33 protein-coding genes and 1 riboswitch are annotated in these 49,559 nt (G+C 42.3%); of the genes, 17 read left to right on the forward strand and 16 right to left on the reverse strand.

Going from position 1 to position 49,559, the window contains the following annotated elements:
- Positions 1 to 103 precede the first annotated feature (103 nt).
- Together BMW53_RS17750 and BMW53_RS17755 are read right to left on the reverse strand one after the other, a co-directional pair.
- Positions 104 to 739 (reverse strand): DUF3267 domain-containing protein, encoded by a 636-nt coding sequence (locus BMW53_RS17750; RefSeq protein ID WP_051567675.1) that lies wholly within the window; start codon positions 737 to 739, stop codon positions 104 to 106.
- A complete protein-coding gene (locus BMW53_RS17755) occupies positions 726 to 2,174 on the reverse strand; it encodes an oligosaccharide flippase family protein (RefSeq protein WP_038556921.1) in 1,449 nt (482 codons plus the stop codon). The genes BMW53_RS17750 and BMW53_RS17755 overlap by 14 nt, the downstream gene beginning before the upstream one ends.
- Positions 2,175 to 2,271: 97 nt before the next feature.
- On the opposite strand from BMW53_RS17755, the gene BMW53_RS17760 reads away from it, so the two are divergent.
- Positions 2,272 to 3,396, forward strand: a complete 1,125-nt coding sequence (locus BMW53_RS17760; RefSeq protein ID WP_038564139.1) for a glycosyltransferase family 4 protein — start codon at positions 2,272 to 2,274, stop codon at positions 3,394 to 3,396.
- Between the two features lie 64 nt (positions 3,397 to 3,460).
- Positions 3,461 to 4,072 (forward strand): ribonuclease HII, encoded by a 612-nt coding sequence (rnhB, locus tag BMW53_RS17765; protein WP_038556920.1) that lies wholly within the window; start codon positions 3,461 to 3,463, stop codon positions 4,070 to 4,072.
- A 110-nt stretch (positions 4,073 to 4,182) separates the two neighbouring features.
- Here the strand turns inward: rnhB and BMW53_RS17770 are convergent, their stop codons facing one another.
- From BMW53_RS17770 to BMW53_RS17780, 3 genes are all read right to left on the reverse strand, one after another.
- Complete coding sequence (locus BMW53_RS17770) at positions 4,183 to 5,148, reverse strand: phosphatidylserine decarboxylase (protein ID WP_217642985.1); 966 nt, start codon at positions 5,146 to 5,148, stop codon at positions 4,183 to 4,185.
- A gap of 6 nt (positions 5,149 to 5,154) precedes the next feature.
- Positions 5,155 to 5,616 (reverse strand): ribonuclease HI, encoded by a 462-nt coding sequence (gene rnhA, locus BMW53_RS17775; RefSeq protein ID WP_038556918.1) that lies wholly within the window; start codon positions 5,614 to 5,616, stop codon positions 5,155 to 5,157.
- Positions 5,617 to 5,782: 166 nt separating this feature from the next.
- Positions 5,783 to 7,939: a S46 family peptidase gene (locus BMW53_RS17780; RefSeq protein WP_245749066.1), complete on the reverse strand. Its 2,157-nt coding sequence runs from the start codon at positions 7,937 to 7,939 to the stop codon at positions 5,783 to 5,785.
- Positions 7,940 to 8,180: 241 nt separating this feature from the next.
- On the opposite strand from BMW53_RS17780, the gene BMW53_RS17790 reads away from it, so the two are divergent.
- From BMW53_RS17790 to BMW53_RS17815, 6 genes are all read left to right on the forward strand, one after another.
- On the forward strand, positions 8,181 to 9,185 hold the full coding sequence (locus tag BMW53_RS17790) for a GyrI-like domain-containing protein (RefSeq protein WP_038556912.1): 1,005 nt from the start codon (positions 8,181 to 8,183) through the stop codon (positions 9,183 to 9,185).
- Positions 9,186 to 9,482: 297 nt separating this feature from the next.
- Positions 9,483 to 10,331, forward strand: coding sequence for a M23 family metallopeptidase (locus BMW53_RS17795; RefSeq protein WP_038556910.1), 849 nt, complete (start codon positions 9,483 to 9,485; stop codon positions 10,329 to 10,331).
- 1 nt (position 10,332) lies between these two features.
- Positions 10,333 to 11,493 (forward strand): 1-deoxy-D-xylulose-5-phosphate reductoisomerase, encoded by a 1,161-nt coding sequence (locus BMW53_RS17800; protein ID WP_217642987.1) that lies wholly within the window; start codon positions 10,333 to 10,335, stop codon positions 11,491 to 11,493.
- 9 nt (positions 11,494 to 11,502) lie between these two features.
- Positions 11,503 to 12,840 carry an RIP metalloprotease RseP gene (rseP, locus tag BMW53_RS17805; RefSeq protein ID WP_038556907.1) on the forward strand — a complete coding sequence of 446 codons (1,338 nt, stop codon included), beginning with the start codon at positions 11,503 to 11,505 and terminating at the stop codon, positions 12,838 to 12,840.
- Positions 12,841 to 12,887: 47 nt separating this feature from the next.
- Positions 12,888 to 13,088 (forward strand): twin-arginine translocase TatA/TatE family subunit, encoded by a 201-nt coding sequence (gene tatA / locus BMW53_RS17810; RefSeq protein WP_038556906.1) that lies wholly within the window; start codon positions 12,888 to 12,890, stop codon positions 13,086 to 13,088.
- A 152-nt stretch (positions 13,089 to 13,240) separates the two neighbouring features.
- Positions 13,241 to 14,284, forward strand: coding sequence for a DUF4837 family protein (locus BMW53_RS17815; RefSeq protein WP_038556904.1), 1,044 nt, complete (start codon positions 13,241 to 13,243; stop codon positions 14,282 to 14,284).
- Positions 14,285 to 14,537: 253 nt separating this feature from the next.
- On the opposite strand, the gene metF is transcribed toward BMW53_RS17815, so the two are convergent.
- The 5 genes from metF to BMW53_RS17840 form a co-directional block, all read right to left on the reverse strand.
- A complete protein-coding gene (metF, locus tag BMW53_RS17820) occupies positions 14,538 to 15,491 on the reverse strand; it encodes a methylenetetrahydrofolate reductase [NAD(P)H] (protein ID WP_038556902.1) in 954 nt (317 codons plus the stop codon).
- A gap of 293 nt (positions 15,492 to 15,784) precedes the next feature.
- Positions 15,785 to 19,453 (reverse strand): methionine synthase, encoded by a 3,669-nt coding sequence (gene metH, locus BMW53_RS17825; protein WP_038556900.1) that lies wholly within the window; start codon positions 19,451 to 19,453, stop codon positions 15,785 to 15,787.
- Between the two features lie 72 nt (positions 19,454 to 19,525).
- A complete protein-coding gene (locus BMW53_RS17830) occupies positions 19,526 to 20,278 on the reverse strand; it encodes a UPF0280 family protein (RefSeq protein ID WP_038556897.1) in 753 nt (250 codons plus the stop codon).
- A gap of 68 nt (positions 20,279 to 20,346) precedes the next feature.
- On the reverse strand, positions 20,347 to 20,757 hold the full coding sequence (locus BMW53_RS17835) for an NIL domain-containing protein (RefSeq protein ID WP_038556894.1): 411 nt from the start codon (positions 20,755 to 20,757) through the stop codon (positions 20,347 to 20,349).
- The gene (locus tag BMW53_RS17840; protein WP_038556891.1) at positions 20,750 to 21,913 is read right to left on the reverse strand and encodes a homocysteine biosynthesis protein; all 1,164 of its coding nucleotides are present in this window, start codon (positions 21,911 to 21,913) and stop codon (positions 20,750 to 20,752) included. The genes BMW53_RS17835 and BMW53_RS17840 overlap by 8 nt, the downstream gene beginning before the upstream one ends.
- A gap of 203 nt (positions 21,914 to 22,116) precedes the next feature.
- Positions 22,117 to 22,227, reverse strand: a riboswitch (SAM riboswitch).
- A gap of 127 nt (positions 22,228 to 22,354) precedes the next feature.
- Between BMW53_RS17840 and BMW53_RS17845 the strand changes: the two genes are divergently transcribed.
- Complete coding sequence (locus tag BMW53_RS17845; RefSeq protein ID WP_051567674.1) at positions 22,355 to 22,915, forward strand: c-type heme family protein; 561 nt, start codon at positions 22,355 to 22,357, stop codon at positions 22,913 to 22,915.
- Positions 22,916 to 23,100: 185 nt separating this feature from the next.
- Here the strand turns inward: BMW53_RS17845 and BMW53_RS17850 are convergent, their stop codons facing one another.
- From BMW53_RS17850 to BMW53_RS17880, 6 genes are all read right to left on the reverse strand, one after another.
- On the reverse strand, positions 23,101 to 25,341 hold the full coding sequence (locus tag BMW53_RS17850) for a glycoside hydrolase family 3 N-terminal domain-containing protein (protein ID WP_038556889.1): 2,241 nt from the start codon (positions 25,339 to 25,341) through the stop codon (positions 23,101 to 23,103).
- 17 nt (positions 25,342 to 25,358) lie between these two features.
- Complete coding sequence (locus tag BMW53_RS17855; protein WP_217642988.1) at positions 25,359 to 26,645, reverse strand: family 16 glycosylhydrolase; 1,287 nt, start codon at positions 26,643 to 26,645, stop codon at positions 25,359 to 25,361.
- Between the two features lie 240 nt (positions 26,646 to 26,885).
- Complete coding sequence (locus BMW53_RS17865; protein ID WP_038564114.1) at positions 26,886 to 27,728, reverse strand: hypothetical protein; 843 nt, start codon at positions 27,726 to 27,728, stop codon at positions 26,886 to 26,888.
- Positions 27,729 to 27,757: 29 nt separating this feature from the next.
- On the reverse strand, positions 27,758 to 29,527 hold the full coding sequence (locus BMW53_RS17870; RefSeq protein ID WP_038564111.1) for a RagB/SusD family nutrient uptake outer membrane protein: 1,770 nt from the start codon (positions 29,525 to 29,527) through the stop codon (positions 27,758 to 27,760).
- A gap of 56 nt (positions 29,528 to 29,583) precedes the next feature.
- Complete coding sequence (locus BMW53_RS17875; protein ID WP_245749067.1) at positions 29,584 to 32,832, reverse strand: SusC/RagA family TonB-linked outer membrane protein; 3,249 nt, start codon at positions 32,830 to 32,832, stop codon at positions 29,584 to 29,586.
- Positions 32,833 to 33,218: 386 nt separating this feature from the next.
- Positions 33,219 to 36,092 carry a ligand-binding sensor domain-containing protein gene (locus BMW53_RS17880; protein WP_139178237.1) on the reverse strand — a complete coding sequence of 958 codons (2,874 nt, stop codon included), beginning with the start codon at positions 36,090 to 36,092 and terminating at the stop codon, positions 33,219 to 33,221.
- 202 nt (positions 36,093 to 36,294) lie between these two features.
- On the opposite strand from BMW53_RS17880, the gene BMW53_RS17885 reads away from it, so the two are divergent.
- From BMW53_RS17885 to BMW53_RS17920, 8 genes are all read left to right on the forward strand, one after another.
- A complete protein-coding gene (locus BMW53_RS17885) occupies positions 36,295 to 36,561 on the forward strand; it encodes a DUF493 family protein (protein WP_038556884.1) in 267 nt (88 codons plus the stop codon).
- 121 nt (positions 36,562 to 36,682) lie between these two features.
- Positions 36,683 to 38,320, forward strand: a complete 1,638-nt coding sequence (gene susR, locus BMW53_RS17890; RefSeq protein WP_038556881.1) for a SusR family glycan utilization regulator — start codon at positions 36,683 to 36,685, stop codon at positions 38,318 to 38,320.
- A gap of 387 nt (positions 38,321 to 38,707) precedes the next feature.
- Positions 38,708 to 41,683, forward strand: a complete 2,976-nt coding sequence (locus BMW53_RS17895) for a SusC/RagA family TonB-linked outer membrane protein (RefSeq protein WP_038556877.1) — start codon at positions 38,708 to 38,710, stop codon at positions 41,681 to 41,683.
- Between the two features lie 11 nt (positions 41,684 to 41,694).
- Complete coding sequence (locus BMW53_RS17900) at positions 41,695 to 43,233, forward strand: RagB/SusD family nutrient uptake outer membrane protein (protein ID WP_038564105.1); 1,539 nt, start codon at positions 41,695 to 41,697, stop codon at positions 43,231 to 43,233.
- A 33-nt stretch (positions 43,234 to 43,266) separates the two neighbouring features.
- Complete coding sequence (locus tag BMW53_RS17905; protein ID WP_038556873.1) at positions 43,267 to 44,658, forward strand: hypothetical protein; 1,392 nt, start codon at positions 43,267 to 43,269, stop codon at positions 44,656 to 44,658.
- Positions 44,659 to 44,662: 4 nt separating this feature from the next.
- Positions 44,663 to 46,162: an endo-1,6-beta-glucanase gene (locus BMW53_RS17910; RefSeq protein WP_038556870.1), complete on the forward strand. Its 1,500-nt coding sequence runs from the start codon at positions 44,663 to 44,665 to the stop codon at positions 46,160 to 46,162.
- An 11-nt stretch (positions 46,163 to 46,173) separates the two neighbouring features.
- Positions 46,174 to 47,508, forward strand: a complete 1,335-nt coding sequence (locus BMW53_RS17915; protein WP_038564102.1) for a DUF5125 domain-containing protein — start codon at positions 46,174 to 46,176, stop codon at positions 47,506 to 47,508.
- A gap of 123 nt (positions 47,509 to 47,631) precedes the next feature.
- Entirely contained in the window at positions 47,632 to 49,110 is a 1,479-nt protein-coding gene (locus BMW53_RS17920; RefSeq protein WP_081804941.1) for a glycoside hydrolase family 30 protein, read from the forward strand.
- Positions 49,111 to 49,559 lie beyond the last annotated feature (449 nt).

Raw genomic sequence — 49,559 nt, forward strand, 5'->3', positions numbered from 1 at the left:
AGGAACCGCCGTATACGAGAACCGTACGTACGGTGGTGTGAGAGGTCGGAAAATAAAGTAGGAGGAAAACTATTTTATTTTCCTCCTACTCGATCCCAAAATTTTACTTCTTTCTGAAATAATAACTCCTTTGTTCCTCTTTACTATCAAAGGTAAATATTTCTGATTCTTCCGAATAGAACACGGACAATAAGCCGATATCGCCTGCACAGAACAAACTATGGATACACATAATAAGTGTAAACACAAAAAACAGCGGATGATTAAAAAAGACTATTATTCCGACAAGAGTGCTTAGTTTTACCACTATCAGCGGAGCAAGCGCAATGAAAGTAAACTGCCTTCGATTAAAAACATGGCGGTCGGCTTCGGCATAAAAGATAAACTTTTTGAAATAGGCTCCGTACCGCACATTTTTAGCACCGGTAAGTTTTATCGCAATTCCATGTAATAGTTCGTGAATGATAACAAGCACTGTTAGGCAAAAAACGATAACACCGATAGTGTGCCAAAGTGGTTCATATGTGCCTTTGAAACTAAAAACCAGGGCGCGGGAAATGATGAATAACCCCAGAAGAACCATTACTGCCTGGTACACCATAAAACTTTTAACCAGCCAACCACCTTTCTCCAGTTGCGAAAGCACAAACGACTTAATCTCGCTGTGGTTCAGTTCTGCCAGAAGTTCGTAATCGTCTCCGTTCTTTAATTCTTCAATTGATGGATTAATCCTTCTCATACCAAATGATGTGATAAAGATTTTTTAAGTTAAAGAGCCTGAACAGCACCGCCAAAATTACCGAGCCCGCCAGCATTGCCAGGTAGCCGTAAAACCACTGGCCGATTTGTTTCGAAACCAGCCCCGCAACAACCACTGCCCCGATAAAAAGAGCTAAGCGGATGATGTAAGAAAGCGGAGGTTTTATTTTAAAAATGAAAAGGACAAGACCGAGTTGGGCAAATCCGGTAAACAACTGGGTCGCTAAACTTGCATAAGCCGATCCGTACGCCATAAATCGCGGAATTAGCAACAAGTTTAGTGCAATATTCAACACCATTCCGCAAAAAGCCATAATATTCAGCTGTTTCATGCTCCCATTGGCGGTTAGTAATGTGCCAAAAATATAGGTGCAGGCAATGCCGATAAATCCGGTCATAAGAATGCCCAAAATACCTGATGAATGTTCAGTGCTTGATGTGTATAACGCGCCTATAATCTCCTTGTCGTAGAAAATACTCGAAACTGCAATAATTATTGCCGGCACGATTAAAAGTGTAAAAGAAAGCTTCACCATCTGCCCGATAGGTTCCTTTTGTTTGATCATTTTAGCAAAAATCGGCAATAGTAAGCCGGCGAACAGCAATCCAAACATCGATACGGCATCCAGCAAACGAAACGAATGTGCATAGATACCCGCTTGCTCTTTGCCAATTGGGTGGGGGAGCAAACGTTCCAGCAAAACAGAATCAATTCGGTTGTAAAACGACATCAGCAAAATTAGCAATGCATAAGGATATGATTTCCGGATAAATACCCGAAAAAATGAAAGCTGGAACCGCACTTTTATACGCCCCGATTTTGCAAGTACTACAACAAAAGTAATTACGGCAGTAAGCACGTAGGCGATGGTTTGCACGTAAACATACCATTCGATTGAAAAGTGGATATTCGTCCACGATGTAAAAAGTAAAATGCTACAAATAATCAGCATAATACTTCGGTCTAAAACCGATATTAAACTGTCGGTGCGGAAGAGATGTAACGCGCTTAGGTTTGACCTTAAATAAAGCGTGAAAGAAATCAGAAACTGGTTAAATATTAAAAAGAAAAGCAGGTGAAACTGAATGTTGTTGTACCCGATAATGGCCGCAATCCCTAAACTGAATAGAGCATAAACAATAGCCAGTATAAATTTCAACCCAATGATATTGGAGAGGTGTTTGGGTAACAAAAAATTATGCTGGGCAATATTGCGGTTGTTGTAGTTGGTAATGCCAACGTCGAGCAAAATATTAAGCAACATCGAGAAGTTGAACAGCGCAAAATACAGGCCAAAAGTCTCGTCGCCAACCGAGTTTTGCACCGTCCTGTCGATGCCAAAAATCCACATTGGTTTTATCAGCAGATTCAGGAAAAGTAATAATATCAGGTTGGTTACAAATTTGCGTTTCAAAACACCGTGTTTCTTGAATTGTATCTAGAATTTGAAGACTTAAAAGTAACAAATATTTGAACAGACTTTGTACATTTACGAAAAATCGACAGCACTTATGGTTATTGCCGTAAATACGCGTTTATTAATAAAAGGGAAGCTTGAGGGAATAGGTTGGTTTACTTATGAAACGCTAAAACGGATGACGATCAATCATCCTGAGCATGAGTTTATTTTTATATTTGACCGACCATACAACAAGGATTATATTTTTGCCGAAAATGTTACTCCGGTAGTTATTGGTCCGCCAACGCGCCACCCGTTTTTGTGGTATCTTTGGTTTGAATTTCGAATCCCGGCAATCCTGAAAAAATACAAAGCCGATCTTTTTCTGTCGCCTGATGGTTATCTTTCGCAACGTACCAGAGTGCCTCAATTGGGTGTAATTCACGACATTAACTTTGTGCATCGCCCCGATGACCTTCCCTGGCTGAAAGCAAAATACTACAATCGCTATTTCCCAAAGTTTGCCCGCCTGGCGAAACGGATTGCCACGGTTTCGTTTTATTCGAAAGAAGATATTACCCGCTCGTTTAAAGTCGATTACGACAAAATTGATGTGGTTTACGATGGAATCAACCAGATTTTTGAACCCATTTCTGAAGAAGAGAAAATGGAGGTGCGTTCGATGTTTACAGATGGTGCTGAATATTTTCTGTTTGTGGGTGCCTTACATCCTCGTAAAAATGTTTGTGGCTTACTGAAGGCTTTTGATGCCTTTAAAAGTGTGGTTAACAATGCAACAAAGCTGGTAATTGTTGGCGGCGAAATGCATAAAACAGGAGATATTTTTGAGACCTATGAAAATATGCGTCACAAAGATGATGTAGTGTTTACGGGGCGTGTTTCAACAGCCGATTTACATGATATCTTTGGCGCAGCAATGGCACTTACTTTTGTGCCGTTTTTCGAAGGTTTTGGTATCCCTATCGTTGAGGCAATGAGTGCCGGTGTTCCGGTAATTTGCTCGAATACGACATCTATCCCGGAGGTTGGTGGCAATGCCGTACTTTATGCCGATCCGTTAAAAATCGATCAGATAACCGATGCGATGATTAAGTTGCACGAAGACTCCGATTTACGCACCGAACTGGTGGAAAAAGGATTTCTGCAGAAAAATAAATTTAGCTGGGACGAAACAGCGCGTTTACTGTGGATGAGCGTTGAAAAGAGTCTTCAGTAACAGTTTTCAGTCGCAGTAAAAAACAATTTATCAGTTTAACAATTTGTCAATTTGATCGTTTTCTATGGATAAACAAAAACTACTTCCTTTTTACAACAAAAATACAATTGAAGCCGGTTGCGACGAAGCCGGACGAGGCTGCCTGGCCGGACCAGTATTTGCTGCTGCAGTAATTCTTCCGGCCGATTTTGAGAATGAGTTGTTGAACGATTCCAAAAAACTGACAGAAAAACAGCGTTATCAGTTACGTCCGCTGGTTGAAGAGCAAGCTTTGGCGTGGGCCGTAGTTGCGGTTGATAATAATGAAATTGATGAGGTGAATATTCTGAATGCTTCCTTTCTGGCTATGAACAGGGCCATTGAAAAACTGGAAACTGTTCCCGAACATTTGCTGATCGATGGTAACCGCTTCCGAACCAAAAGCAAAATTCCGTACACCTGCATGATTAAGGGCGACGGACGATTTTATTCCATTGCCGCAGCATCGATTCTGGCCAAAACTTACCGCGACGATTATATGGCCGCGATTCATCAGGAATTTTCAAATTACGATTGGGACAAAAACAAAGGTTATCCAACCAAAAAACACCGGGCCGCTATTAAGGAATTCGGGCCAACAAAATACCATCGCATGACGTTTCGTTTGTTGGATGAACAACTTGCGCTTGATTTATAGTTGATTGCAGAACTTTTGCTTCGTTCACGCTAGTGATAGTATGACTCAGAGTCATACTATCACTCCAATTTTTGCTTTCACACAACTTAAAGTCATGCTTTCACTCTTTTTTACAAAACAGGCGAAGCAATCTTCTCACCAACTTTAACGGTGGTTTCCAAGCCTTTTTTTGTGTTTTCAATCAGGTCGGCATCAAACGTAATCGTTTCTTTTTCGAACAGTAAAACCAGTGTTGATCCACCAAAAGCAAAGTAGCCTTTTTCGTCTCCTTTTTTCACTTTGGAGTTTGCCTCGTAAGTTTGAATAATGCTTCCAACCATGGTAGCGCCCACATCAACAATCAGAATATCTCCAAATTCTTCCGTTGAAAGGGTGCAGTATTCGCGTTTGTTTTCGCAGAAAATTTTCAGGTTGCCACGCAGTGCCAGTGGCGAAACCGAATAATAGTGGCCATTAATTTTAAGCGATTCAGAAGCAATTCCCGAAGCCGGGAAATGATATCGGTGATAATCAGCCGGAGCCAAACGAACAATGGCCATTGCTCCATCTTCGTATTTTTTTGCCAGACTTTCATCGTCAAGGAAAGTTTGCAGGTTAAATTCAGACCCTTTTATAAAAAACGATGGAATATCCTTCATCGATTGAAAGGCCAGAATTTTTCCATCTGCCGGAGAAACAACACCTTCTTCCATTGGGCGCGCACCCGGTTTTAGTTTGCGACAGAAAAAGTTGTTAAAGGTTTTGTAATGCTGCGTATCGCTGATTTCGCATTCGTTTAAATTAATGCGGTGCTCGTTTACAAATTCAGGGATACGTTTTGCCGAAAGCCTCGAATCCATATACCAGCCACCAGCTGCCGAAACGATTTTGCGTTTAACCAACAGGTTCAGGGCAGCTTTCCCGCTTGCCGACGCGTACAACCACTTCAGCATTCCTTTGCCGGGAACATTTTCGGTTTTAACTTCCCCGCTTGCTCTTTCTATATATTTTAAGGTTTCCATTTTTTTATCCGGTTCAACTTCTTTTTGGCAAGAAATAAAAGTCAAAAGAAGCAGTACCAAACTTAGTTGTTTCATTTCAAATTATTCCGGTTTATACCCCTCGTCAACTAAAAGATTTGGCTTCATCGATGCTTCAACTGCCAACTCATCGCAACGCTCGTTAAGCGGATTGTTGGCATGGCCTTTCACCCAAACAAACTTAACTACGTGCTTTTTATAAATCTCAAGGAACCGCATCCAAAGGTCGGGATTTTTTTTGCCTTTAAAGCGCTTTTTCACCCAATTAAAAACCCAGCCCTTTTCAACGGCATCGGCAACATATTTCGAGTCGGTGTAAACGGTAACATCGCAGCCTTCAATTTTCAGCGATTCCAACGCCACAATTACCGCCAGCAACTCCATACGGTTATTGGTGGTATGTTTATAGCCTTCCGAAAGTTCTTTGCGGTGAGGGCCGGAAAGCAACACAATTCCGTAGCCTCCGTTTCCCGGATTTCCGCGTGCAGCGCCGTCGGTGTATATCGTAATTTTTGGTCGAGCCATTTTATTTATAGTAGAGAGATTAAAAGTACAAAGTAGTGAGTATTCTTTTTAATAAACAAACTTTGTTTTTATCGGTCACGTTACTCAATACTTTTAATCTCAAGTGTGATAAACAAAAAACCCCGCCAAAATTTGACGAGGTTTTAGTAAAATATCCTGAATTCGTTTAGCGAATAATTGTCATTTCATCGATCAGGTTTTGAGCACCGGCATAAATGTCAACCACCCAAAGTACAAAACGGATGTCAACATTAATACAGCGTTGCAGGTTTTCTTCAAAATCAAGGTCGCCGCTCATGGCTTCCCAGTTTCCGTCGAAAGCAATACCAATCAGTTCGCCTTTTCCGTTAATAACAGGGCTTCCCGAGTTTCCGCCGGTAATGTCGTTATCGGTAATGAAACAGGCGCGAAGTTTACCGTCTTCATCTGCATATTGTCCGAAGTTTTCATCCAACAGCAGTTCTTTCATGCGCGCAGGAACGTCAAACTCGTAATCGCCCGGAATTTCTTTTTCCAGGTAGCCATCGGTGGTTGTGTAGTATTTGTACGTTACACCATCGCGCGGATCGTAAGGCATTACCGTTCCGTAAGTTAAGCGCATGGTTGAGTTGGCATCCGGGTAAAATTTCTTGTCAGGCTGCATTTCCATTAAACCGGCAACAAACAACCTTCTTCCTTTTTGCAACTTTTCGTCGCCGTCTCTTAAACTCATCGATGTAGCGCGGTACATATCAAAAATGTCAACAGCTGCCTGAAAAACCATGTCTTTCTGCAGTGTTTTTAACGAAGGATTTTCGAGGAAAGCAGTCAACTCTTCCTGGTTGTCGAAAATCGATTTTTTAAACATTTTTTCGGTGTACTTAGCGTAGTCGCCTTTGTATTTGTTTTGAATTTCAGCAAAGAAAGACGGGTAGTAGCCTGATGAGATGTTTTCGGCGTAAATCTTCATCAGTGCAGCAACAATTTTTTCATCGGTAGCCGCGTCGTAATCTTTGTAGAAAGCATCCAGCGATTCTTCCAGTCGGCCCGAAAAAGCTTCAATTTTGTCTTTGTTCTCTTCCGGTTTTTCCAACAGGTCGGCCAATTGGTTGGCGCGGTAGGCAAACATAAAAATCTCTGGTCCGCGCAACAAGGCTTCTGCAGCAAATTCCATTGCTTTTTCAGCCTCAACTTCCTTATACGATTCTTCAATTAATGAAAGTGCTTCTCCGTATTTTGCTTTTCTGTCGGCATTTGCATTTACCCAGTTGGTAAATTCTTTTTCAAGCTCTTGTTTTTGTGCAATAATGCCCAGTTTTGTCAATGCCTGGTTTTGGCCAATTGCATTTTTGTAGTAGTTGGCGCTGCGTGCATGTTTCGATGCATACTGGATTTTTGCTTTTTGGCTGGTAGCCATGTAGTCGGCAATAATGTCCAGTTTTTTCTCACGAACCAAAATGCGTGCAGTGTTTGTTACTTTCATGGTGTAGTCAATTCCCCACGATGTTTTGTAACGGTTGGTGCTTCCCGGGTAACCAAATACCATGGCAAAATCGCCTTCGTCAACACCTTTAAGCGAAATTGGCAAGTGGTGTTTTGGCTGGTAAGGCACATTGTCTTCCGAGTATTCGGCTGGTAATCCGTCGGGACCACAATAAACGCGGAACATCGAAAAGTCGTTGGTATGGCGTGGCCACATCCAGTTGTCGGTGTCGCCACCAAATTTACCTAATGCTTGCGGTGGTGCTCCTACCAAACGTACATCTTTAAATGTTTCGGTAACAAAAAGGAAGTATTGGTTGGCTTTTAAAAAGTCTCTTATGTAAACTTCGTAGTGCGTATCGCCTTTTGCTTCTTTTTCCAGCTGGCGAACTGTCTGGTCGATTTTGTCGTTTCTTTCGCTTTCGCTCATTTCGTCGGTAACATCGGCCAAAACTTTAGCGGTTACATCTTCAACCGAAATAAGGAAAGTAACCGTTTTTCCCGGGTTCGGAAGTTCTTCTTCTTTTGAACGGGCCCAAAAACCATCTTGCAGATAATCGTGCTCAACGCTAGAGTGCTGCTGAATTTCGCCAAAACCACAGTGGTGGTTGGTTAAAAGCAGACCGTCTTTTGAAATTACTTCGGCAGTACACGATCCGCGGTCGAGTGCCACGATCGCATCTTTCAGGCTCGATTGATTGATGCTGTAAATATCTTCAGCACTCAATTCGCAGCCCATATCTTGCATGGTTTTAATGTTCAGTTTGTGAATAAGTGAAGGAAGCCACATTCCTTCTTTGGCAACTGCCGAACCAATCATGAAGATTGATATCAACAGCATCAGATTTAATTTTCTCATCATTTTATTAATTGTTCTATTCAAAAAATTTGTACAAATATAGTTTTTCAAAATACTTAATACGTGATTTATATCTCTTTATCCTTTATGTTAACAGAAAGAATGACCACCCAGATTACGATAATTCGGAAATCCGCAGCAGCATTTTTAACTTTCCTGTAAATTTTGGTTCGGTTTTAACATTTGTATTTGATATGCGGTTTGAATTACACGAATTGCATTATATTGAAACTAAAAACTTGTTATGAGTCGATTTGTTCGGATTATTATGTGGGTTTTGTTGTGGGGCGCTTTGTTTGTTGCCATCGCTTATTTTTTGCCCAAAACGCTTGTGGTTGAGCGGAGTGCCGATATTCAGGCCCCTGTGAAAACCGTTTATGCACAACTCATTGATTTGCACCGGTGGGATAATTGGTCGCCCTGGAAACGAAGGGGCGAAAATAGCAGTGTGGAATACATTAACCACGGAGTTGGTGCAGGTGGAGGTTATATTTTGAGAAATGAATCCAACGAAAATAGTGTTGCATCCATCGAAATTATTGAGGCAAATGCGTACAACGAAGTTACTGTTTCGCTCGATTTTATGGAACGTGGAGAAGCTTTAAGTAGTTTTTTGTTGGCAGAGAAGAACGAGGGAACTACCGTGAACTGGGCACTGACATATGATGTTGGTAACAATCCTTTTGCACGTTGGATGGGGCTGCTGATGAAAAAAAGTATGGCAACCGATTTCGACAATGGCTTGGTAAAATTAAAGGCACTTTGCCAGGTAATCGAGAAGGAGAACGAACCGGTAATTCTGCTTGACGAAGTACCAGAAATGTACTATGCCGGCATTCGCGAAACCGTGCCTTTTATTGAAGTGAGTCGCGAAATGAGTGAGATGTATAGCGAGATCAGCAAATTTTTGGCGCAAAAGGAAATTGAAATGGCCGGAATGCCTTTTTCGATGTACCACCTGATGGACGAAGAAAATATTGATTTTGAATGCGGCATTCCAATCAAAGAAAATATTGAAGGAAATGCAACAGTAAAAGTGGCAACTTTTCCTACTAGCACTTGTGCCTGCCTCGATTTTTATGGCGATTACAGCAACTTGCAGGAAGGGCACATAGCTGTGCAGAAATGGGTAGAAGCACACGGTTTTAACCTGGCCAGTGCGCCAATGGAAATATACCTAACCGATCCGCAGCAGGAACCTGATCCGGCAAAATGGATTACCCGAATTTGCTATCCTGTTGAACGGTAGGAAAACTGAAAAATATCCAGTACCGAATGATCAATTTCCAAATCAACTTAAAATTGGTGTGTGTTTTAAGCAGTATTGGTTATTCATCATTGAACATTGATTATTTTTTTCTTGCTTATTCAAAATTTATATTTTGTGAATAACAGCTAACACTGTGAGGTGCAGTGTGTGGCAACAAACTCGCGCTTTTTACAAGCCTGTTTTCTGTTGACTCTAAATCAATTGGTTAAAAATCTCTAAACAACAGGGTCATGTCTCAATTCTTACTAAATTTGTAGCCTTAAAATTTTGTGGGGAGTGGAAGAGAAGAAGTTTTTTGACAAACTAAAAAATCAATACCGGTTAATCATTTACAACGATACCACGTTTCAGTCGGTGTGGAGCATGAAGCTTTCGCGGCTGAAAGTGTTCACCGTAACCAGTTTAACATCGGCAATTTTGGTCATCCTGGTCATTTTGCTGATTGCAACTACCGGATTGCGCGAATATATTCCGGGTTACCCAAAAGCCGAGTACCGGCAAATGTTGGTGCGTAATGCTTTGGTAGTCGATTCGCTGGAACAGGAACTGGCAAAACGCGATCAGTTTTTCAAAGGTATTCAGGCCATAATGTCGGGCGAAGTGCCTGAGGATGATCAAATGGCTACAGCCGATATTGAGACGGATGAGGTAGAATTTAAGCAGTACAATCACGATTCTGTTTTTCAGGATAAATTACTGGCTGAACAGCTGAGTCTTTCCATAATGAACAATAATGCCGATGTTACAGAGCTCAGCCAGGTACACTTTTTTGTGCCGGTAAAAGGGGTGGTTTCGGAACATTTCAAAAATACACCCGATCATTTTGGTGTTGATTTGGTGAGTGAACCCAATGCCCGTATCTCGTCGGTGTTAGACGGAACGGTGATTTTTGCCGGATGGACCCTCGAAACAGGTTATGTAGCCTACATTCAGCACGAAGCAAATTTGGTTTCGGTGTATAAACACAACGCCGAGTTATTGAAGAAAACCGGACAGACAGTAAAAGCCGGCGAGGCGATTGCCATTATCGGAAACACAGGAGAATTATCAAGTGGACCACACCTGCATTTTGAGTTGTGGCACGATGGAACTGCACTTGATCCGGAACAGTACATTGACTTTTAAGATGAAGAAAAAAATAGCAATTCTTGGATCTACCGGATCCATAGGAACCCAGGCGCTGGAGGTCATTGAGCAAAATCCCGAATTATTTGAAGTTGAGGTTTTAACAGCAAATAACAGTGTGGAGCTGCTCATTCAGCAGGCAAAAAAATTTCAGCCCAATGTGGTGGTTATCGCCAACAAAGAGAAATACCAACTCGTTAGCAGCGCCCTTGAAGATGAAGATATAAAAGTTTACGCCGGAGAAGAGGCCCTGAACCAGGTGGTGGAAATGGATACCATCGATTTGGTACTGACGGCCATGGTGGGGTATTCGGGCTTAATTCCAACTTACAATGCTGTAAATGCCGGGAAACCAATTGCACTGGCCAATAAAGAAACGCTGGTTGTTGCCGGCGAAATCATAACAAAAGCTGCCCGCGAAAAACAGGTTGACCTGCTACCGGTTGATTCGGAGCACTCGGCCATTTTCCAGTGTTTGGTTGGCGAGTTTATGAATCCGGTTGAAAAGATTTACCTCACTTGTTCAGGCGGCCCGTTTCGTGGTAAAACACTCGAAGACTTACAACATGTTACGGTTGACGACGCCCTGGCGCACCCCAACTGGGATATGGGCGCAAAAATCACCATCGATTCGGCAACGCTCATGAATAAAGGTTTTGAAGTGATTGAGGCACACTGGCTTTTTGGGTTGCCGGCTTCAAAAATTGATGTAGTTGTTCATCCCGAGTCCATCATTCATTCCATCGTTCAGTTTGAAGATGGTTCGATGAAAGCACAAATGGGACTGCCCGACATGAAGTTGCCCATACAATATGCCATGGGATTTCCGAACCGGATTAAAAATAACTTCCCGCGGTTCAACTTTTTAGATTACACCACTTTACATTTTGAGCAGCCAAATACAGAAATTTTTCGTAACCTTGCACTCGCTTTTGCAGCAATGGAAAAAGGCGGAAATATGCCCTGTATTTTAAATGCAGCAAATGAAATAGTTGTTGAGGCATTTTTAAAACGAAAAATCAGCTTTTTGCAAATGCCCGAAATAATAGAACAGGCCATGAATAAGGTTGATTTTGTAAATCAGCCAACGCTCAATGATTTAATTGAGACCAACAACGAAACAAGAACAGTGGCACAGTTGTTAACAGAAAACAAAATTTAGAAGAATTTAATGGAGTCGATATTAATTAAAACAGCACAATTACTTTTAAGTCTGTCAATATTAGTGGTTTTGCACGAGGCCGGCCACTTTATGTTTGCCCGTTTGTTTAAAACCCGGGTAGAAAAATTTTACCTCTTTTTTAATCCCTGGTTCTCGCTTTTTAAAATAAAGAAAGGCGAAACCGAATACGGAATCGGATGGTTGCCGCTTGGTGGTTACGTGAAAATTTCGGGAATGATCGATGAGTCGATGGACAAGGAAGCCATGAAACTTCCGCCTCAACCCTGGGAATTTCGTGCAAAACCGGCCTGGCAGCGTTTGCTGATTATGGTTGGTGGCGTTTTAATGAATTTCATTTTTGCCATGGTAATTTACATTGGTGTGCTTTATGCATGGGGCGAACAGTACCTGCCAACCGAGAATGTAAAATATGGCATTGTGGTTAACGAAACCGGCGAGGAGCTTGGTTTTAAAACCGGCGATAAAATTCTTACCGTTGACAATGAATACATCGAACAGTTCAGCAAAATTGTACCAACCATTGTTTTAGATGGTGCACAAACCGTTCAGGTGGAGCGCAACGGACAGAAAGTAGATGTGGAGATAACAGGAGAGGACCTGGCGCTACTGCTAAAAAGCAAAGGTATTTGGGACGAGCGTATTCCTTACGATATTCAGATCGGCCGTTTGGCAAAAGATTTTCCGGCACAAAAAGCAGGACTTGAAGTTGGCGATGTTCTTGGAAAAGTTGATGGAAAATCGTTTGAGTATTACGATCAGTTTACCAATTACCTGGAATCAAAGAAAGGTGAGGAAATTGCTATCGATATTATCCGCGATGGTCAGGAAATGACCAAAACGCTAACGATTAACGAAGATGGTAAAATGGGCTTTAATGCGGCACTTAATAATCCTGATATTTTTGAGTTTAAAACCATTAAATATGGTTTTCTTGAATCTATCCCTGCAGGAATTGATCGCGGTGTTCAAACTACCGGAAATTACCTGAAACAGTTTAAACTGTTCTTTAAAAAAGAAACAAAAGCATACGAGTCGCTGGGAGGATTTGCAACCATCGGAAATATTTTTTCTTCTTCATGGGATTGGGCGCATTTCTGGAATATGACAGCGTTTATTTCTATTATTTTGGCCATTATGAACCTCTTGCCAATTCCTGCATTGGATGGCGGACACGTAATGTTTTTATTTGGCGAAATGATTACCGGAAGAAAACCCGGAGAAAAATTTTTGGAGTATGCACAAATTGCCGGAATGGTATTACTTTTGGCTTTGGTACTTTATGCCAATGCCAACGATATAATTAAAATGATTAACGGCACATTTTAATGAAAAAAAACTATTTTTGTTGTGGAACCAATTAACTTATTAGTAATATGAATTTATTTGTAGTTGCAGGATTTATCGGACCTCAGGAAATAATAATCATCTTAATAATTGTTTTACTTCTGTTTGGCGGTCGTAAAATTCCGGAGTTGATGAAAGGGCTTGGAAAAGGAATGAAGGAATTTAAAGAAGCCACAAAAGAGGACGATCCTGAGGATAAAAAACCGGAAAGCGAAAAAATCGACAAGTAATTAATATCGAAATAGATATTCAAATCCCGTTCTGTAATTCAGATACGGGATTTTTTGTATTTCATCCAATAGCCTTTTATTACAGCATGTTGTAGCTTAGCAGTATGGTAAGGTTTTTGTTATTTATTTTGAAAATCCAAAAAACTGATTAAATGAAACGTATTAGCCACCTTGTTTATCTGGTAATCGTTGCCGCAATTTTTGCCGGCTGCGATTCGGATTCAACTGTTATGTACAAAAATATTACCGGAAAAGCCGGTGAAATGGTTGTTGTAATATCAAAAGATTCGTGGAATGGTAAACCCGGAGAAGTTCTTCGCGAAACACTGGCGCAGCCGCATGCCGGATTACCACAGGAAGAGCCACTTTTCGATTTGATTAACGTTCCGCACGACGCTTTTAAAGACATTTTCAGATCGACCCGAAACATTGTACAAACTACCATTTCTTCGAATGTTGACGAGAGTGGAATAAAATTCACCGACGATGTGTGGGCTTATCCGCAGGCGACCATACAAATTAGCGCTAAAAATGCCGACGAGTTTGAAAAGATCTTCAGGGAAAACAAGGACAGAATACTGTCGTATTTTGTGCAGGCCGAAAAAGAGCGTATAACGATGAATTATAACGACACCTACGAAAGAGCAGTTTTTAATACGCTGAATAGCGAGTTTGATGTTACCATGAAAGTTCCACCGGGTTTCCGCATCATGGAACAGAAAAAGGATTTTTTGTGGGTACAGTTCGATTCGCCTGAAATCACCCAGGGAATTGTGGTTTATTCGTATCCGTATGTTTCCGACAGTGCTTTTACGGTTGATTACCAGTTGCCAATACGCGACAGCTTGCTTAAAAAATACGTTCCGGGCCCAACCGACGGAAGTTATATGTCAACCGAAAAACGCCTCGATCAGATTAATAATGTAATTAAGCACAATGGAAATTATGCTTCCGAAATGCGTGGTTTGTGGCGTGTTGAGAATGATTTTATGGGTGGACCATACGTTGCACTATCGGAATTAGATGCATCGAACCAGCGTGTAATTAACGCTTTTGGCTTTGTGTATGCACCAAGTAAAGATAAACGTAACTTGTTACGTCAGGTGGAAGCAATGATCTACTCGTTAAAATTAAATAACCAGGCTGATAACGATAAACTCAATCAGCAGGATATTGAAATTCAGGTAGAAGGATAAGTCGATATTCAGTATAAATACATTGATTATTAGTGGGAGTTGCTATCATCCCCTTGTTTTCCCCTTCAAAGGGGAATTCTTATTCAACCAAAGAAGTGGCATATTGCTAATCCTCCTTATAAAGGAGGTGGCTGACGAAGGAAGCCGGAGGATGTTTTAGAAAGACAATAATTGAGCAGTACTTTTATACAAAAAGGAGGCTGGAAATTCATTTTCCAGCCTCCTTTTTGTATCGTATTAACATGAGTTCTGCTTAGAAAGCCGCCTTTACAATTTCACTAACATTATCCGAAATGCCATAGGTGTAAATGTGTAACGATGGTACGTTGCGCGCAACCAAATCTTTCGATTGGTAAATAGCCCACTCCGTTCCTACACGTCGTGCATCGTCGTTGTTTTTGCATTTTGTCAGCTCTTTTGACAACTCCTGAGGCAAGTCGATGCTAAATATTTTTGGAAGCACCGTCAACTGATTTTTCAGGTTGATAGGCTTAATTCCCGGAATAATCGGAACTGTAATTCCCATTGCGCGGCATTTGTCCACAAAATCGTAATAAACCTGGTTGTCGAAAAACATTTGGGTTACAATGTAATCGGCACCTTCGTCAACTTTTTGTTTTAGGTAAAGCATGTCTTGCTCCATGTTTGGCGCTTCAAAATGCTTCTCGGGATATCCGGCAACACCAATACAAAAATCAAGTGGCTTATTGTTTTTCAGATCGGCATCCAGGTATTTCCCTTTACCAAGATCTTTAATTTGTTTTACCAACTCGTTGGCATTTGAGTGGCCATTCTCGGTAGGTTGAAAAACATGTTGGTTTTTCAATCCGTCGCCACGCAACGCCAGAACGTTGTTAATTCCTAAAAAGTTCAGGTCAATCAATACGTGTTCTGTTTCGCTTTTGGTAAAACCGCCACATAAAATATGCGGAACCACCGGAATGCCGTATTTGTGCTGAATATCGGCAGCAATAGCCACTGTTCCCGGGCGTTTGCGAACGGTTTGTTTTACAATGCTTCCATCTGCGAGTTCTTTAAATTCAATCTCGTCGCGGTGGGTAGTAATATTAATGTATTTCGGATCGAACTCGGTTAAGCTTTCAATCGTTTTATGCAGGCGCGAAACGTCGTTACCTTTTAACGGCGGCAACAATTCAAAAGAAAATACGGTTTTCTTTGCCTGATTTATGGTGTCTATAACTTTCATATGATTTTAGTCTGTTTTACTGATGCAAATTTAACAATTTCGTACCTTATCGTCTGAATAAACTTCAAATTGAAAAATAAATGACAGTTTTTTAAAACGAATTGGGCTGTTGTAATTCTTTTTCAGCTGATCATTCAAGTTTTCTATTTATCGTTCAGATTTAAATATCCAATATTAGAAATACAAGCTAAATGTTTGAAGCTAACCTTGAAATACTAATGTTAGATATTAGAATTTCAAGGCTAATTAATTATTCTGAGAGTTTCACCCAAGGTGAGTTTTCAACTAATTTGTTACTTGTAATTCAGGTTTGTTGGCAAAAATTTCTCAACAAATTCTACCGATTCATTTTTACGTTTCGCATAATCTTCAACCTGGTCTTTGCCAATTTTTTCAAGACTAAAATAACGCGACTCGGGATGCACAAAGTATTGCCCTGAAACCGATGCATTCGGATACATGGCAAAATGCTCCGTCAGCGAAATTCCAATTTTTTCAGCGTCGATCAGTTTGAATAGGTTCTCCTTTTCAGCGTGTTCCGGACAAGCCGGGTAGCCCAGTGCCGGACGAATTCCCTGGTATTTAATTTTCAGGATCTGGTCGAGCGACAGGTTTTCGTCGGGTGCATAACCCCAGTAATTCTTGCGAATTTCGAGGTGAAGCAGTTCGGCAAAAGCTTCGCTTAAACGATCGGCCAGTGCTTCCACCATTATGGCTTTATAATCGTTGTGTTCCTCGCGGAATTGTTTGGTCCATTTTTCAATACCAATACCGGCAGTGGTGGCAAAACCTCCGCAATAATCCACTTTCCCCGACTCTTTCGAAGCGACAAAATCAGACAAACAGAAATTCGCTACGCCCTCTTTTTTCTTTTCTTGCTGACGAAGATGATAAAAACGTCCGATTTCTTTTTGGCACGATTCATCCTCGTAAAGCACCACGTCGTCGCCGTCCGATTGTGCCGGCCAAATTCCGAATGCAGCGTTGGCCTGCAGCATCTTTTTCTCTATAATTTCATCCAGAAATTCATTCCCTTCTTTGAACAGCTTTTTGGCCTCTTCTCCCTGTTTTTCATCGGCCAGAATTTGCGGGTAGTGCCCTTTTAAACCCCAGGTGATGAAGAAGAAGGTCCAGTCGATATATTTCCGCAGTTCTTCCAGCGGGTAGTCGATCAGGTGTTTTACGCCGGTAAAATTTGGTTTGTAAATTGGCGTGTTGTTCCAATCGATGGCGAATTTATTCTCGCGTGCCTTTTCCAGGGTAATGTATTCTTTCGCTTTTCGTTTTCCCTGGAATTCGCGAATCTGAGCGTATTCTGCATCCAAATTATGAAGGAATGTTTCATTCTTTGAAATCAGATGGGAAACCACGTTTACGGCCAGCGAAGCATCTTTTACGTGAACTACCGGTGCTGAATATACAGGGGCAATTTTAACTGCCGTATGAATTTTTGACGTAGTTGCGCCGCCGATCATCACCGGAATATTCATTTTACGGCGTTCCATCTCCTGGGCAATTTCCACCATAATTTCCAGTGAAGGGGTGATCAAACCGCTCAGTCCGATTACATCCACTTCGTTTTTAATGGCTTCATCCAAAATTTTCTCGGTTGGCACCATAACACCCAAATCGATGATTTCGTAGTTGTTACAAGCCAGTACCACACCAACAATGTTTTTGCCAATGTCGTGTACGTCGCCTTTTACGGTGGCCATCAGTACTTTTTTCTGCTTCGTACTGTTTTTGAATTTCGCTTTATCTGCTTCAATAAACGGCAGCAAATAAGCCACGGCCTTTTTCATCACCCGAGCCGATTTGATCACCTGTGGCAGGAACATTTTTCCTGAACCAAACAAGTCGCCAACCACGTTCATTCCGTCCATCAGCGGGCCTTCGATGATGTTCAATGCCGGAGAATATTTTTCAACGGCTTCGGCCATGTCTTCGTCAACAAATTCGGGCAATCCTTTTACCAACGAGTGCTCGATACGTTTTTCAAGCGGTAATTCGCGCCATTCATCTTTTTTTACTTCCTTTTTCGATGTCGATTTCAGGTTTTCGGCAAATTCAAGTAATCTTTCGGTTGCATCAGGCCTGCGATTTAATACGAGGTCTTCAATCCGTTCCAGAAAATCTTTTGGAATTTCATCGTAAATCTGCAACATTCCCGGGTTTACAATTCCCATGTCGAGACCGGCCTTTATAGCGTGAAACAGGAACACCGAGTGCATGGCTTCACGCACCACATTGTTTCCGCGGAAAGCAAACGAAACGTTACTGACACCCGCGCTAACTTTTGCCAGCGGCAGATTCTCTTTTATCCATTTTACCGATTCGATGAACGAAACGGCGTAGTTGTTATGTTCTTCAATTCCGGTGCCGATGGTCAACACGTTCGGATCGAAAATAATATCCTGTGCAGGCAGTCCAACTTTTTCGGTAAGAATTTTATAGGCGCGGCTGCAAATTTCTTTGCGGCGTTCGGTGTTGTCGGCCTGGCCCTTTTCGTCAAAAGCCATAACAATAACAGCAGCGCCGTAACGTTTAATTTTTTGTGCCTGTTCGATAAAAATTTCTTCGCCCTCTTTTAAGCTGATGGAGTTTACAATCGCTTTTCCCTGCAAACATTTTAAACCGGCCTCAATTACATTCCATTTCGAGGAGTCGATCATAATGGGCAGTCTGGCAATATCGGGTTCGGCCATAATCAGGTTCAGGAAGGTTACCATTTCTTTTTCGGCGTCCAACATGGCATCATCCATATTTACGTCGATTACCTGCGCACCATTCTCTACCTGATGGCGGGCAATGGTGAGGGCTTCCTCGTACTTTTCTTCGCTAATCAGCCGAGCAAATTTTCGCGATCCGGCTACGTTACAACGCTCTCCAATATTCAGAAAGTTGGTGTTTTCGGTTATGGTTACCGGCTCCAGTCCGCTAAGTTTTGTGTACGTGCTGGCCTCGGCCCGGTGGTGCGGATTTGCTTTGGCTGCCATATCGGCAAAAGCCTTTATGTGAGCAGGTGTAGTTCCGCAGCAACCACCAATAATATTTACATAGTTATTATCGAGATATTGTTTGATGTGGCCGGCCATAATTTCCGGCGTCTCATCATACTCACCAAACTGGTTAGGTAATCCCGCATTGGGGTGCGCACTGATGTGAAATGGTGCTTTCCCGGCCAGTTCTTTAATGTACGGTTGAAGATCGGTAGCTCCCAACGAGCAGTTCAGCCCAATACTTAGCAAATCGACATGTGAAACCGAGTTCAGGAAAGCTTCCAGTGTTTGACCCGAAAGTGTGCGGCCACTGGCATCGGTTATGGTTCCCGAAACCATCAGCGGGATATTTATGCCTCTTGCATCCAGCACTTCTTCAATGGCAAAAATGGCTGCTTTGCTGTTTAGCGTATCGAAAATTGTTTCGATCAGTAACAGATCAACACCGCCATCGAGCAATGCTTCCACTTGTTCGCGGTAAGCTATTTTTACTTCGTCGAAGGAAATGGCGCGATAACCGGGATCATTCACATCGGGCGAAAGCGATAGAGTTTTATTGGTAGGACCTACTGATCCGGCAACGTAACGTGGTTTATCCGGATTGGCCTCGGTGTATTTGTCGGTAAGTTTTTTGGCAATTTCAGCCGAAGCTTTGTTAATGTCGTAAACATACGCTTCGGTATTGTAATCGGCCTGCGAAATGCTGGTTGCATTAAAGGTATTAGTGCAAATAATATCGGCACCGGCTTCCAAATAAGCCTCATGGATTTCTGAAATAACATCAGGGCGGGTAAGCGACAGCATGTCGTTGTTTCCTTTCAGGTCGCCCGGATGATCTTTCAACAGTTCGCCCCTGTAATCGGCCTCGTCCAGCTTATATTCCTGAATCAGCGAACCCATTGCTCCATCCAATACCAATACTCTCTTCTTAAGTTCTTCGCGTATGTCTTTTTTTGTTGTCATCTGTTTTTACTTTCACCGCAAAGACGCGAAGGCGCAAAGTTCTTTGTGTCTTTGCGTCTCTGCGGTTAAATTCTATTTCAATATCCGTATCTCGTTATCTCCTTTAATGCCAATCTTGTCTTCGCAAATAATGAGCAACGATTGTATCTCTTTATAATTTTCTGCCTGTTTAATCACTTTCTCAACATGGTCTGGGGTTTTCACCTTATTTCCCAGTGCTGTTGCCAGTGCGTCTGCCATAAGAATATCTTCACAAACCACCACCACTGCATCGGCTTTTCCAAAACTTAACGATGGGCCAACAGTTCCGGCCGAAGTGCAGATACCAAAGGTACGACTTGCCGGCGGGATTACCAGTCCGATACGCTCGGAGAGAATCGATTCGCCTGCAAAAACAGATAAAACCAGTTCATCCTGTAAAAGCAAATAAATGTCGCCGCCATTTTCAACTAACAGCTCCTTCACCGAAAAGTTTTTACAAATTTCTTCGCCAATTTCGCGGGCAAACAAACCGGCCACTGCCGACATCGGGCCAATTCCGGCTTTCTCGGCAGCCAGTGCCATTTCTATTGCTTCTTCCGGAGCAAAATCCGACGGCTGAAAGGGTTTCAGGCTTTTCCTGAAAAACGGTTCTTTTTCGATATAATCATCGAAAATTTGGCGCAGCGTTTTCATTTTTGCCAAAGCCACTTCCTGCATTTCCTCTTTATAAGATGCCGGATCGATACCAATCCAAAGGTCGGTTTGCAGGTGTTTTACTTCAAAACCCGTAAAACGTTCGGTGTTAAACTGGCTGCGGTAGGTGCGTTCTTCAAAAATATTCATTCAGTAGAAATTATTTATTACGTCATTCTGTCCGTCAGCTGACGGATTGAGCATGACGACCATTGGTTTTATCTAAAATCAATTTCAAACAAATTCAGCGGGCAGGCCGGAATGCAAAGTTCGCAAACCACACATTTGCTTTTGTCGAATTCCAGTTCCCAGTTGCTTTTGTTCATGGTTAAAGCTCCGGCAAAACATACGGCGGTGCAGTTGCCACAATCGATACATTTTTCTTGTTTCCAGCGAATTCGTTTGTCCAGCGATTCGCAGGTAATTTTATGACTTTTAATGTATTTAACGCCTTTTTCAATATTTTCTGTTTTGCCCTGAAGTTCGAGCAAAAGGCTTCCACGTTTTCCCGGATAAACTTCCGCTTTTAGAATATTAATCCTGATATCGTAATCTTTTACCAGGTGATAGGTAAACGCTTTGTCGCCGCTTTGCGGAGGGAAATTCAGTATGTATCTTTTTTTAATCATTGTCAACCTCCGTTTCTTGTAATGCGTTTAACGATGTATTGGCAGGGAACATTTGCACGGGTTTAGTGACTTCAAATTCACCATTTTGCAACCATTTTTTCAATTCATCGGCAATTTTGCGTGCTTTCTTTAAGCTGGCAACCGGCGCGGTTCTTATCTTTTTGCCTTTTACTTTTATGGTTCCCGACTGTAACTCTTCGTAGGTAACCTGCCCCAGTTTTGGCGTTCCAACCGTTCCGTAATCGAGCACCGAAGTTTCAATCTGGCTGTTATTAATCGATACACGTTTAGCAATATCGGCATTTAAAACCGGGATTGGAATTCCAATTCCCACAAACATACTTACGCCATATTTTTCGTACGATGCAGCCTGAATGTACTCGGCCGACATTTCTTTCAGGTTGCCTATAACGGCAATGGTGGCGGCGTTTGTTACCGGAACACCCAGTTCGTTTTTCGGTTTTGTGGTGTGAAACTGTGTTCCGGGCCAAACAACAAATCCTTGCGTACCTCCTAAAAATATGCGTGTTCCCAGCCCAATGGTTTTAAACTCCGGATCGTTGAGCAGCGGGCTTAATTCGCCCGAAGTGGAGTAGGTGGCGTTACGCAAATTGGGCAACAAAGTACCCATGTAGGTATGTTTTATCGTTGATGTGGTATTTACCGCCACATTGTAATTCTGATACGCATTTCGCGGATTAAAAAGCGTAAACTCATTTATGGTGTTGATGTTGATTTTTGTTTTAATATGCTTGCGCGGATAACAATCGGTGCCTTTTCCCCAGGCTTCCAAAACCACATCTTTTCCTTCCAGTAAATCCTGAATAACATGTGCACCGCCGTATTCCGGATTGTCAGGATCGCAGGCTGTAGCTCCGATGTATGAATCAACAGCGGCCAGTCCTTCGTAACACGGAACGCCGTTTAAGCGTATTTTTTCCATTCGGATGGGCGGATCGGCGTGACCAAAATTTATAATTGCGCCCGACGAGCACATGGCGCCAAAGGTTGCTGTGGTTACTACATCAACTTTCTCAACTATTTCTTCGGGCGACATTTCTTTCGCCATTTCCGCAACTTCTTCGGCGGTTAAAACCACTGCTTTCCCGGCCTTCAGTTTTTGGTTAATTTCTTCGTACGATTTTGTTGTCGACATATTTAATTAAGTCGGAAGACTGAAGTCCGAAGTCGGAAGTTTGTACTTTTCGAAATCGTCTGCAGTCTTTTAGTTTTTGTTAAAGGTATTTTTACTCTGCTCAAATTTATGCGGTTAAAACCGCTGGTGCATACACATATTTGCCCCGTGTAAGTAGCTTGTAAAAAATAATTTGTAGTGCAGTTTCTTCATCGATTGTGTTTTAATTATAATTCCGTTTCCGGCCGGGTATTGGCACCGTTTTATCCGTCGGCTGGCGGACAAGGTTGCCAGAGTTTCACAGAGCCCGATCTCTCCACTCTTCTATATAATCAAACACCCTTTTTTGAAAGAATATTTGATGCAACAAAGATAGTTGATTTTGTGATTTAACAAATAAAGCAGAACTTGCAGTTAACGAATTAACGCTATTTTGAATTGTTTAATTAAGAAATGTGAGCTATGACAGATAAAATCTATCCAATTTTTCTTCTGTTTCTTTGTTTTGCCTGTTCTCCGAAACTGGATAAGGAAACCTACAAAAAATATGAAAACAGCGGACAGGAAATTACAGCCAATGTACAAACAGTGCTTTTAAGTAATGTGGGGAAAGCCATTCAAACCGGCGGGACTGAGTATGCGGTTAAGTTCTGTAACCTTGAGGCAAACTCAATTGTGGATAGTTTGAAGGGTGTATTTGATTGTGACATTTCAAGAGTTTCGGCCAAAAACCGTAATCCGCAAAATGCGCTGAGTACCGGGCAGGAAAAACAACTGTGGGAACTTTTTGCCAACGAACAACTGGCTGACACGGTATTGCAAAATGGCAATGATTTGGTTTATTACAAGCCGATCAGAACTGGGATGCCGGCCTGTTTAAAATGTCATGGAAATACGGAGACCGATATTAACGCGGCAACCAAAGCAAAGCTGAATGAACTGTATCCGAATGATTTGGCAACGGGTTATAAGCTGAATGATTTCCGTGGACTTTGGAAAGTTGAGTTTAAAAGGCAGAAATAATCATCTGTTTCATTCTGAATTCCCTCAATTTCCTTACCCCTAGGCTTTTCAGAGAAATCATAAGACAGGGGCACGGAATCATCCCCCGGGTGCATAAAGCAAAAAAAACAGGCATTTCGCCAATGGAAATGCCTGCTAATGTTAGTTAGTAAAGGATGTTTTTCACCCTTAGTTGTTTTAAGTTACTATTTTAATACAAATGTGCTGTGTAGTCCTTCATCTGAATTCGGCCCGATCCAAACATCAAAATCACCGGGTTCGATTACAAAATCATCGCCGTTAAAAAACTGCAGATCTTCAGCTTTCAGCTCGAAGCTTACCGTTTTTACATCGCCCGGTTTTAGGTTTATTTTTTCAAAACCTTTAAGCTCTTTAATGGGTCGGGTAATACTGCCCACTTTGTCGCGCACATAAAATTGTACAATTTCTTCCGTTTCGTAGTTGCCGATGTTTTTAATATCAGCCGAAACGGTAATTGATCCATTTGTTGCCATTTCGTTTGATGACAGTTTTAGATTTTCGTATTCAAACTCGGTATAACTCAAGCCAAATCCAAAGGGCAGGAGAGGAGTGACTCCATAATCAATGTGCATGGATTTAAACCCGAGTGATAGTTGTTTTGAATTGCGCGGAATATCGTCGATGTAAGTAACATCATCTTCGGTTGCAGGGCGGCCGGTGTTTTTACGATAATAGTAAAACGGAATTTGTCCGGCACCTTTTACAAAGGTTACAGGTAATTTCCCTGACGGCGAATAGTCACCAAAAATCAGGTCGGCCACTGCTGGTCCGGCCATTGTTCCGGGATGCCAGGCATAAAGTACGGCATCAGCCATTTCCATTTCGGCACCAATTGCCAGCGGTCTTCCGGCCATAACCACCAAAATAAGCGGTTTGCCTGTTTTCCTTAATTCGGTAATCAGTTCGGTTTGAACACCCGGAAGATCAATGATTCCACGTGCATTTGCTTCGCCCGAAAGAATCGATTCTTCGCCGGCAAAGAATAAAATAGCATCCGAACGTTTGGCGGCAGCAACAGCTTCGGCAAACCCTTTTGCCGATTTATCGCGGCTGTATTCCAAACCAGGTACATAATTCATTCTAGAACCAATAATTTCGCCAAAAGCTTGTTTTGGTGTTGTTGAGTCTTCGCCTTGCCCGTCGAAAATCCAGGTTCCCAGCTGGTCGCGTGCGGCATCGGCCAACGGACCAATTACGGCCAGCGAATGAATATTTTTTGAAATGGGCAAAGTGTTATTGTTGTTTTTCAGCAAAACCATACTTTTTCGTGCTGCTTCGCGCGATACAGCCAGGTGGCTTGGTGCCAGAATGGTGTCGGTTGAAACATGATTGTCGTAAGCTTTCTCGAATAATCCCAGCTTAAATTTTACACGCAAAATATTGCCCACATACGTGTCGATCATATCTTCAGTAATCACGCCTTCATCAATCAATGTTTTTAAATTGTCGGCGTAACAGGTTGTTGCCATTTCCATGTCAACACCGGCTTTGGCGGCAATTTCGGCGGCTTGTTTTTTATCGGCAGCAAAACCATGGTTAATCATTTCCTCAATCGATCCCCAGTCGCTAACCACCATTCCTTCGTAGTTCCACTCGTTGCGCAAAATTTGCTTTAGCGTGAATTCATTTCCGGATGTTGGTACACCGTTTAAATCGTTAAATGCCGACATAAATGTTAATGCTCCGGCATCGGCTGCTGCTTTAAACGGCTTAAGGTGAACATTTCTTAGCAAGGGTTCGGGAATATAGGTGGTGTTGTAATCGCGTCCGGCTTCAGACATTCCGTAGCCAACAAAGTGCTTGGCACAGGCTGCTACAGCTGTTGGATCGCCCAGGTCGCCCTGAAATCCTTTTACCATGGCAGCAGCAAACTCAGAAGTCAGCAACGGATCTTCGCCACAACTTTCGGCAATTCGTCCCCAGCGCGGATCCCAGGTAACATCCATCATTGGTGCAAATGTCCAGTTAATTCCCATCGATGAGGCTTCAACAGCCGCAATGCGCATCGCCTTTTCAGCCAGTTCGGGTTCCCACGAGGATGCCATTCCCAGCGGAATAGGGAAAATAGTGCGATAGCCGTGAATTACATCGCGCCCAAAAAGCAAGGGAATTCCGTGTTTGCTTTCTTCCAGGGCAACACGTTGAAACTCGGCAGCCCGCTCGGCACCAACGATGTTCAGAAACGATCCCACTTTGCCGTCTCTAATGGCTTGTTTTGTGGCTTCTTCGTCGCCAAAAAAGCCGTCGTTAACCTGCTGCATCTGGCCTATCTTTTCATCCAGCGTCATTTCACTTAACAGGCTGTTGATCTTTTGTTCTACCGGATCGGGATTGTCGGTTAATGTTGTTGAACAACCCGTTACCAGCCAGGTTCCAATAATTAATAGTAAAGCTCTAATCTTCATTATAGTAAGTATTTGTTCTACATTTCCTGATATACGCGAACGTAATCTACTTCCATCGATTGCGGGAAAATGGAATTATCAATTCCCTGGGCTCCTCCCCAGTTACCACCAACTGCCACATTCAGGATAAAAAAATGTGGTTTGTTGAACGGCCAGTTGTCGTTGTTTTTGTTTGTGGGCGCATAGCGGTGTGTCACATTTTCGGGTGAATCGGTATAAAATACCAGTTCTTTTTCGGTCCAGAACAGGCCGTAAACATGAAATTCTTCTTCTGCTGTTTCAAGGGCTTTGTTGTTGCCACTTCCGTTTCCTCCGTATCCGGCCGAAGTGTGAACTGTTGCATGAACCGTGTCGGGTTGGTAGCCCACGTATTCCATAATGTCGATTTCGCCACAGGCAGGCCAGCCAGCTGTACCAATGTTGGCACCCAGCATCCATATTGCCGGCCATATTCCGGTTCCCGAAGGCAGTTTAGCCTGGATTTCCATTCGGCCGTAAGTAAATTCCTTTTTGCCACTGGTGATCATGCGTGACGAATTGTATGATCCTGCAACTTTTGCGTCGTTTATTTTTTCGGCAGTAATGGTGAGTATACCATCCTTAACCACGGCATTATCGCCTGCGGTATAGTTTTGCAGCTCGTTGTTTCCCCAGCCACCCGATCCGGTTTCGAAGGTCCAGTTGTCGGTATTTACGGCATCGCCATCAAAATTGTCTTCCCAAACCAGTTCCAGTTTCGAGAAGTATTCTGAGTCGTTGGCTGCAATTGAAATATTTTTTGTTGAAGAGAAGGTCTCTCCGTTTTTGGTAATAATTAACTCAACGGTGTAAGTTCCGGCATAGGGGAAATACGCTACAGCATTGGTTTCGTTTTCAATGGTTTTATTTCTGAATTTCCATTCAAACGAATCATAATCGCCAATTGTGGTATTTTCAAGGTTTATGTAGTTGGGTTTTGCAGGATCGATGTTGGCCGAGAAATCAACGGCAAAATCGGTGTGTGTAACCGTTATTGTTTTCGAAACCGATTTTTTATCGTCATCCTTACTGGTTACCTGCAGGCTTACATTGTAATCGCCGGCTTCAGGATAATAGATGGTAAATTCTTCTGTTTTTGAAATGGTAGTTTCGGTAACTCCGTTGCCAAAATCCCATTCCATTCGCCAGTATTCTCCCTCCGTTTTGTTGGTGTACTTTACGTTATTATCATCGACAAATGAATACGAAAAATCAGGTGAGAAATCTGTATCTACTCCCTCTTCAGTGCACCCTGTAAGTGGATTAGCGAGAGAAAAAAAAGCCATGAGGATTAGCCATTTTGGTTTGTTATATGATATTCTCATGAGTGTATAGAAATTTAGATGTTTTGAGTGTATGCTTATTTTGTAAAGAATAAGCACATAAACCGGCATTAAACCATAGCAGGTGAAGGGGCTGTATTTATTCCTGATGATATAAATGGGGAGAGAAACTCTCCCCATTTAATCTAACTAAACTATCAAACTCATTGGCTTAAGAACCAATATTTTGAATTTCTTTACTTGTTATTCTGCAGGAACAAACACCCATGTCCAACCAGTTCCGTATCCTTTACTGTTAGGATTGTACAGAACCAATTTGTCTTCAGTAAGGGTCATAATCTGAAGTTTTCCATCGTCGGTACCGTTCTGATTTCCATCTTGTGCAATATGACCAAGAATTTTTGCTCCGCCACCAATGGTTAACGCTGTATAATCCGCATTGAATACGAAGTTACCACGAACAGGCTCTGCATCGGGGCCTGAATAGTAGGTGTAGTTGGCGCCTCCGGCCAAATCGAATACCATTCTTCCTGCAGCATCCGGTGGAGGGCAACAATCACCTGCAGCATTCCACCATGGATTCATGTGGGCTTCCGGCTTGTCATTTTCCGACATAAAATACCACAAACGTCCATCGGGTTCAGGCCCGCCGTCGAAAACCCAGGTTTTACTTTCCAGGTTTTCGCCAATCAGTTTGTAATAAGCATCAGGCAGGGGCTGGTCAAGCTGGGTAATATCCACAGAGATTTCTTTTTCAATAAATTCTGTTGTGCCCGGATCGTTGTTGGGCATGTACGGAGTAGTTACGTGGTAAGTAAAAGTGTGCGTTCCTGTAAATGGGAATATTACTTCAACACGATCGGAACTGGTTTCGTTGATAATGTAATCCCAGTATCCGGTAACTCCTTCGGTATTCATACGAAGCGATAGTCCGTTTCCTCCTGAAGTTGATTGTACAACTTCGAGCTCAATGTTTTCAGGGTCGAAACTATTCGCCAGCATGTCTCTGTCCTCGATCGGATCGCAGGAAGAAAACATCAAAACAATGGCCATTAGAAAAGTGGCAGCTATATTTTTTAATTTCATCTTTTTCAATTTTTTAGTTTTCAAATTTATTACCATCCCGGATTTTGCTCGTAAACACCGTTTGATAAACGAATTTCCGACTCAGGAATTGGCACAAGTCCTTTGGTTTCGCTACGATATGAAATCTGATAAGGAGCATCAACTCCTGAGTTGTTTACCGTAATCTGGTTGCTATAGAAGTTGTTGCTTGTTTGAACATCGCCCCAGCGTACCAGGTCGAACCAACGCAATCCTTCAAAAGCAAGCTCGTGCAAGCGCTCGGTTTTAAGTGCAGCCAGCGAATAGCTAATCGGCTCTAATCCGGCGCGTTCGCGAACCTGGTTCATGCCATCGGCAGTTTCGGTTAATTCAGAATGCATCAATAGCACATCGGCAAATCTCAGGTAATAGAAATCCTGAGCGGCCCACAACTGCATCGGATCACCGTGCGACATATCGTAGAGGTAAAAGAACATACCTTTAACTCCTTCAGGACCATCGTGCTGTAAGGTGGTGTATTTTTTGTTTACCAAACCGGTATTATGGTCGCCTTTTCCAATGTTCCAACCTGAAAGTCCCATGTTTGGATCTTTTGTGTTTAGATTCAAAACTGAACCTTCTTTTCTGGGATCATCGTTTGACCATTGCTCGTAGAAACCTGTGTGAATAGTTCCCCATCCCCATCCTTGTCCGAATGGAACCATTGAGTGGTCGCGAATACCAAAGAATAGAGGAACACGGTTGTTAAACTTTTGTCCGGTTCCACCATCGAAATCCCAGTTACCCAAGCCATAACGCAGGGCAAACATTACTTCGTAGTTGCCGGTTCCTACTGGTGAATCCGGACCATCTTGTCCTACCCATGCCAAAGGAACTGCAGGGTCGGCACCGTCGGGATTTTCGGCCCATGGTAATACCGGGTCGGTTGCTTCAGGATTATAGGTGCGGGCACTTTCGTTTACATACGAGTAAGGCCACAAATTACGGAAATCACTTGCTAAGCGGAATCCGCTGTTGTCAATAACATCTTCTATATGTGTAACAACTTCTGCTTTTGAAATGCTTCCACCTTCAGGCAAAGGCAAAACATCGGTAGCCTGGCCTTCAACGTTGGTCATATAACCGGTGTAGTACAAGTAAGCACGTGCGATATAACTTTTAGCTACCCAAATGTTGGCGTGGCCATAGTCTTTAACTGAAGCTGCTTGGGCGCTAATACGTGGCAGTGTTTCGGCTGCTGTTTTAAAGTCGGAAGCAATAAATGCCCATGTATCAGATAAGGATGCACGTGGTGCTTTTCGATCTGATTCGGAAGTGGCAATTAAAGGCATTCCTCCGAAGAATCGTGCAGCGCGGTACATTAAGAAACCACGCATAAAATAGGCTTCTCCCAATGTATTATTCTTAAAAACTTCTGCTTCATCAGCGGTGTCAAAATAGGCTGAGAAATCGCCGTCGGTTACGGCTTCGATAATTGCATTTGCTCTACTTACGCCGTTGTAGGTTTCCACCCACAAATCGCGGTATGTATCTTCTGACGGATCCTGGAACTGATCGACATTTTTAGCCGAAACGTCATCGGGGCCACCACCACCCAGCATTACATCGCTTAACAGGTTGGCTGCAATGTGTTCGTTACTGTGGGGACCGTTTACAAACAGTGCATTGTAAACACCGTTCATGGATTCATTGATATCGGTTGGAGTACGATAAAAACTGTCGAGGTTTTTATTATACAGGTTGTCGGTGTCGAGTAAATCCTGACACGAACTGGCCACGATTATTACTCCAACTGCCATTATATATAATAACTTCTTCATAATATGTTCTTTATTTTTATTCACTAATTCTGTTTTTATAGAATCGTTCATCTGAATTAAAATGTTACGTTAACACCAAACATAACCGTGCGAGGCAGTGGATATAATCCCAAATCAACACCCGAAGCCCATGAGTCTGGTGCGTAACCTACTTCAGGATCCATTCCGTCGTATTTTGTAAATGTATGCAGGTTGTTTACAGATACATAAACACTAGCTGCTTTCATCCACTCAACATCGGTAAGTAGTTTGTCGAATCGGTATCCAAAAGTAAGGTTGTTAATGCGCAGGTAGTCGGCATCGTGCATGTAAATGTCGGAAATTAGCTGCGTATTAGCTGTAGTGGCATAGGTTAATCGAGGAATACGGTTTGAAGTTCCTTCTCCGTGCCAGCGATCAAAAATCTGAGTGGTATAGTTCTGGTTCAACTGGTCGGCAAACGAACGGTACGATTGCATAACCTGAAGACCAAATTTACCCGACAAAGTGGTGTTTACATAAAAACCTTTGTACTCGGCATTTAACTGGATACCCATCTCAAAATCAGGAGTTGGTTTTCCCAGCATTACTTTATCGTTGTCGTTGATAATTCCGTCTCCGTTTTGATCTACAAAGCGAACATCTCCCGGTTGACGAGGTGTATCGGGTTCTGCTTCAATAACGATTGGTGTTCCGTCGGCAGTGGTATAAGCATCAACCTCGTCCTGGTTTTGCATTAAACCGTCGGTTTCGAAACCATAGAAAAATCCGATTGGCTGGCCTACTTCTACGCGCGAAATATACGATGTTCCTTGCGAAAGTACATGTCCTGATCCGGTAATAATTCCCTCGGCATTAGCCAGTTTTGTTACTTCGTTTTTATTGTAAGCACCGGTTAAAGTAGCTCCGTATTTAAAGTCTGAAATTCTATCGTTCCACGACACTACAAATTCAAAACCGGTATTTTCAATATCTCCACCATTAATAAATGGAGCACCGGCACCAAATGTTCCTAAAATAGGAGCAACAACCAGCCAGTCTTTTGTGGTTTTTTTATACCAGTCGGCAGTAACACCCAATCTTGAATCGAGCCAGCGAGTGTCAACTCCAAAGTTTAATTGTTCTGATGTTTCCCAGGTTACATCGGGGTTTGGTACGTTTGCAGGAATTGCTGCCTGTTGTGGTACGTCTTTGTTGGGGCCGAAATAATAGCCCTGATCTTTGTAAGCGATATTTGAACTGTAGATGAAATTATCGATGTTCTGGTTACCATTTTGTCCCCAGCTGGCACGCAATTTACCGTAGTTCAGCAATGTGAAATCACTCAGGAAATCTTCTTCGCTAAAGTTCCAACCTGCCGAAACTGATGGGAAATAGCCCCAGCGGTTTCCTTTGGCAAAGTTTGACGAACCGTCAGCACGCATGGTAAAGTCGGCCATGTATTTCTCTTTGTAGTTGTACGACATACGGCCCATGTACGACATTAAACCACCACCTTGTGCAGCGTAGTCGGCACCCCAGGTACCAATATCGCTAACCACCTGAGGGTTATTGGTGTTGTCGAGGTAAGCATGTTCTGCATCGCCAAAAAGTGTATTGTTTTTGCTGCCACCAACATTTAGGTTCAATTCGTTTTTCAACATCTCGGTACCTACCAGTGCTGAAAGTTTATGATCGTCGTTGATGCTAAAATCGTACGCAACTGTATTGGTCCAGGTGAAGTTTACACCACGGTACATATCCATTTGCGTGCCATCGGTAGTATTTTGGTATTGTGTGGCAAACTTGTATGTTTCGCTGTACGAGCGGCTGTGCCCAAACCAAGCATCCATACCAAACGATGAGCGGAAAATTAAATTATCAATAGGTTCCAGTTCGCCATATACGTTGCCTACAAAGGTGTTTCCTTTGCTCCAGTTGTTGTTGTGACGGTAGTACATTTGTGCAATCGGGTTATGGTCGCCCATTGCAATACCCTCCAGAGTTGGCGAGTAACCACTTGTCCAGTGGTTAATGTTTTCGTTATCCCAGTAAAGTGGAGATAGTGGCGATTTTACCAGTGCATTGTGCAGGTCGTTCCAGTAAATATTTCCGGTAGCCACCGAACGGTTTTCGGTATTGGTGTAGGTAAAGTTTTCGCCCACACTCAATAGTTTTTTATTGTTGGCTCTTCTTTTTAAAATAAAGTTGGTGTTCAGTCGGGCAGTCATACGCTTGTAGCCTGCATCAGTAATTTCTCCACCAAGCAAACCTGTTTGATCGAAATACGAAAAACCAGCGGAGTACGTAATGTCGTCGGAAGCACCTGTAATATTAAGAGAGTGACTTTGTACAGGAGCATTATCCTGCGTCATCTCGTCAATCCAGTTCGTGCCTTCCCAGCCGCTCTGCAGTTTATCCCAAACGTACTGGCCATACTGGGTTCCTAATCCACCCGGAAAGCTGTTGTTTAAATAGGTATTTCCGTTAACAATTTTATCTTGCCAGTCGAATAATGGCGAACCATCATTTGCGCGGGCTTCATCCATAATGTACATGTATTCCTGTGCATTTAATGCCGGAAGTTTTTTGTAAATGTTTTGTACACCGTAGTAGCCGTCGTAAGTAATTACCGGTTCGGCACCTGCTGTACCCTTTTTGGTAGTAACAAGAATAACGCCGTTTGCAGCCCTCGATCCGTAAATGGCAGCCGATGCTGCATCTTTAAGTACATCAATCGACTCAATGTCGGACGGACTCAGGTAATCGATATTTCCAACCGACACACCGTCAACGATATACAGTGGCGAAGCATTGCCAATTGTACCGGCACCCCTGATGGTTACTTTTGTTCCTGCTCCAGGAGCACCGTTGTTGCGGGTAATATTTACTCCCGATGCCATTCCCTGTAAAGCTTCCATAGCATTCGAGGTATTTAACTCGGCCAGTTGCTCGCCTTTAACATTGGCGTTAGCGCCGGTTACCAAAGCTTTTTTCTGAACACCGTAACCAACAACTACTACTTCGTCAACATTAAACAAATCGGCTTCAAGCTGAACGTTGATTTGCGTTCTTCCTTCAACATTAATGGTTTGAGGTTTCATGCCAATGTAGGAAAATACAAGTACAGCATCGGGTGGTACTGCTAGTTGGTAATTTCCATCAAAATCGGTAACTGTTCCGTTTGTTGTCCCTTCAAGAGTAATTGTAACCCCAGGTAGAGGTTGATTATCATCTGCGGAAGTTACAACACCTTTTAGCGCAATTTCCTGGGCAAAAGCACCCACGGAAAAAAATGCGACCAAAAGTAACATGAGAATTTTTCTCATCATTCGTTTTTCTTTCATAGATCTGAATTTGATTATTATTAATTGTAAAATGTTACGCACTTGTGAAAGGTGCGTGTTTGTTTCAACGTATTTTGAATTAAAATTAGGAGTACTCCTAAGTGAAAGGATGTAGCAGCTCTTAACTTCATATTTGTTTTATAATTTAGTTAAACCTAGAATTTTATACCTGATTGTGGTTTTTCAACTCTAGCAGCAACAAATATGGACTTAATGTGTACTGCTTAGCAAGAAAATTACCCCCACAATAATTCATCAAAGGTATTTTAGTGGTACATCAAAAATACATCAGATAAAATACTGAGTGCAGAAAATGAGGATGATACAATCTGATAACATTGATTTAAACTACCTCATGATAAAATATGATGTACAACATAGTGAGGTTATAAATTCAATAGGAATGTTGATAGGTTTGTCTCGCGGGATAGATTGAGTTTTTTACGAAGGCGATAACGGCTGATTTCTACTCCACGATCAGAAATATTTAACAAGGTTGCAATTTCTTTGGTTGACATGTTCATTCGGATGTAAGCACAAAGACGCAGATCTTTTGGCGACAAGTGGGGGAATTTGTCTTTCAGGCGCTCAAAAAAATCGGCATGTACTTCTTCAAAATAACTCTCGAATATTTGATTCTGATTTTGATTGTCGATTTCCTTATCGATACGTTTTTTAAGTATCGCCATTTTTGATTTAACAGCCCCATCAGAAGTTTCATGGGAAACCCTTTTAAGCTCCTCGTTAATTTTCATCAGGAACTTATTTTTATTTACAATGCTAAGTGTTTGGTTCGCCAGCTCTTTATCAAGCGAAAGTTTCTGGGCCTCTAACTTTTCGTTTTTCAAGCGAATAATCTCTTTTTCGGCGATCAACGATTGATCCTTAAATTCTTTTTCTCTTTTACGCAGCGCCTTTTCGTGTTTGTTGCGTTCTTTTTGTTTCGATTTTTCGAAGCGGCGGTTGATAAACCAGGCCAGAATGAGCACGAATATAAATACGATGAAAATATATATGTAAACAGCTGTTTTTGAGCGGTGCCATGGAGGCGTGATGATAAATGAAAATTGGGCTTCGTTGCTTTCAATACCAAAACTGTTTCGGGCTTTTACCCTAAAAATATAGTCGTTTTCCGGAAGGTTGGTTAAATCCCGGTAGTTATCGTTCGACCACGGTGACCATGAATCGGAGTAATTATCGATAAAGTAACTAAATTCCAACTGTTCGGGATTCTGATAAAAAGGCGCTGAAAATTTAAAACGAAAGGCATTTTTCTGATATGGAAATTTGATGGGTTCAAGACCTTCTTCTTTCGGGTACACAACTGTGTCGATGTTGGGCACATCAACCTGCGTTATAAAACATTTAAACGGCTGGTTATACGACGTAACAATTCGCGACGAATAATCTGCAAAACCATTCTCGGTAGCAAAAAATACATTGTTCAAATCAAACACATATAAAAACTCCCATTCGCGCACCAGCTTGTTGCGTAGTTGCTGGAACGGTGTTGTAATTTTAGTGTAGCTGGTATCGTCGTTTTTATGAAGCACCCCTACTTCGTTTTCGGCAATGTACCAGTAGTTTCCCCGAATATCTTTTTCAACATATTTCAAGCGGTTTTTTGGGGCAAACAGATTGATTAAATATTTATTTTTTTCAAACCTATCGGTTTCGCCATTATAGAGGTATAAGCCATCAACTGTTGAAATGTGCCATGTGTTGTCGAACTTCAACAGTATATTCATCAAATCGAGAGGAAGTCCTTCGTTTCTGCCATACAGTTTAACATCAGTTGCCGAATCGCGTTGGGCATTTAATGTAACACGGAAAACACCTTTGGCTCCGTGGCTCACCCAAATATTTCCATCTTTGTCTTCCGACAGGAAACGGCTCGACTCGCTAAATCCCTTTGTTTTAGTTTGAAACTTCCATTGATTGTTTTCGAAATGAAACAATACCAGGCCATTAAAAGTACCACCGATGGCGTAATCCGGTTGATCTTTTAGTTGGATAAACGTCCATAGCCCGGGCTCATCGCTAATTTGGCGTGCTTCTCGTTCGTTTATGGCAAATGTACCCAAATTGTGTCCGCACAATAATTGTCCGTTTAGTACTTTTAAACTCCAAACCTGTCCCTCTGTCCCGGGAATCATTTTGAAAACTTCAGTGTTGTCCTGGCCTACGGCAGAGAACTTTTTGGTAAAGAGTCCCTGGTTGGTGCCGAGGTAAAGCAGGTTGTTATGTATTACAGCACAGTAGCCGGTACCAATGTTCTCGGAACGTGAGGTGTAACTGATTGGCGAGTTCAATTCGATGTAGTCGATGCCATTATCGAGCCCGAGCCATAAATTCCCCGACCGATCGTTGCAAAGGCTTAAAATTGTATTGTTTTGTAGTCCGTTATTGAGGTTTAAACGTTGAATGATTTCGCCATCGGAATTGGCAATAATCAGTCCGTTTAATATAGTGCCGATAGCCAGGTGGTTGCCGTCGAGTTTGATGCCGCAATACAAAACATCGTTTTCGGTTTGAGTATTGGCCGGAACATCCCATTTTTTCAGTTCACCATTTTTGTATTCAAACCAGCCTGACTGGGCAGTTCCAATGAGCAAATGATTTTCGAAAAAGCTAACTATCGATTGTATTTCATGATCTTTTAACTCATCGGCCCAGGGCACTTTATTTACAAATCCGTTAATGTATTCGTATAAGCCAACTCCGGGTTCGTGAAAAAAGAGTCGGTTATTGATATAAAACGAATAGTAAAATGCCTTTTGTGGTTTAATAATGTCAATTTCATCGTCGTTGTAAATAAACAGATATTGATACGATTGAAATACAATGCCGTACTGTGTATCGTATATTTTCCAGATCACATCTGTTTCCGGAATATCTTCAGGCAGCTTATCGAGTAAACTTTTAAATACCGGGCCTTCGGGTGAATTGGGATCGAAAATTCCAAAGTCCTCATCTAATCCGATATAAATAATGCCGTCCTCATCAATACAAACCGATCGTACATTTGAAGTGAAAGAATCATTGTATAAATTCCAGTTCAGCCCGTCGAAACGAAGTAAACCAAGGTTATTGGCGAAATACATAAATCCATCCGGATCTTGTGCAATACCCCAGTTTTGTGTGCCAGCACGGTATTCTGCTTTTGGATAACTCAGGATATTGGGAACACCGAATCTTTTCACCTGCGAAAAAGCAAGTGTTGGGACAACGAGAAGCAATATGAGTAAAATCTTTTTCAAAGTCAGGTCTGTTGGTGGAATATTACCTTATAATATGTTTCTAAAATACAATATTAATATCAACTGTTGAAATTTGGCTAAAAATCTAATCTTTGTGCCGGCGTTTTAATTTTTGTATACCAAAAGATGCTGAGATTTTTAGGTAAAAGTGAACGAAAAGAAATGCTGGTTGTATTAATAAATAGATTTGAAAGATAAGAAAATGGATAAATATAAAAATCTGCGCTACCGGTTGATGGAATCTGAAACATGGCCGCTGAAGTATATGTTTAAGTTTATTATTCCCAATGAAGAAGGGAAAGTTGATCAGGTAAAAGCTTTACTGCCAACAGAAGGTGAAGTAACATTTAAACATACTGATAACCTGAAACACGTATCGGTTACTTGTGTAGCCTTAATGGAATCGGCCGACCAAATTATAGTGATAACCGAAAAGGCAGATAAGATTGAGGGAGTGATTGTGCTGTAATGGGCATTCGAAATAATCCGGGAAATTCTAGAATGACAAAGGAACGAAGAATTAGAACGATTTAGAAAATGAGATGAAAAATGTTTATTTTGTGCATGTTTAGAAAACAGAATAGCCATTTATGAAATTTAGATTGTTTATTTGCCTCGTAATCTTGTATCCCGGTGTTGTTTTCGGGCAATCGGGTCTTGATTCACTTCTGAACAGGTTAGATGCAGCAATCGAAAATCATACGGTTTATCAACAGCAGAAAGAAGAACGTATTCAGGCGCTGAAAAATCAATTGCTTACAATTTCCCCCAATACCATGGAGGAGTACAGGTTAAACGCAGAACTGTACGATGAATACCGACCCTATATTTGCGATTCGGCGATCCACTACAAAAACCGGAACATTGATGTTGCCAAACACCTGAATAATATCGCTTTTTTGTACGAAAGCGAGCTTAGCCTGGCTTTACTGATGGCCTCAACCGGAATGTATCTTGAGGCTGTTGATCTAATTTCTTCAATTGAAAGGGTGAAAGTTCCCGATAATTTACTGAGTGAATATTACAATACTTACCGACATGTTTACTCTGAATTAGCATTTTACACGCAAAACAAAAAGGGAGCTGAGCGCTACTGGCAGATATCAAATAGTTACACCGATTCGTTATACAATGTACTTTCATCAACAAACGATTTGTATTATGCCTTGCAAGAAGAAAGCTTCAGGAACGCCGGAAAGATACAGGAAGCGCTTAGCGTAAATGATACGATATTGCGAAGCAGTTCGATGGGTACCCGCGAGTTTGCAATTGCCAGTTATAACCGTTCGCTAACCTATCGGAAAGTGAACGATATGGATGGCTTAAAGTATTACCTGGCACAGTCGGCTTTGTCCGATATTCTGTCTGCAACAAAAGACCATGCCTCGTTGTGGATGCTGGCAGAAATCCTGTTTCAGGAAAATGATATGGAACGTGCCTACAATTATATCCGGTTTTCGTGGAGCGAAACGGTATTTTACAATGCACGTTTGCGCAGTTTACAAAGTGCCGGAATATTGTCGTTAATTGACCGAACCTACCAGGCAACAGTTGAAAAGAAAAACAGGCAACTAAAAAATTACCTTCTGCTTTCAAGTATTTTGGGGTTGTTGCTTACTATAGCACTTGTTTATATTTATAGCCAGATGAGGCGTTTATCCGAAACGCGTAAATATTTGCAAAAGGCCAATTCTAGTTTGCAAAGTCTGAATACCGAGCTTCAAAAAGTAAATGATCAGCTGCAAATCGTAAATGTCGATCTCTCGGAATCGAACCATATTAAAGAAGTTTACATCGCTCATTTTATAAAACTTTGCTCAACCTATATTGATAAAATGGATGGTTTCCGACGCCTGGTAAACAAAAAAATTACCAACGGCCAGGTTGCCGAGTTGCATGCGCTTACCCGTTCGCAAGAAATGATGGATGACGAAACAGAAGAACTGTACCGGAATTTTGATAAGGCATTTTTGCGCATTTTTCCCCATTTTGTTAATAAGGTTAACGAGTTGCTGCTGGACGAAGAAAAGTTTGAACTAAAAGAAGAAGAGCTGCTAAATACCGAGTTGCGAATTTTGGCATTAATCCGGTTGGGAATTAGTAACAGCTCGCAAATTGCCGATTTTTTACGATACTCGGTTAATACCATTTATAACTACCGGGCGAAAACAAAAAACCGGGCAAAATCCCGCAACGATTTCGAAGAAATGATTACGCAAATTCGATAATTGCAGGTGGAATTAATACTGTCTCGTCAGGTGTTAATGTCAAAAATACAATCTTTAATTTGCAAGATTTTTTCATTGATCTTTACTAAATCTTTTTCCCCCGTATTCCACTTTTATTTTTTTGCACCTTATTGTTAATCGTCTGTTTGTTAGCAAAATATGTGTTTTTTGTATTTCATTTAATCCACTTTTCTATCCCCTTAAAAAATAGCAGCCTACTCAATCCGTAAATTTGTTATTGAGAAAACAGATAAGCGTTAAATAACTAGAACTTCAGCTGTAAATTCATCTTTCGAGCGATAGTTTTAATTAGAAAGACTACGTCTATTTCCTGTGGTCGGGGAATAAAATCTGTTTAAATAAATATTTAACTAATCAATTTTTTTTATGAGGACAAAACTCTTAAAATTTAAAATTCCTCTCTTCTTTTTGGTGTTGTTATTGGGATTTAATCTCTCAGTGCAGGCACAAAACGCGATTGACATCAGAGGAGTGGTAAGCGATGCATCAGGCGATCCCTTACCAGGTGTAAACATTGTAATTAAAGGCACATTACAGGGAACACTTACCGATCCGGATGGTAATTACAAGATTACCGTTCCCGGAAACGATGCTGTTCTTGTATTTTCGTTTATCGGATACAATTCGCAGGAAATTACCGTGGGTAACCAACGCGCGATAAATGTATCGCTAAAGGAAGACTTAAAGCAGCTGGATGAAGTAGTGGTAATCGGTTATGGATCGGTTGCCCGAAAAGATGTTACCACAGCGGTTTCCACCGTTTCAACCAAAGAGATCGACGAACGTCCGATTGTTTCGGCAGCACAGGTCATTCAGGGAAAAGCGGCCGGTGTTAACGTTTACCAGCCCAACGGAGCTCCCGGTGGCGAAATGGTAATTCGCGTGCGCGGTACCACTTCGTTTAACGGAAGCAACAATCCTTTGTATGTGGTTGACGGCGTTCCGGTTGATAACCTCAACTTCCTTTCGCCAATGGATATTGCCAGCATGCAAATCCTGAAAGATGCTTCATCAGCAGCTATTTACGGTTCGAGAGCAGCAAACGGAGTAATTCTTATTACTACCAAGCAGGCCAGTGGCGAAGCAAAAATTTCGTTAAACACGCAGTTCGGGGTAAGCCATGTGGCCAATCAAATTGAGTCGTTAAATGCCGCGCAATATAAAGAGCTGATGGACGAAATTCGTCCGGGAGCCATTCCTGAAGGTACTACTGATCAAACCGATTGGTTCGACGAAGTTTACGGAACAGGTATCACGCAAAACTATCAACTTCAGATTTCGGATGGTAACGATAAAACACGTTACTTTATTTCCGGAGGTTACCTGAATGAAAAAGGGGTGCTTAGTTCTGCATTTTTCCGCAGATACAACCTGCGCAGTAACCTCGAAAGCCAGGTACGCAGCTGGTTGAATATCGGGTTAAACCTGTCGTATTCTGATAATACACGTAACGGGGTAACTACCGGTGCCGGATCAAACCGTGGTGGGGTGGTGCTGTCGGTTGTAAACTTACCAACGGCTTCAAATATTATCGATCCGGAAACCGGATTGTATAACCGTACTTTCTTTGGGCAAAATATTGTTAACCCGATTGAATCGATCGAAAACGGTAAAAACAATAAGAATAACGAAAACCGCCTGATTGCTTCAGGTAGTTCAACCATTACTTTCTTACCTGAATTAACCTTGAAATCGTCGTTCACGTTAGATCGTCGTAACGGCAAAAATACCGGGTTTAATCCTCCGGTACATGGTTCCGACAGAGATGACTGGGGAAATGCCTGGGACACCAGAAGCACCAACACGTTGCTGGTTTTCGATAATGTAATGACTTTTAAGAAGACTTTTGCCGATAAACACAATTTTGAAGCAATGGCCGGTACTTCATGGACCGATTCTCAGTGGTCGCAAAGCTATGTTAATGGCTCGCATTTTAAAGATGATAATATCCATACTTTAAACGCAGCAAATAAAATTGCATGGGACAATACCGGTAGCGGTGCTTCGGCATGGGGAATTATGTCGGTTTTCGGACGTTTGTCTTATAATTACGAAAGCAAATACCTTTTTACATTCAATATTCGTGAAGACGGTTCTTCAAAACTACATCCCGATTATCGCTGGGGAACATTCCCTTCATTCTCGTTAGCATGGCGCATGTCGTCGGAAGAATTTATGCAGGGATTAACCTGGCTCGACGATCTGAAGATCAGAGGTGGCTGGGGACAAACCGGTAACCAGTCGGGAGTTGGCGACTATGCTTATCTGCAACGTTACAACATCACACGTCAGGCCTGGTTTGAAACAGGAAAGGAAGATGCCTTGCCTCTTATTACACAGGCTAACCTTCGTACATCGGATCTTACTTGGGAAACCACTTCGCAGGTTAACCTTGGTTTGGATGCAACGCTGTTTGCCGACCGTGTAACGATTGCTATGGATTATTATTCGAAACACACCGAGGATATGTTAATGTATGTTTCGTTACCGGCAGGTGCTGCAGCAGCAAGTAATATTGTACGTAACGAAGGCGAAATGATGAACCGCGGTGTTGAATTCTCGGTAAGCTCACGCAACTTTACAGGGGCTTTTACCTGGAGTACCGACTTTAATATTTCGCATAACACAAACGAGTTGAAAAGCCTGGAATTACAGCAGATTTATTATGATGCTGAAACAACTGATGCCTTTCACCAAATTCGTGTTGTACGTAACGAACCCGGACGTGCGTTGGGTGGATTTTACGGTTATATAAGTGATGGAGTTGATCCGGAAACCGGAGAACTGATGTACCGCGATACAAATGAAGATGGTAAAATTACGGCGTCGGACAGAACTTATATCGGCGACCCGAACCCGGCCTTTACTTTTGGTTTAACCAACACGTTTTCGTACAAAGGTTTTAGCCTGAATGTGTTTCTGCAGGGATCGGTTGGAAACGACATCTTTAATGCATCGAAAGGCGATGTGATGGGAATGTACGATTTGAAAAACCAATCGAGAGAAGTGCTCGAACGTTGGCGTACTCCCGGACAAATCACTGATGTTCCAAAAGCCGGTTTTGTTATGCAGCCATCAAGCTATTTTATTGAAGACGGCAGTTACCTGCGTGTAAAAGATATTACTTTCTCGTACAACTTCAATGGCGGAATTTTAAACAAACTGGGAGTTTCGCGTTTGCAACCTTATGTTACCGCAACCAACTTGTTAACACTTACCGACTACAGCGGAATGGATCCTGAAGTAAACCAATGGGGAAACAGTGGTGCTGTTCAGGGTATCGACTGGGGAACCTACCCACACAGTAAGACTTTTGTTTTTGGGTTGAATGTTGAATTTTAAATCAAATGAAAATGAAGACAAGACATATATTATCCATTCTTATCCTATCGCTGTTGGCAGCTTGCTCGCTGGATTATGATCCGTTAGATACCTATTCGGATGTAACTGAAGGAGTAAGCCAGGACAGCGTTCAGGTGGTATTTGAAGATAAAGCCGACGTACTGGCACACAGGCAAACACTATTGAATTTGTACAAAAACGGGCAGGAACACTGGTACCTCGATATGTTGTTGCTGGCCGAGTCGCACTCGGATAATGCCTACTCAGGTTCGCCAAGTGCTGAAACTACACCCTTTGAGGTAAACTCGATTGAAGGATCGAATACCAATCTGAGAAGAGATTGGAACAGCCACATGGGAAACATTGCTCAGGCCAACCGACTGATTAGTAATATTGACGTTGTAAGCGATCCGGCATTAACAGATGCTGAAAAACTTCAGTATAAAGCCGAGGCAAAAATATTAAGGGCGATGATCTATTTTGACATGGTTCGCATTTGGGGAAATGTTCCTTTGGTAACAACAGTTGCCGGCGACATTACTTCAGAAACCATTGAGGATGTTTACCCGGCTTATTTCCCTCCGCAAACGGATGCTCTTACTATTTATCAGCAAATTGAGGCCGACCTTTTGGAAGGTTTGCAATATGCACCTGCTAACGATCCGCAGGATAAAACGCAGTTCTCAAAATCGGTTGCCCGTGCTTTACTGGCTAAAGTTTATGCCGAAAAACCGTTGCGCGATTACGACAAAGTAATTCAATATGCCGATGAACTGGCTGCCGATGGTTTTGGACTGGTTGACGATTTCAGCGATTTGTTTGGAGTAATACTAACTGACCCGAACGCGCCACCCTCGCAGGATAACAAGGCAATTGATGCCAAAGCCCGTAATACAAAAGAGACCATTTTTGAAGCCCAATATTTCCCTGGAAATACCAACTGGGCAACCTGGATGTATGGCCGTCCGCTTAACGACTGGACCTTCTATTTCACCTGGGCGAAATGGATCACACCATCGCGCGATTTGATAAAAGCGTTTACCAGCGAAGTGGGCGATAAACGCTACGCCGAAACTGTTGTTTTTTACAATTGTGGCTGGAATATTTATTACCCGGCTGATAATTATGCTTTTATGTACAAATGCCGCAGTGCATACAACAGCACTATTAAAATGCGTTATGCCGATATACTGTTGCTGAAAGCTGAGGCGTTGATTGGAAAAGGAGATTACAGTGGCGCCGCTCAGATTATCAATCAAACCCGCCAACGTGCAGGCTTGAGCAATCTGCCTGCATCAGCGTCGGCCGGCGAGGATGCAATTACTGAGGCTTATTTGAAAGAACGCCGCCTTGAACTGGCAATGGAAGGCCAGCGCTGGTTCGACCTCGTGCGTTTAGAAAAAGTTGAGGAAGTAATGAATGCCGTTTATGACAAGGATGAAGGACGTCCGGCACAGGTTTATCCGTTTACAAGCCTGTCGTATATCCTCCCTGTTCCGCAGGATATTATCGATCAGAACCCGAATCTTGTTCAAAATCCTGGTTATTAATAGTTAATAGGAAAACATTTAAAAGAGATTAAAATGAATTCGATATATAAATTTTTTATTCTATCCGGGGTAATTGCACTGTTGTTTGCATCGTGCGAAGACGAATACGGCCCCCGAAAAGAATCTACGCCTTTTATTGAGGCGGCGGCGGTTAGCCCTTCCAGCTTTACATTTGGCGACTCAATTACCTTGTCGGCACGAATTACCGATCCGGCTACTATGCTTACTTCGCTGGCTTACGAGCTGGTGTCGGAAGGACGAACTGTAGTAAGTGGCGAAATTCCATTAGCCGGCGACGATTATTCGCTTGAACAAGCGATTTATGTTCCCTTATTAGCCGATCAGGCCGATAATTCAGCGGTTCAGCTAAAGTTGGAGGCACGGAATGTGCTCAAAGGTTCGGTAAGTACTGAAATTACAGAACTTACAGGAAACCGCCCTGTTTACAACCAGCTGTACCTGGTTGCCGACAATGGCAGCGTGGTTACTCTAGAGGCATCAGGCAACAACCAGTTTGTGGGTAACGAATTAACGCTGGAAACATCGGTGAATTACAAAATTGCTGAAAAGCTCAATTCCGATAATACCATCGATTATAGTGGCGATGTTTATGGTAATGTAAATGGAAAATTGGCCATGATCGACCAAAGCGGCGAGTGGGCTTTTGTTTATACACCCGATGCCGATTACACAAAATCGTTCGTTTTCGACAACTTTGCTTTTACCGCGGCAACAACCGGAAGCCAGTTGGGTGATGATGATTTGGCGCTTTCGGCATTTGGCAACGAGGATGTGAACGGCGAATCTTTCCGCACACTTACCCGCACGTTGGAACAAGGAAAAACCTACACCGTGTTTGGGCAGTTGGGCGACGCTGTTACTATTTACAATCCCGATTTCTTCGAGCGCACTGCCGACAGCCGTGTAACTTTCCTTGGAGAAACAGGTGAATACACCATTTACTACAATCCGGTTCGTAAAAACATTTTTGTGGGCGTTGAAAATCCGTCTTATCCGCAATACCTGCTGGCTTGTGGTTACGGCCTGGGCTATCCAACAAACGTAAGCACCGATGAAATTGGCGCTGTTTATCCGGGGCACACCCGCGTTCACACGAGCTGGGGCTTTGGAAATGTGCTGAATTACGTGTTGTTACGGCAAATCGGCGATGGCATTTACCAGGGAACATTCTTCACCCCTGGTGATCACGATCATTATGCCGGATTCAAACCTTTTGAAAATACCGATTGGGCAAATGAGAAAAAGGCCGGTCAGTTCACGTTTACCGGTGAGCAAATCATTTCGGGCGATAACGACTGGACCATCCCGAATGGGGAGAATGATCCGGTTGTTGAATCGGCCAACTATCGTTTTACCATCAACCTAAACGATAATACGGTAAACATTGAAAAAGTAACGCTTTAATACAATGAGGAAATTATTCGATATAAAATTTATTTTGCTGATAACGCTGCTTTGTAGTGGTTTTGTGGCCTGTAGCGATGATAATAACGGTGACATTGAAGAACCTGTGCAACCCGAACCGGAAACAGGAGATGTTACGCTTTACATTACAACGAATACGAGGTCGCACGATTTTGCAACAAAAGCAGTTGACTTTAGCGATAAAAGCAATATGTCGCCAACTACCATTAACCTGGAGCCGGAAACGCGCTACCAGACAATGGATGGTTTTGGAGCGGCAATTACGGGCTCAACCTGTTATAACCTGTTACAAATGACAGAGGATAACCGGGAGAAGTTCCTGAAAGAAACCTTCTCTCCAACAGAGGGAATGGGCTACAGTTACGTTCGTATTTCCATTGGTTGTTCCGACTTTTCGCTCAGCGAATACACCTGTTGCGATACCGAGGGAATCGAAAACTTCGGCCTTACTTCGGAAGAAACCGATTACGTGATTCCGATTTTGCAGGAAATTCAGAAAATTAATCCTGATCTTAAAATTCTGGGATCGCCATGGACCTGCCCACGCTGGATGAAAGTGAATAATCTAACTGATTTACAACCTTTCAACTCGTGGACAAGCGGTCAGTTAAATCCGGCGTATTATGCCGATTATGCCACGTATTTTGTAAAGTGGATTCAGGTTTTAAAGGAATACGGAATCGATATTTACTCGGTAACGCCGCAAAACGAACCACTTAACAGAGGTAATTCAGCGTCGTTGTTTATGGGCTGGGAAGAACAACTTGGTTTTGTGAAAAACAACCTGGTGCCTGCTTTTAAAGCCGCATCATTAAACACAAAAATTTATTTGTTCGACCACAATTATAACTACGATAACATGGGCGATCAGAATGATTACCCGGTTAAAATTTACGATGCAGGAATTGATGACGAACTTGTGGCCGGTGCCGCTTATCACAATTACGGTGGAAACAAGGATGAATTGCTCGATATACATGCAAAATACCCTGAAAGAGGATTGATTTTCACTGAAACATCTATCGGTACATGGAACAACGGCCGGAACCTGGAAACCCGCTTAATTGAAGATATGCGCGAGGTGGCACTGGGAACCGTAAATAACTGGTGTAAAGGAGTAATTGTTTGGAACCTAATGCTCGACAGCGAAAGGGGACCCAATCGCGACGGCGGATGTCAAACGTGTTACGGTGCAGTGGATATCGACAGAGCGAACTATTCATCGATTACACGCAATTCGCACTATTACATTATCGGCCACTTGTCGTCGGTAGTTAAGCCTGGTGCAGTGCGCATCGGTACTTCGGGTTTTTCTGATGCCGGATTTTACTACTCGGCATTCGAAAACACCGACGGAACTTATGCCGTGGTATTATTGAACAGTAATTCGGCTTCAAAAATGATAACACTCGACGATGGCACCAATCACTTCAGTTACGAAGTGCCGGGCAAATCTGTTATTTCATACCAATGGAAAAAATAAAATCTAACACAATGAAGAACTTAAAATATTTCATATTAAGCATTTTGGGTTTGGCTGTTTTGTCGTGTTCCGACGATATCAGCGAAATCGAACCGGCGGGAAATCCCGTGATGGAAATTGAGAACCAATTCGCCGATGTGCATTTTGGCGATGTGCTTCCGTTTACTGTTTCGGTTAGCGACGAAATTCCACTATCAACACTAGCTGCCATTCTTTATTTTGGCGAAGAAGAAGTGGAAAGAACAACAATTCGCACGAAAGAAAACGGTGAATATTCAGGAACAATTGAAATTCCTTTCGAGAAAGATATTCCTGACGGAACAGCTACACTGGAATTTGTTTTACTGAATACTACGCTGAACAGCAACACGCAAAGTTTTGATGTGCCAATTACGCGTGCACAGTATCCTTACCTGATTTTGGTAACCGGAAATGCATCTTACCCAATGTTGCCAACCGGCGAAGCAAATGAGTATGCAGCTACAGAAGCATTCCCGTCAACCGATTTGTCGGCCTACATTAAAACGCCGGTGGTTGATGATAAAGGAACCGAGATTGTATTTGGCTGGGAAGCCGGCGCTGTTACAAATGGTGTTTCAACAAATATTCCTTTTGTAAGCCCTGTGGGTGGAACTTACTCGGTAACGTTTAACACCAAAACTTACGAGGCCGGGCCGTTCTTCGAAATTCTGCTCAACGGAGAAAACATGAATATGGTTGATAAAAACAATTATCAGCTTGATGTTGAGCTGACACAAGGGCAGGAGGTAAGTATTGAAGGGCTTGGAAATATTGCCGACTGGTGGATTGATTCAGATTATTTAACCACTCAGGAAGCCGGGCTTTATACTTTTGTTCCTATCACTGGAAAATACCGTATCACAGCGAATCTGGAATTGAACTATTTCAGAATTGAGGCCCTGGACGGTAACTCACCAGCTGTATTAAATGCCGATGGAACCGGAGCGATTTGGGTGATTGGCGATAATGTGGGTAAACCATCGTTGGCCGATAAAACTGTGGGCTGGAATACTGACAATGCGTTGTGTATGGCTCCAATTGGCGACAAAAAATATCAGATGACTGTAGTTGGCGGTACAAATATCAGTACCGACGGAATCAACTTTAAATTCTTCCACCAAAAAGGTTGGGGAGGAGAATTTGGAGGAGACGCCATTTCAACATCAAGTGATATTGTATTTATTGGTGATGGTACAAATGGACGCGACAGTGGTAACCTTGGATTAGTTGATGGAGTTACGCTGGAAGACGGAGCGACTTATGTATTTACTGTTGATCTTTCGGCAGGAAACGACCAGGCGGTTTTAACAGTTACAAAAGAATAAGAGAGAAAAGGTAGATATAAAAGGTTGTGGGCTTCCTGTATTGGGAGGTCTCACAGCCTTTTTTATTAGAGTTTTTTTTTGACATTTCGAACAATTATGTTGGGCGAAGAAAAGAAGAGAATCATGAAGAATATTTTGAAAACGGTGGTTGGTGTTTTTGCCGTATCGGGTTTATTTTTTGCCGGATGCACAAACAGTGACGTGAATAGGGGAGTGGAGCAACCACCAGTAGTAGTAAATCCCGAAAAAGTAAGTGTGTATGTAACTGCAAAAGATACCGATCTTCGCCTGGATGCAATTGGCGAATTCGACTTGCAAACTGCCAGCCAGCCACTGGAAACACAGCCGTTTGTTCTCATCGATCCGGCAAAACAGTTTCAAACCATTGTAGGTATAGGAGCTGCTTTAACCGATGCTTCGGCCGAAACATTTTATAAAATGCCGAAAGCTGTTCAGCAGGAAATTCTTACTGCATTTTTCGATTCAGAAAAAGGAATCGGCTATAACTTTTCGCGCACCAATATTGCCAGCTGCGATTTTTCAAGCGCATCGTATAACTATGTTGAGGAGAACGATTCGTTGCTTTCTACTTTTAGTGTTCAGCACGACGAGCAATACCGCATTCCATTTATAAAAGAAGCGATTGAAGCGGCAGGTGGGGAGTTAAAAATGTTTGTTAGCCCGTGGAGTCCTCCGGCCTGGATGAAAAGCAATAATAACGTTTTGCGCGGAGGGAAACTGCTGGAACAGTTTAAGCCTGCATGGGCAAAGTATTACGTGAAGTTTATTGAAGAATATGAAAAGCGCGACATTCCGGTTTGGGGGCTTTCGGTGCAAAACGAACCCATGGCTGTTCAGCGCTGGGAATCGTGCGTATATACTGCCGATGAGGAACGCGATTTTATAAGGAAATACCTTGGGCCAACATTGCATAACAGTGGAATGAGCGATAAAAAACTGATTGCCTGGGACCACAACCGAGACCAGATTTACCAGCGTGCCACCACCATTTTAAGCGATCCGGAAGCGGCAAAATATGTTTGGGGAATTGGCTTTCACTGGTACGAACCCTGGACCGGTGGAGATATGCAGTTTGAAAACACAAAACTGGTAAACGATGCTTTTCCCGATACAAAACTTATTTTTACGGAAGGTTGTGTTGAAGCATTTGATATTAACCGGGTAAGCGACTGGGCTTTGGGCGAACGTTATGGCTACTCGATGCTGAATGATTTTAACAGCGGTACTGTGGCGTGGACCGACTGGAACATTTTGCTGGACGAAACCGGCGGCCCAAACCACGTTGGTAATTTGTGCTTTGCGCCTATACACGCCAATACACAAACAGGCGAGCTAATTTATACCAACAGCTACTACTACATCGGGCATTTTTCGAAGTTTGTAAAAGAGGGTGCCAAAAGAATTGCAACATCATCGAGCCGCACCGATTTGCAGGCCACAGCTTTTGTTAATCCCGATGGTTCAATCGCAGTTGTGGTACTAAACCGGTCTGAAGAAAAATTTAATTACCAGTTGATGGTGAATGGCAAATCAACCGGTCTGGAAAGTTTACCGCATTCGATAATGACGATTATTTTATAAAGCCAGTTTTTTCATAAAGAAAGTGGCAAAACAAAAGCGCTTAGGTTATTATTCCGGGCGCTTTTGTCGTTTTTAAATACATAACTCTGCGTTTTTGTTGCACCCTTACAATCATCGAATTATTCACACAGGTTTTTAATCTACCAAAGCCAGCGACATGGTGTTGTAGCCCCAAAAGCAGTTCCTTCCTTCTACTGAGCTATGTGGTGGTCAGTCTGATTGGTTTTCATCTGGTATTTTTATTCAAGAAAAAAGGGGAGTAAAAACCTTCGGGTTACTATTCTCAGTTTTAAAAAACAAGCTAAAGAAATTAATCGTTTTTCAGTTTTGTTGACACAAACGCATAATTCCTTTTTGAATATCCGTAAATACTCATAATTTGATTTATTTCATTATCTTTAAGGTAGTTAAAACGATATAGATGAACCTATTTACTTTCACAGCACATT

The sequence above is a fragment of the Draconibacterium orientale genome, assembly GCF_900111425.1.
Classification (GTDB): domain Bacteria; phylum Bacteroidota; class Bacteroidia; order Bacteroidales; family Prolixibacteraceae; genus Draconibacterium; species Draconibacterium orientale.

Excerpts from the sequence above, each read along its gene's own strand:
- BMW53_RS17845 (WP_051567674.1), top strand. The coding sequence starts at position 22,355 with ATGACAGATAAAATCTATCCAATTTTTCTTCTGTTTCTTTGTTTTGCC.
- BMW53_RS17830 (WP_038556897.1), bottom strand. The coding sequence starts at position 20,278 with ATGAATATTTTTGAAGAACGCACCTACCGCAGCCAGTTTAACACCGAA.
- BMW53_RS17900 (WP_038564105.1), top strand. The coding sequence starts at position 41,695 with ATGAAGACAAGACATATATTATCCATTCTTATCCTATCGCTGTTGGCA.
- BMW53_RS17865 (WP_038564114.1), bottom strand. The coding sequence starts at position 27,728 with ATGAAATTAAAAAATATAGCTGCCACTTTTCTAATGGCCATTGTTTTG.
- susR (WP_038556881.1), top strand. The coding sequence starts at position 36,683 with ATGAAATTTAGATTGTTTATTTGCCTCGTAATCTTGTATCCCGGTGTT.
- BMW53_RS17790 (WP_038556912.1), top strand. The coding sequence starts at position 8,181 with ATGAGTCGATTTGTTCGGATTATTATGTGGGTTTTGTTGTGGGGCGCT.
- BMW53_RS17915 (WP_038564102.1), top strand. The coding sequence starts at position 46,174 with ATGAAGAACTTAAAATATTTCATATTAAGCATTTTGGGTTTGGCTGTT.
- rnhA (WP_038556918.1), bottom strand. The coding sequence starts at position 5,616 with ATGGCTCGACCAAAAATTACGATATACACCGACGGCGCTGCACGCGGA.
- BMW53_RS17895 (WP_038556877.1), top strand. The coding sequence starts at position 38,708 with ATGAGGACAAAACTCTTAAAATTTAAAATTCCTCTCTTCTTTTTGGTG.
- BMW53_RS17750 (WP_051567675.1), bottom strand. The coding sequence starts at position 739 with ATGAGAAGGATTAATCCATCAATTGAAGAATTAAAGAACGGAGACGAT.
- BMW53_RS17835 (WP_038556894.1), bottom strand. The coding sequence starts at position 20,757 with ATGATTAAAAAAAGATACATACTGAATTTCCCTCCGCAAAGCGGCGAC.
- BMW53_RS17780 (WP_245749066.1), bottom strand. The coding sequence starts at position 7,939 with ATGATGAGAAAATTAAATCTGATGCTGTTGATATCAATCTTCATGATT.
- BMW53_RS17770 (WP_217642985.1), bottom strand. The coding sequence starts at position 5,148 with ATGAAACAACTAAGTTTGGTACTGCTTCTTTTGACTTTTATTTCTTGC.
- tatA (WP_038556906.1), top strand. The coding sequence starts at position 12,888 with ATGAATTTATTTGTAGTTGCAGGATTTATCGGACCTCAGGAAATAATA.
- rseP (WP_038556907.1), top strand. The coding sequence starts at position 11,503 with ATGGAGTCGATATTAATTAAAACAGCACAATTACTTTTAAGTCTGTCA.
- BMW53_RS17920 (WP_081804941.1), top strand. The coding sequence starts at position 47,632 with ATGAAGAATATTTTGAAAACGGTGGTTGGTGTTTTTGCCGTATCGGGT.
- BMW53_RS17840 (WP_038556891.1), bottom strand. The coding sequence starts at position 21,913 with ATGTCGACAACAAAATCGTACGAAGAAATTAACCAAAAACTGAAGGCC.
- BMW53_RS17815 (WP_038556904.1), top strand. The coding sequence starts at position 13,241 with ATGAAACGTATTAGCCACCTTGTTTATCTGGTAATCGTTGCCGCAATT.
- BMW53_RS17870 (WP_038564111.1), bottom strand. The coding sequence starts at position 29,527 with ATGAAGAAGTTATTATATATAATGGCAGTTGGAGTAATAATCGTGGCC.
- BMW53_RS17760 (WP_038564139.1), top strand. The coding sequence starts at position 2,272 with ATGGTTATTGCCGTAAATACGCGTTTATTAATAAAAGGGAAGCTTGAG.
- metF (WP_038556902.1), bottom strand. The coding sequence starts at position 15,491 with ATGAAAGTTATAGACACCATAAATCAGGCAAAGAAAACCGTATTTTCT.
- BMW53_RS17855 (WP_217642988.1), bottom strand. The coding sequence starts at position 26,645 with ATGGCTTTTTTTTCTCTCGCTAATCCACTTACAGGGTGCACTGAAGAG.
- metH (WP_038556900.1), bottom strand. The coding sequence starts at position 19,453 with ATGACAACAAAAAAAGACATACGCGAAGAACTTAAGAAGAGAGTATTG.
- BMW53_RS17800 (WP_217642987.1), top strand. The coding sequence starts at position 10,333 with ATGAAGAAAAAAATAGCAATTCTTGGATCTACCGGATCCATAGGAACC.
- BMW53_RS17910 (WP_038556870.1), top strand. The coding sequence starts at position 44,663 with ATGAGGAAATTATTCGATATAAAATTTATTTTGCTGATAACGCTGCTT.
- BMW53_RS17850 (WP_038556889.1), bottom strand. The coding sequence starts at position 25,341 with ATGAAGATTAGAGCTTTACTATTAATTATTGGAACCTGGCTGGTAACG.
- BMW53_RS17875 (WP_245749067.1), bottom strand. The coding sequence starts at position 32,832 with ATGAAAGAAAAACGAATGATGAGAAAAATTCTCATGTTACTTTTGGTC.
- BMW53_RS17905 (WP_038556873.1), top strand. The coding sequence starts at position 43,267 with ATGAATTCGATATATAAATTTTTTATTCTATCCGGGGTAATTGCACTG.
- BMW53_RS17885 (WP_038556884.1), top strand. The coding sequence starts at position 36,295 with ATGGATAAATATAAAAATCTGCGCTACCGGTTGATGGAATCTGAAACA.
- rnhB (WP_038556920.1), top strand. The coding sequence starts at position 3,461 with ATGGATAAACAAAAACTACTTCCTTTTTACAACAAAAATACAATTGAA.